The sequence below is a fragment of the Terrabacter terrigena genome (assembly GCF_042676085.1).
GTDB classification, from domain to species: Bacteria; Actinomycetota; Actinomycetes; order Actinomycetales; family Dermatophilaceae; genus Terrabacter; species Terrabacter terrigena.
On record NZ_JBHTKH010000002.1, the window covers coordinates 114,455 to 169,403 of the forward strand.

57 protein-coding genes and 2 pseudogenes (2 of these 59 cut by a window edge) are annotated in these 54,949 nt (G+C 72.1%); 26 read left to right on the forward strand and 33 right to left on the reverse strand.

Annotation, left to right across the window (positions count from 1 at the left end; translation table 11 throughout):
* A protein-coding gene (gene menD, locus ACFQ2V_RS04760; protein ID WP_386051227.1) for a 2-succinyl-5-enolpyruvyl-6-hydroxy-3-cyclohexene-1-carboxylic-acid synthase crosses the window boundary here: on the forward strand, window positions 1-343 show its 3' end. 1,451 nt of this gene lie to the left of the window's left edge; the window shows 343 of its 1,794 coding nt (coding positions 1,452-1,794); its start codon lies off the left edge, out of view; it ends in the stop codon at window positions 341-343.
* A 45-nt stretch (window positions 344-388) separates the two neighbouring features.
* Here the strand turns inward: menD and ACFQ2V_RS04765 are convergent, their stop codons facing one another.
* From ACFQ2V_RS04765 to ACFQ2V_RS04790, 6 genes and pseudogenes are all read right to left on the reverse strand, one after another.
* Window positions 389-1,069, reverse strand: a complete 681-nt coding sequence (locus tag ACFQ2V_RS04765) for a 3-keto-5-aminohexanoate cleavage protein (protein ID WP_386051228.1) — start codon at window positions 1,067-1,069, stop codon at window positions 389-391.
* 53 nt (window positions 1,070-1,122) lie between these two features.
* Window positions 1,123-2,127, reverse strand: coding sequence for an o-succinylbenzoate synthase (locus ACFQ2V_RS04770; RefSeq protein WP_386051230.1), 1,005 nt, complete (start codon window positions 2,125-2,127; stop codon window positions 1,123-1,125).
* A gap of 34 nt (window positions 2,128-2,161) precedes the next feature.
* Window positions 2,162-2,419, reverse strand: coding sequence for a hypothetical protein (locus tag ACFQ2V_RS04775; protein WP_386051232.1), 258 nt, complete (start codon window positions 2,417-2,419; stop codon window positions 2,162-2,164).
* A gap of 136 nt (window positions 2,420-2,555) precedes the next feature.
* Window positions 2,556-3,059, reverse strand: coding sequence for an NUDIX hydrolase (locus tag ACFQ2V_RS04780; protein WP_386051233.1), 504 nt, complete (start codon window positions 3,057-3,059; stop codon window positions 2,556-2,558).
* A gap of 139 nt (window positions 3,060-3,198) precedes the next feature.
* A pseudogene (locus ACFQ2V_RS04785) lies at window positions 3,199-3,267 on the reverse strand (hypothetical protein); the annotation flags it as partial.
* Between the two features lie 26 nt (window positions 3,268-3,293).
* Window positions 3,294-3,521: pseudogene (locus tag ACFQ2V_RS04790) on the reverse strand (TetR/AcrR family transcriptional regulator); the annotation flags it as partial.
* Here ACFQ2V_RS04790 and ACFQ2V_RS04795 point away from each other — a divergent pair.
* Together ACFQ2V_RS04795 and ACFQ2V_RS04800 are read left to right on the forward strand one after the other, a co-directional pair.
* Window positions 3,500-4,027 carry a methyltransferase family protein gene (locus ACFQ2V_RS04795; protein WP_386051235.1) on the forward strand — a complete coding sequence of 176 codons (528 nt, stop codon included), beginning with the start codon at window positions 3,500-3,502 and terminating at the stop codon, window positions 4,025-4,027. The pseudogene ACFQ2V_RS04790 and the gene ACFQ2V_RS04795 overlap by 22 nt on opposite strands.
* A 139-nt stretch (window positions 4,028-4,166) precedes the next feature.
* On the forward strand, window positions 4,167-5,132 hold the full coding sequence (locus tag ACFQ2V_RS04800; protein ID WP_386051237.1) for a 1,4-dihydroxy-2-naphthoyl-CoA synthase: 966 nt from the start codon (window positions 4,167-4,169) through the stop codon (window positions 5,130-5,132).
* Between the two features lie 22 nt (window positions 5,133-5,154).
* Here ACFQ2V_RS04800 and ACFQ2V_RS04805 read toward each other — a convergent pair whose 3' ends face one another.
* On the reverse strand, window positions 5,155-6,183 hold the full coding sequence (locus tag ACFQ2V_RS04805) for an alpha/beta hydrolase (protein WP_386051238.1): 1,029 nt from the start codon (window positions 6,181-6,183) through the stop codon (window positions 5,155-5,157).
* 288 nt (window positions 6,184-6,471) lie between these two features.
* Here ACFQ2V_RS04805 and ACFQ2V_RS04810 point away from each other — a divergent pair, with 288 nt between their 5' ends.
* The 9 genes from ACFQ2V_RS04810 (at window position 6,472) to ACFQ2V_RS04850 (ending at window position 14,437) form a co-directional block, all read left to right on the forward strand.
* Complete coding sequence (locus ACFQ2V_RS04810; RefSeq protein WP_386051241.1) at window positions 6,472-8,022, forward strand: MFS transporter; 1,551 nt, start codon at window positions 6,472-6,474, stop codon at window positions 8,020-8,022.
* A 59-nt stretch (window positions 8,023-8,081) separates the two neighbouring features.
* Window positions 8,082-8,414 (forward strand): hypothetical protein, encoded by a 333-nt coding sequence (locus ACFQ2V_RS04815; protein WP_386051243.1) that lies wholly within the window; start codon window positions 8,082-8,084, stop codon window positions 8,412-8,414.
* A complete protein-coding gene (locus tag ACFQ2V_RS04820) occupies window positions 8,411-9,808 on the forward strand; it encodes a hypothetical protein (RefSeq protein WP_386051245.1) in 1,398 nt (465 codons plus the stop codon). The genes ACFQ2V_RS04815 and ACFQ2V_RS04820 overlap by 4 nt, the downstream gene beginning before the upstream one ends.
* On the forward strand, window positions 9,805-10,188 hold the full coding sequence (locus tag ACFQ2V_RS04825) for a DUF6188 family protein (RefSeq protein ID WP_386051247.1): 384 nt from the start codon (window positions 9,805-9,807) through the stop codon (window positions 10,186-10,188). Before ACFQ2V_RS04820 ends, ACFQ2V_RS04825 begins: the two co-directional genes overlap by 4 nt.
* Window positions 10,185-10,571 carry a DUF6188 family protein gene (locus tag ACFQ2V_RS04830; protein WP_386051249.1) on the forward strand — a complete coding sequence of 129 codons (387 nt, stop codon included), beginning with the start codon at window positions 10,185-10,187 and terminating at the stop codon, window positions 10,569-10,571. Before ACFQ2V_RS04825 ends, ACFQ2V_RS04830 begins: the two co-directional genes overlap by 4 nt.
* Window positions 10,572-10,627: 56 nt before the next feature.
* Complete coding sequence (gene menE / locus ACFQ2V_RS04835) at window positions 10,628-11,806, forward strand: o-succinylbenzoate--CoA ligase (RefSeq protein ID WP_386051251.1); 1,179 nt, start codon at window positions 10,628-10,630, stop codon at window positions 11,804-11,806.
* A gap of 47 nt (window positions 11,807-11,853) precedes the next feature.
* Entirely contained in the window at window positions 11,854-12,129 is a 276-nt protein-coding gene (locus ACFQ2V_RS04840; protein ID WP_386051252.1) for a PLDc N-terminal domain-containing protein, read from the forward strand.
* A 19-nt stretch (window positions 12,130-12,148) separates the two neighbouring features.
* Window positions 12,149-13,024 carry a 1,4-dihydroxy-2-naphthoate polyprenyltransferase gene (locus tag ACFQ2V_RS04845; protein ID WP_386051254.1) on the forward strand — a complete coding sequence of 292 codons (876 nt, stop codon included), beginning with the start codon at window positions 12,149-12,151 and terminating at the stop codon, window positions 13,022-13,024.
* Window positions 13,025-13,207: 183 nt separating this feature from the next.
* Entirely contained in the window at window positions 13,208-14,437 is a 1,230-nt protein-coding gene (locus ACFQ2V_RS04850; RefSeq protein WP_386051256.1) for a flavin-containing monooxygenase, read from the forward strand.
* Between the two features lie 59 nt (window positions 14,438-14,496).
* Here ACFQ2V_RS04850 and ACFQ2V_RS04855 read toward each other — a convergent pair whose 3' ends face one another.
* The 7 genes from ACFQ2V_RS04855 to ACFQ2V_RS04885 form a co-directional block, all read right to left on the reverse strand.
* Window positions 14,497-14,790 carry a DUF4229 domain-containing protein gene (locus ACFQ2V_RS04855; RefSeq protein ID WP_386051258.1) on the reverse strand — a complete coding sequence of 98 codons (294 nt, stop codon included), beginning with the start codon at window positions 14,788-14,790 and terminating at the stop codon, window positions 14,497-14,499.
* Window positions 14,791-14,800: 10 nt separating this feature from the next.
* Window positions 14,801-15,814: a c-type cytochrome biogenesis protein CcsB gene (gene ccsB, locus ACFQ2V_RS04860; protein ID WP_386051259.1), complete on the reverse strand. Its 1,014-nt coding sequence runs from the start codon at window positions 15,812-15,814 to the stop codon at window positions 14,801-14,803.
* Window positions 15,814-17,445, reverse strand: coding sequence for a cytochrome c biogenesis protein ResB (gene resB / locus ACFQ2V_RS04865; protein WP_386051261.1), 1,632 nt, complete (start codon window positions 17,443-17,445; stop codon window positions 15,814-15,816). Before resB ends, ccsB begins: the two co-directional genes overlap by 1 nt.
* Before the next feature lie 19 nt (window positions 17,446-17,464).
* The gene (locus ACFQ2V_RS04870; RefSeq protein ID WP_386051263.1) at window positions 17,465-18,208 is read right to left on the reverse strand and encodes a cytochrome c biogenesis CcdA family protein; all 744 of its coding nucleotides are present in this window, start codon (window positions 18,206-18,208) and stop codon (window positions 17,465-17,467) included.
* Window positions 18,209-18,213: 5 nt separating this feature from the next.
* Window positions 18,214-18,828, reverse strand: a complete 615-nt coding sequence (locus tag ACFQ2V_RS04875; protein ID WP_386051264.1) for a TlpA family protein disulfide reductase — start codon at window positions 18,826-18,828, stop codon at window positions 18,214-18,216.
* Complete coding sequence (locus ACFQ2V_RS04880; protein ID WP_386051266.1) at window positions 18,828-19,496, reverse strand: histidine phosphatase family protein; 669 nt, start codon at window positions 19,494-19,496, stop codon at window positions 18,828-18,830. Before ACFQ2V_RS04880 ends, ACFQ2V_RS04875 begins: the two co-directional genes overlap by 1 nt.
* 213 nt (window positions 19,497-19,709) lie before the next feature.
* A complete protein-coding gene (locus ACFQ2V_RS04885; RefSeq protein ID WP_386051268.1) occupies window positions 19,710-21,356 on the reverse strand; it encodes an HNH endonuclease signature motif containing protein in 1,647 nt (548 codons plus the stop codon).
* Between the two features lie 93 nt (window positions 21,357-21,449).
* On the opposite strand from ACFQ2V_RS04885, the gene ACFQ2V_RS04890 reads away from it, so the two are divergent.
* Complete coding sequence (locus ACFQ2V_RS04890) at window positions 21,450-22,067, forward strand: LysE family transporter (RefSeq protein ID WP_386051270.1); 618 nt, start codon at window positions 21,450-21,452, stop codon at window positions 22,065-22,067.
* An 81-nt stretch (window positions 22,068-22,148) separates the two neighbouring features.
* Here the strand turns inward: ACFQ2V_RS04890 and ACFQ2V_RS04895 are convergent, their stop codons facing one another.
* The 9 genes from ACFQ2V_RS04895 to ACFQ2V_RS04935 form a co-directional block, all read right to left on the reverse strand.
* The gene (locus tag ACFQ2V_RS04895; protein ID WP_386051271.1) at window positions 22,149-22,769 is read right to left on the reverse strand and encodes an antibiotic biosynthesis monooxygenase; all 621 of its coding nucleotides are present in this window, start codon (window positions 22,767-22,769) and stop codon (window positions 22,149-22,151) included.
* Between the two features lie 294 nt (window positions 22,770-23,063).
* Complete coding sequence (gene hemL, locus ACFQ2V_RS04900; RefSeq protein ID WP_386051272.1) at window positions 23,064-24,401, reverse strand: glutamate-1-semialdehyde 2,1-aminomutase; 1,338 nt, start codon at window positions 24,399-24,401, stop codon at window positions 23,064-23,066.
* Window positions 24,402-24,459: 58 nt separating this feature from the next.
* Window positions 24,460-24,945, reverse strand: a complete 486-nt coding sequence (locus ACFQ2V_RS04905; protein WP_386051273.1) for a MarR family winged helix-turn-helix transcriptional regulator — start codon at window positions 24,943-24,945, stop codon at window positions 24,460-24,462.
* Window positions 24,946-24,980: 35 nt separating this feature from the next.
* On the reverse strand, window positions 24,981-25,946 hold the full coding sequence (gene hemB / locus ACFQ2V_RS04910) for a porphobilinogen synthase (RefSeq protein WP_386051275.1): 966 nt from the start codon (window positions 25,944-25,946) through the stop codon (window positions 24,981-24,983).
* A gap of 11 nt (window positions 25,947-25,957) precedes the next feature.
* Window positions 25,958-27,607, reverse strand: coding sequence for a bifunctional uroporphyrinogen-III C-methyltransferase/uroporphyrinogen-III synthase (locus ACFQ2V_RS04915; protein WP_386051277.1), 1,650 nt, complete (start codon window positions 27,605-27,607; stop codon window positions 25,958-25,960).
* A complete protein-coding gene (gene hemC / locus ACFQ2V_RS04920; protein WP_386051278.1) occupies window positions 27,604-28,572 on the reverse strand; it encodes a hydroxymethylbilane synthase in 969 nt (322 codons plus the stop codon). Before hemC ends, ACFQ2V_RS04915 begins: the two co-directional genes overlap by 4 nt.
* On the reverse strand, window positions 28,569-29,951 hold the full coding sequence (gene hemA, locus ACFQ2V_RS04925; protein ID WP_386051280.1) for a glutamyl-tRNA reductase: 1,383 nt from the start codon (window positions 29,949-29,951) through the stop codon (window positions 28,569-28,571). Before hemA ends, hemC begins: the two co-directional genes overlap by 4 nt.
* Entirely contained in the window at window positions 29,948-30,631 is a 684-nt protein-coding gene (locus ACFQ2V_RS04930) for a redox-sensing transcriptional repressor Rex (RefSeq protein WP_386051282.1), read from the reverse strand. The genes hemA and ACFQ2V_RS04930 overlap by 4 nt, the downstream gene beginning before the upstream one ends.
* A 189-nt stretch (window positions 30,632-30,820) precedes the next feature.
* On the reverse strand, window positions 30,821-31,084 hold the full coding sequence (locus ACFQ2V_RS04935; protein ID WP_386051284.1) for a glutaredoxin family protein: 264 nt from the start codon (window positions 31,082-31,084) through the stop codon (window positions 30,821-30,823).
* A 151-nt stretch (window positions 31,085-31,235) separates the two neighbouring features.
* On the opposite strand from ACFQ2V_RS04935, the gene ACFQ2V_RS04940 reads away from it, so the two are divergent.
* Together ACFQ2V_RS04940 and ACFQ2V_RS04945 are read left to right on the forward strand one after the other, a co-directional pair.
* The gene (locus tag ACFQ2V_RS04940; RefSeq protein WP_386051286.1) at window positions 31,236-32,018 is read left to right on the forward strand and encodes an RNA polymerase sigma factor; all 783 of its coding nucleotides are present in this window, start codon (window positions 31,236-31,238) and stop codon (window positions 32,016-32,018) included.
* Window positions 32,019-32,416: 398 nt separating this feature from the next.
* A complete protein-coding gene (locus ACFQ2V_RS04945) occupies window positions 32,417-33,778 on the forward strand; it encodes a DUF5667 domain-containing protein (protein ID WP_386051288.1) in 1,362 nt (453 codons plus the stop codon).
* A gap of 150 nt (window positions 33,779-33,928) precedes the next feature.
* On the opposite strand, the gene ACFQ2V_RS04950 is transcribed toward ACFQ2V_RS04945, so the two are convergent.
* Window positions 33,929-35,071, reverse strand: a complete 1,143-nt coding sequence (locus tag ACFQ2V_RS04950; protein WP_386051289.1) for a lysophospholipid acyltransferase family protein — start codon at window positions 35,069-35,071, stop codon at window positions 33,929-33,931.
* Between ACFQ2V_RS04950 and ACFQ2V_RS04955 the strand changes: the two genes are divergently transcribed.
* Window positions 35,061-35,972, forward strand: a complete 912-nt coding sequence (locus ACFQ2V_RS04955; RefSeq protein ID WP_386051291.1) for a hypothetical protein — start codon at window positions 35,061-35,063, stop codon at window positions 35,970-35,972. The two genes, ACFQ2V_RS04950 and ACFQ2V_RS04955, sit on opposite strands and share 11 nt — an antisense overlap.
* Here the strand turns inward: ACFQ2V_RS04955 and ACFQ2V_RS04960 are convergent.
* The 5 genes from ACFQ2V_RS04960 to ACFQ2V_RS04980 form a co-directional block, all read right to left on the reverse strand.
* Window positions 35,908-36,954 (reverse strand): NAD-dependent epimerase/dehydratase family protein, encoded by a 1,047-nt coding sequence (locus tag ACFQ2V_RS04960; protein ID WP_386051292.1) that lies wholly within the window; start codon window positions 36,952-36,954, stop codon window positions 35,908-35,910. The two genes, ACFQ2V_RS04955 and ACFQ2V_RS04960, sit on opposite strands and share 65 nt — an antisense overlap.
* A 213-nt stretch (window positions 36,955-37,167) precedes the next feature.
* Window positions 37,168-37,266 carry a 30S ribosomal protein bS22 gene (locus ACFQ2V_RS04965; protein ID WP_003792170.1) on the reverse strand — a complete coding sequence of 33 codons (99 nt, stop codon included), beginning with the start codon at window positions 37,264-37,266 and terminating at the stop codon, window positions 37,168-37,170.
* A 247-nt stretch (window positions 37,267-37,513) separates the two neighbouring features.
* A complete protein-coding gene (locus ACFQ2V_RS04970; protein ID WP_020145054.1) occupies window positions 37,514-37,714 on the reverse strand; it encodes a helix-turn-helix domain-containing protein in 201 nt (66 codons plus the stop codon).
* Between the two features lie 207 nt (window positions 37,715-37,921).
* A complete protein-coding gene (gene aspS, locus ACFQ2V_RS04975; RefSeq protein ID WP_386051294.1) occupies window positions 37,922-39,238 on the reverse strand; it encodes an aspartate--tRNA(Asn) ligase in 1,317 nt (438 codons plus the stop codon).
* Between the two features lie 261 nt (window positions 39,239-39,499).
* Window positions 39,500-40,696, reverse strand: a complete 1,197-nt coding sequence (locus tag ACFQ2V_RS04980; RefSeq protein ID WP_386051295.1) for an acetoin utilization protein AcuC — start codon at window positions 40,694-40,696, stop codon at window positions 39,500-39,502.
* A 50-nt stretch (window positions 40,697-40,746) separates the two neighbouring features.
* Between ACFQ2V_RS04980 and ACFQ2V_RS04985 the strand changes: the two genes are divergently transcribed.
* Window positions 40,747-41,415: a potassium channel family protein gene (locus tag ACFQ2V_RS04985; RefSeq protein ID WP_386051296.1), complete on the forward strand. Its 669-nt coding sequence runs from the start codon at window positions 40,747-40,749 to the stop codon at window positions 41,413-41,415.
* Between the two features lie 105 nt (window positions 41,416-41,520).
* Here ACFQ2V_RS04985 and ACFQ2V_RS04990 read toward each other — a convergent pair whose 3' ends face one another.
* The 4 genes from ACFQ2V_RS04990 to ACFQ2V_RS05005 form a co-directional block, all read right to left on the reverse strand.
* On the reverse strand, window positions 41,521-42,048 hold the full coding sequence (locus ACFQ2V_RS04990; protein ID WP_386051298.1) for a GNAT family N-acetyltransferase: 528 nt from the start codon (window positions 42,046-42,048) through the stop codon (window positions 41,521-41,523).
* Between the two features lie 105 nt (window positions 42,049-42,153).
* Window positions 42,154-42,636: a GNAT family N-acetyltransferase gene (locus ACFQ2V_RS04995; RefSeq protein WP_386051300.1), complete on the reverse strand. Its 483-nt coding sequence runs from the start codon at window positions 42,634-42,636 to the stop codon at window positions 42,154-42,156.
* 328 nt (window positions 42,637-42,964) lie between these two features.
* Window positions 42,965-43,771, reverse strand: a complete 807-nt coding sequence (gene proC / locus ACFQ2V_RS05000) for a pyrroline-5-carboxylate reductase (RefSeq protein WP_386051302.1) — start codon at window positions 43,769-43,771, stop codon at window positions 42,965-42,967.
* Between the two features lie 12 nt (window positions 43,772-43,783).
* Window positions 43,784-44,734 (reverse strand): proline dehydrogenase family protein, encoded by a 951-nt coding sequence (locus ACFQ2V_RS05005; RefSeq protein WP_386051304.1) that lies wholly within the window; start codon window positions 44,732-44,734, stop codon window positions 43,784-43,786.
* 179 nt (window positions 44,735-44,913) lie between these two features.
* Between ACFQ2V_RS05005 and ACFQ2V_RS05010 the strand changes: the two genes are divergently transcribed.
* From ACFQ2V_RS05010 to ACFQ2V_RS05050, 9 genes are all read left to right on the forward strand, one after another.
* Window positions 44,914-45,621, forward strand: coding sequence for a hypothetical protein (locus ACFQ2V_RS05010; protein ID WP_386051305.1), 708 nt, complete (start codon window positions 44,914-44,916; stop codon window positions 45,619-45,621).
* A gap of 2 nt (window positions 45,622-45,623) precedes the next feature.
* Window positions 45,624-46,439, forward strand: a complete 816-nt coding sequence (locus tag ACFQ2V_RS05015; protein WP_386051306.1) for a maleylpyruvate isomerase N-terminal domain-containing protein — start codon at window positions 45,624-45,626, stop codon at window positions 46,437-46,439.
* 83 nt (window positions 46,440-46,522) lie between these two features.
* Window positions 46,523-47,809, forward strand: coding sequence for an alpha-hydroxy-acid oxidizing protein (locus ACFQ2V_RS05020; protein WP_386051308.1), 1,287 nt, complete (start codon window positions 46,523-46,525; stop codon window positions 47,807-47,809).
* A 75-nt stretch (window positions 47,810-47,884) separates the two neighbouring features.
* Entirely contained in the window at window positions 47,885-48,637 is a 753-nt protein-coding gene (locus ACFQ2V_RS05025; protein ID WP_386051310.1) for an SAM-dependent methyltransferase, read from the forward strand.
* Entirely contained in the window at window positions 48,634-49,119 is a 486-nt protein-coding gene (locus tag ACFQ2V_RS05030) for a nucleoside deaminase (RefSeq protein ID WP_386051312.1), read from the forward strand. The genes ACFQ2V_RS05025 and ACFQ2V_RS05030 overlap by 4 nt, the downstream gene beginning before the upstream one ends.
* Window positions 49,120-49,542: 423 nt before the next feature.
* Window positions 49,543-52,161 carry an ATP-dependent Clp protease ATP-binding subunit gene (locus ACFQ2V_RS05035; RefSeq protein ID WP_386051314.1) on the forward strand — a complete coding sequence of 873 codons (2,619 nt, stop codon included), beginning with the start codon at window positions 49,543-49,545 and terminating at the stop codon, window positions 52,159-52,161.
* A gap of 201 nt (window positions 52,162-52,362) precedes the next feature.
* Window positions 52,363-53,145, forward strand: a complete 783-nt coding sequence (locus ACFQ2V_RS05040) for an ABC transporter ATP-binding protein (protein WP_386051316.1) — start codon at window positions 52,363-52,365, stop codon at window positions 53,143-53,145.
* Window positions 53,142-54,473 carry an FtsX-like permease family protein gene (locus tag ACFQ2V_RS05045; RefSeq protein ID WP_386051318.1) on the forward strand — a complete coding sequence of 444 codons (1,332 nt, stop codon included), beginning with the start codon at window positions 53,142-53,144 and terminating at the stop codon, window positions 54,471-54,473. The genes ACFQ2V_RS05040 and ACFQ2V_RS05045 overlap by 4 nt, the downstream gene beginning before the upstream one ends.
* A 23-nt stretch (window positions 54,474-54,496) precedes the next feature.
* Window positions 54,497-54,949 carry the start of an LCP family protein gene (locus ACFQ2V_RS05050; protein WP_386051320.1) on the forward strand. The gene runs 795 nt beyond the window's last position, so the window shows 453 of its 1,248 coding nt (coding positions 1-453); it begins with the start codon at window positions 54,497-54,499; its stop codon lies beyond the right edge, outside the window.

Sequence of the window (54,949 nt, forward strand, 5' to 3'; positions counted from 1 at the left end):
CGGCAGCGGCCAGCCACGACCCGACCTCACCTTCGTCGTGCTCAGCGACGACGGCGGCGCGATCTTCAGCACGCTCGAACAAGGTGACCCCCGTTACTCGGATGCGTTCGAGCATGTCTTCGCCACCCCGCACGGCACCGACCTGGCAGCCCTCTGCGCAGCGCACCACACGGCATACGAACGGGTCGACGACCTCGCACGCCTGGCCCAGGCGCTCGACGAGTCGCCCACGGGCATCAGGGTCCTGGAGGTTCCGGTGTCGCGGGCCGGTCGTCGTGCCGAGGCAGCCTGGCTCAGGACGCTCGCGCAACAGGCGCTACCGCCCCACGACGAACATCGCTGAGGCGGCCTCCGGGGCCTTTCAACCCGGCGGGTCGGGAACGGGCCACTACGACGGCGTGCGGGGCTCGGACGTCGCGGCCTCGTGAACGAGCTCGGCGTTGTCATGCGCCTCGCTGCCGCTCGCCAGGTGGAGCGTGTCCTCGAGCCCCACCCGCACGTCGTAGCCGGCTGCCTGCGCCCAACGGAGGATGGGCCAGGCCCAGCGTTCCTCGCCGTGGACGACGACCGGTGCCGGTGACATGCCCAGCGCGGCGAGGATGCGCTCTGCGGCCCACGGGCCGTCCGACCCCGGGGTCACGCCGGGGATGAGCTCGACCAGCACTCGCTCGACCTGCCACGGCCAGCTCGTCGCAACGAAGAGACTGGCCGCCTCAGGCGTCCAGATGCCCGCTTCGATTCCGGAGCCGTTGTCGCGCAAGGCTTCCGCGACTTCGACGGCGCCCTGCTCGTGCCAGTTGACGCTCGCACAGTCCGGTCCACCGAGGTCGGGCGAGGGCCACTCCGCGACGTGGGCGAGCTTGCGCCGCGCGCTGTCGACGATGCCGTCGCGCGTCGACACGCTCACGCGCAGCCCGGGCGTCGCAGCGCGGATGGCGAGCACCGCCTCGACGACGTGCCGGGTCTCCAACGTCTCGCGGCCCGACTCGTCGCGCGGGTGGACGTGCACCATGAAGGCCCCGGCAGCAGCCGCCTCGGCGGCCGCCAGCGCCAGCTCGGCCGGCGTCACGGGGACCCGACCGTGCTGCCGACGGGTCCGGGACCCGTTGAGGCAGGCCTTGATCACCGGGCACCCCCCGCGGCGAGCAGGTCGCGGCAGCGGGCAAGCCTCTCGCGCCACCACTGCTGACGCTCCGCGGGCGCGGCCAGCTCCTCGAGAGCGCCGGAGTCCGGCACCGGCCGGCCCGTCGTGAGCCGACCCGAGACGGGGCGCAGCGGGTCCGCAGCGACGTCCCGCTCGAAGAGGCTGACCGTCCCCAGGCCGCACGCATGGTCGAGCTGTGGCAGGGCAGCCGCCAACGCCACGCCGGCCGCGATCCCGATGCTCGTGTCGAGCGCCGAGGACACGACTGCGGGCAGACCGCACGCCTCGACCACCTCGAGGGCGGCCGCGACGCCGCCCAGCGGCGCGACCTTCACGACCACGAGGTCCGCGGCGCCGAGACGCGCCACGCGGACCGGGTCCTCGGCCTTGCGGATGGACTCATCGGCTGCCACCAGCACGTCGATCCCGTTGCGCGCCAGCGCCTTCCGCAGGTCGGCGAGCTCCTCCACGCTGGCGCAGGGCTGTTCGGCGTACTCGAGGTCGTAGGCCGCCAGCCTCGCGAGGGCCTCGAGGGCACCACTCTCGTCCCAACCGCCGTTCGCGTCGACACGGATACGGGCGCCCGGTCCCATGGCGTCCCGCACGGCTGCGACGCGGTCGACGTCGTCGTCGACGGTCTGGCCCCTCTCGGCGACCTTGACCTTGGCGGTCGTGCAACCGTCGAAGCGCGCCAGCACATCGGCCACCCGCTCCGCCGGGACTGCTGGCACGGTCGCGTTGACCCGCACGGTGTCGCGAACCGGGGCCGGCCACCCGGCATACGCGGCCCCGATGCCCGCGGCCAACCAGCGGGCCGCCTCGTCATCCGCGTACTCCGGAAACGGCGCGAACTCGCCCCAGCCGCAAGGGCCCTCGAAGATGACAGCCTCACGCACGTCGACACCCCGGAAACGCACTCGCATCGGAAGGGCGACGACATGGGCCGTCACGAGCAGGTCGGCGGTGCTGGGCAGGGGCATCATGCCCCCATCATCACCGACGGGCCCCGCGCGCCGGTCAGCGTGCGGGGAAGGCCTCGTGGCGGTCGTGGGTCGGGTCGGGCTGAACGACAGGCTGCGGGGTCTGGGGCGCCGCGTCGCGCTGGTCGTGCCGGTGGTGGCGACCCCGGCCGACGTGGCAGGCCCGCCGCCCGTGGTGCGTCCAGCCGAGGGCCCAGACGAGCCCGACGAGCCACCAGAGGCCGTGACCCGAGGCACGGAGCGAGATCGCGATGAGGGCGATGCCGGCGATGATGAACGTGCGTGGGACGAACACGATGACCTCCGTTGCTCTGCCGGACCACCCGGCGTGCTTCCACGCTAGGTACGCGCGGGGTCAGGGCCCTGCGTCCCCTGTCACGACCTGCCCCTGACAGATGTCACCCCCGGTCACCCGGTGCGACCAGGTGCCGTCAGCGGCCGAGCCGCACGTCCGCCGGGTTGTCGGCCGCCACGGCGATGCGCTCCCGGTGCAGGGCGGCCATGGGCGGGAGCGCGTCGAGCGGGAACCACCGCGCGTCCGTGGACTCGTCGTCCCCGGGCCGGGGGTCACCCGCCACCCACCGGCAGCGGAACGTGTGGTCGAGGTACTGCCCGAGGTCGCCGTTGACGTGCGTGACGACGCCGGTGGCCGCAACCCAGACCAGCCGCTCGACCTCGGCGACGACGCACGCCTCCTCCTCGACCTCTCGCACGGCCGTGACGTGGGGGTCCTCGCCGGGGTCGACGATGCCGGTGACCGGAGTCCACTGGCCGTTGTCCGAGCGCCTGACGAGCAGTACCTCGACGCCGGACGGGCTGCCGGACCGGCTGCCGGACGGGCTCTCGCGCAGCACCACCGCCGTGTTGCCCGGCATCCACAGCAGCTCGGTGCCGATCATCGAGCGCAGGTGCAGGACGTAGGGAGGGATCGGCATGCCGCCACGCTAGCCGCGCGGGGACCCAGCCGCCGCCCCGTCGCCCTTCCCGACGGCTCCCGTCAGGTAGCGCTGGATCGTCGGCCCCACGAGCCGCGCGACCTCGGTGCACGAGGCGGAACCGAGGGGGGTCGAGCGCCAGCACGTCGCGCACGACCGCCACGCCGAGCATCTGGCTCGCGACGAGGCCGGTACGCAAACCTGCCGTCTCGGGCCCGGCGACCTGGGCGACGGCGGGGTGAGCTGCTCGGCGAAGGGCTGCCGCAGCACGTCGACGGCGTCGGGCTCGCTGGCGGCAGAGCGCAACAGCGTCACCAGGATGTCGTCGCGGCCCTCCCACCGGGCCAGGAGGTGCTCGACCAGCCCGCGCCCAGACCAGCAGGGTCGTAGCGTCTTTGCCAGCAGATGTTGGCAAAGACGGTTCGGCGGGAGGAACCTCGATGGACGCTCGATCCGCAGCACTCGGCACGACGGCCTTCGCCGCCGTCCCCGCGACCATGGGCGGGGTGATCCCGTGGCTCGTCGGCGCAGCCGCCCCGGGCTCCTGGGAGCGGTCGAGCCCCGGCACCGTGGCGGGCTGGCTTCTCGTCGCGCTCGGCGTCACGGGCCTCGCCGAGGCCTTCGTCCGCTTCGCCCGCGACGGCCTCGGCACGCCCTTCCCCGGCGCCCCGACCGAGCACCTCGTCGTCACGGGCCCGTACCGCTACGTGCGCAACCCCATGTACGTCGCGGTGGTCGCTGTCGTCGTCGGCCAGGCGCTGCTCTGGCGCAGCACGGCTGTCCTCGCGTATGCCGTCCTCTTCGTCACCGCGGTCACCGCCTTCGTCGCGCTCTACGAGGAGCCGACGCTCCGCGAGACGCACGGCGACGAGTACGCCCGTTACGCCGCCACCGTGCCGCGCTGGCTCCCGCGGCCCGGCCACGTCTGGCCCCGCCCCACGACGACCGCGCCCCACCCCGGGCGCTGAGCCGGACGGCATACGCCCTCGGGCCCGCCCGCGGCGGCCCGACGCAAAACGTCACGGTCGACCGCACACCGTCACCGGCGTGCCGAGCGCCTCGAGGTGTGCGCCTGGCCACACGGGCTGCCCGCGTAGGCTGCCCGCCGTGAGCACCGAACGCGCGACCGTCTCCGAGACCTTCGACCCCGCCGAGTGGGACGAGGTGCCGGGCTTCGACCTCACCGACATCACCTACCACCGGCGCCGACCCGTCGAGGGTCGCCCGCATGCCGAGTCCGGTGTCGTGCGCATCGCCTTCGACCGTCCCGAGGTGCTCAACGCGTTCCGCCCGCACACCGTCGACGAGCTCTACCGGGCGCTCGACCACGCGCGGACGAGCCCCGACGTCGGCGTCGTCCTGCTCACCGGCAACGGGCCGAGTCCCAAGGACGGCAAGAGGGCCTTCTGCTCGGGCGGCGACCAGCGCATCCGCGGCCGTTCCGGGTACCAGTACGCGACATCGCCCGACGCCGACGCCACGTCTTCCGGAGTCGACGAGGCGCGGGTCAAGGCCGAGGGCGGGCGCCTGCACATCCTCGAGGTGCAGCGCCTCATCCGCACCATGCCCAAGGTCGTCATCGCCGTCGTGAACGGCTGGGCGGCCGGGGGCGGCCACTCGCTCCACGTCGTCTGCGACCTCACCATCGCCAGCCGCGAGCACGCCCGGTTCAAGCAGACCGACGCCGACGTGGGCAGCTTCGACGCCGGCTACGGCAGCGCCTACCTCGCCAAGATGGTCGGCCAGAAGTTCGCCCGCGAGATCTTCTTCCTCGGCCGCACGTACTCCGCCGAGGACATGCAACGGATGGGCGCCGTCAACATCGTCGCCGACCACGCCGGCCTCGAGGCGGAGGCGCTGCAGGTCGCGAGCGAGATCATGGGCAAGAGCCCGCAGGCGCAGCGGATGCTGAAGTTCGCGTTCAACCTCACCGACGACGGGCTCATGGGCCAGCAGGTCTTCGCCGGCGAGGCCACCCGGCTCGCCTACATGACCGACGAGGCCGTCGAGGGACGCGACCAGTTCCTCGAGAAGCGCGAACCCGACTGGTCGCCCTTCCCCTGGTACTTCTGAGCAGCCCGAACGCCGCCGGGGCTCAGAGCGAGAGCATCAGCTCGACGGTCGCGTCGACGACCTGGCGCTGGGCCTCGGCCCGACTCACCGTCGGCGACCCGTCGCCGGGCTGCTCGCCGTAGTCGCCGAAGAACGAGTGCACGGCACCCTCGACCCGGGTGTATGCCGTCGTGGGCGGCAGCAGGGCCTGGCTCGCGGCGACGTCGGCTGGGGTCGTGAACGCGTCGCGGGTGCCGCTCACCGACGCGACTCGGAGGGCGGTGAGCCCCGCCAGCGACTGGTCGGGATAGGACGCCCACAGGACCAGGCCCCGGACGAGGAGCGGGTGGTCGAGCGCGAAGCGTGCCGCAGCCACACCGCCGAGGCTGTGGCCGCCCACGGCCCAGGCCCGTACCTCGGGATGCTCCGCGACGAACGACTGTGGCGCCGTCGTCGCGAGCAGGCCGATGTCGAAGGGCTGCTTGACGATGACGACCAGCACACCCTGCTTCGACACCTGGGACAGCAGCGGCACGTACGCACGGGGGTCGACGCGGGCGCCCGGCTGGAACACCAGACCTCGGGTGGGAGTGCTGCCCTTCGGCACGATGACGATGTGCGCCGCGGCGTCGGTGACGCGCACCTCGGCACCACCCGCCAAGGACGACAAGGCAGCCGGGGTCGCGGCGAACGGCCGGAGCCACACCAGCGCGCCCAGCACCACCACCGTGGCGACAACGCCCACCACCTGCCCCAGCACCCTCCTCCAGCGCGGCCGCCGGCGGACGCGCCGCCGGTCGTCGGGCTTGTCGTGGACGAGCAGGACGACCCCGATGAGCCCAGAGGCTGCGAGTGCGATCACCTGAGCCGGGTTGCCGGACAACAGGATCGACTGGTCCAGCAGGAAAAGTGCGAGCGGGACGAGAATCCAGACGACACCGAGCACGACGCCAAGGTGCGTGCGTGATCGTCGGTGGACGACAGCGGCCGAACCCTCGGTCCCCTCGTTGCCACCGACCCCCTCGTCGGCCCCTCCGACCCCCTCGAAACCCGCGTCCCCCACGGTTCTCACCCGTCGAGCGTAGCGAGCACCCGAGGGACGAACCGGTCATCGCCCGGGGGAATTACCAGCGCGCAGGAGCCTGGCCGTCAGCCCGCAGGAGTCCCTCCGTCAGCGCACAGGTGGCCGGCCCGTCAGCGCCCCGACGCTGGTCGCGGTGTCGGTCCCACGGCGGACACGCCGAGGGGGCAGGATGATCAGGTGGGACCCCGCGACGACCGCAGCGCCGGCAGCGGACGTCGCGCGCCCGCGAGCGCCGACAGGCAGGATAGCGAGCGCGGTCCGGGACCCGATCCCGACGTGCCTGAGGGAGGGCGGCCCGCGGGCTTCCGCCAACCACCCCGCACCACCGCGCTCAACGCCACGCGCGCCATCGGCCGAGGTCTGGGGCGCGCAGCGACCGGAACGGCACGGGCCACCGCGCGCACCGGCCGGTTCGCAGCGACCAAGGCCCACGCGTTCACCCACTCCGGCGGCGCCGGCGAGACGGGCCTGGCCCGTGTCACCGAGCTGCACGCGAGCCACACTGCGGGCGACACGATCATGACGCTGGCCCTCGCCGGCACGCTCTTCTTCAACCCCCAGACCGCCCAGGCCCGAGGCGACGTCGCGACCTTCCTGCTCCTGACGATGGTCCCGTTCGTCCTCGTCGCGCCGCTCATAGGTCCGCTGCTCGACCGCTTCGCGCACGGGCGGCGCTGGGCCATCGGCACGACCCTCGCGCTGCGGGCCTTCCTCTGCTGGGTGCTCGCCGAGGCGGTCGACACCGACAGCAGCTGGCTCTTCCCTGCCGCGCTCGGCTGCCTCGTCGCGTCGAGGGCCTACAACATCACCCGGGCCGCCGCCGTGCCGCGCCTCCTGCCCGCCGGGACCACGCTCGTCCGGGCCAACTCCCGCGTGTCGATGGCCGGCGTCGTGGGCGCGCTTGCGGGCGGCGTGCTCGGCGGGCTGGGCATGCTCGCCGGCCCGGCGTGGGCGCTGCGCATCGGGTTCCTCGTCTTCGTCGTGGGCACGGTGCAGGCGATCCGGTTGCCTTCACAGGTGGACTCGTCGGCCGGGGAGGTGCCCATCGAGGACACCGCCCCGATCGGGGTCAGGCCGGCGGACGTGCCCCGGCGTGGCAGGCGGCCCGACGCCGCGAGCTCGCTGCGTGGCACCCGCCGGCGCTGGACCGAGGAAGGAGCCGGACGGCATACGCCCTCGGAGCACGAGACCCTGACGGTCGACTCGCTCGGGCCGCTGGGCCGCTTCCGCCGGCGCAAGCAGGCGATCCCGTGGCCGGTCTTGCACGCCATGTGGTCGACCGGGGGCACCCGCGTGCTGACCGGCTTCCTCATCATGTTCATGGCGTTCCTCGCCAAGGAGCACCCGATCGACGGGTTCCGCGGCGAGCTCGTGCTCGCATTCATCGCGGCCGGCATCGGGGTCGGCAACTGCCTGGGCAGCGTCGTCGGCAACGTCGTGCGCGACCAGCGGCCCGAACGCATCGCGATGGTGTCGGTGCTCGCCGCGACTCTCAGCTGCGTGGCCACCGGCATCTGGTACGGCGTCTGGACGCTCGTGGTGCTCGGGCTGGTGCAGGGTCTGTCGGCCCAGCTGGCCAAGCTCTGCTTCGACGCGCTCGTGCAGCGCGAGGTCCCCGAGAACGTGCGCACGTCCGTCTTCGCGTGGTCCGAGACGATGTTGCAGGTGCTGTGGGTCGTCGGCGGCGCGCTCGGCATCGTGCTCCCGCTCAACCCGTACGTCGGCTTCCCGGTCTGCGCGGCTGCGCTCGTGTGGACCGTCATCATGGCTGCCCGCCAGCGGCACCGGGCCGTGGCGCGCCGCGCGAACACGCAGCCTGCCGGCTGAACCGGAGGCTGTGGAGAACTCTCAGGCCCGCGGCGCGCACGCCCGTAGGTTTCGGATGCATGAGCTACGCAATCGACACGGACGGCACACGGCGCGTCGGGTCAACGCTGCTCACCGCAGGAGCCGGGCTGGCTGACTGCGCAACGGGATTCGCGCGGGCCGGCCGGTCGGCCGCTCTTGGCTGTGGCGACGACCACCCTGCCCTGGCCGCGTCCCTCGCGAGGTTCGTGGCGGGCCACCTCGCGGCCCTCGAGGCGGCCGCAACCGGCTTCGCTGCGCTGGGTGACGCTCTCGACCAGACTGCCCTGTCGGCGCACGCGACAGAGGTCCACGCCGCGACGATGCTCGCGTCGGCCGCCGGCTCGACCGGCACGGCGCGTCCACGCCCATGACCCGTGTCGCCGAACGCACCACACCGCTCGCCGATCCCCAAGGGGACCCGACGACGATCCGCGCAGCGGCACGCGAGCTGCGTCGGGTGGCCGCACGGGGCCTCGCGAGCGGCGGGCTGGACACCTCTGCGTCGGGCGAGCTCGGGCTCGTCTGGCAGGGCGAGGCCGCCGCCCGGGCACGGGCGGACCTCGATGTGCTCTCGGAGCGGACGCGACAGGTCCTGCCTCAGCTCGGCCACGCCGCCGACGGGCTCGACCGCTACGCCGCCGCACTCGAGCGCGCCGCCGCGCAGACGGACAGCCTTCGGCGCCGCGTCGACGAGGCGCTGAGCGGGCACGCGCATCGCGTGGCAACCGCGCGGGCCACCGCGGTCGACCCGACGACGTATGCCGCTTCCGTGGCCCTGGCTGGCCGTGACCGCGACACGGCACTCACCTCGGTGCACCGCACCCGCGGCGCGGTCCTCGACGACCTGTCCGCCGCAGCCAACCAGTGCGCGCGGCGGCTTGAGGCTCTGACGTCCGAGGTGTCACACCGGAAGAACGGGCTGGATCTCGGCGGGTCGGCGTCTTCTGCATCGGGCCCGGCCGGCTGCGCTCCGGACGTGCGCGCGTCGTTCATCGGCGACCTCGGCTTCGTCCAGGAACGCATCGACGTGGCAGCCCGCCCGCGCATCGGTCACCTCGAGCCGCGCGAGCAGCGCCAGTGGTGGCAGGACGCGGTGGAGCACGTCGGTGGTGTCGCGACCTGGACCTACAACCACACCGCCGTGCCGGCCGTGAACGGCTTCGCCGACGTCGGGCAGGCGGTGGCCGAGCATCCCGAGGACCTGCTCGAGATCGCCTTCGGGGTCGGCGGCATCATCGTCGGCACCGGTGGCGAGATCGGCGGGACAGCCCTCGACGCGACCGGGGTCGGGTTGGTCGTCGGTGTCCCGCTCAACGTCGCCGCTGCCGCGGTGGCCGCAGGCGGAGTGGGCGCCGTCGCGCACGGCGCGACCAGCCTGGGTGAGCACGCACGCGCCAACGACAACCGGTGGCTCACCGAGGCCGACGCCCCGACCGTGGGTCGTGGGAAGGCGGGCGACCCGTTGCCCGACTCGGCGCGTCCCGACCTCGCCGGCTCCAACTGGAAGGGCCGGGTCGCCGACAGCGAGAAAGGCGAGGTCTGGCAGGACCCCGATTCCATGGACGTCCCGGCGGGTGCCCCGGAGAACGCCAATTCGGTCCGTTTCATGGATCCCAATCCGGACTACCCTCACGGCTACCTGGTCTTCTACAACAAGGATGGGCAACCGATGAACGCCGCGGGCAAGCCGGGCCCGAGATCACAAACCCATCTTGCCGTCCTCGGCGACGGCACCATCCCCATCCCGGAAGGGTGGTCGCCGTGATTCCCGACTTCGCCGGAGACATCGTCATCGCCGTCCGGCACGAGTACGCAGTAGAGCTCTGGACGGATCGCCACTGGGAGTTCCGGCTCGCCGGCCGCACCGTCCTCGACCTCGAAGGCAGAGGGCCGCAAGCCATCGACAACGACGCGCCGCCCGACCCGGTTGACACCGACCTCATCAATGGCCTGATGGGGCAGCAGATCACCTCTGTCGTCACCTCGCCGGACGGGCGCCTCGAGATCACCTTCGGCGCTGCGCGTATCAGCGTCGACGCCGACGACCGGTTTGAGTCGTGGGAGCTGAGCGGACCTCACGGCGCCAAGGTCGTGTGCACCGCGGGCGGCAAGTTGGTGACCTGGTCACCGAGGGAGCCGGCATGACGCCCGACTTCACCGGGATGACCATCTCGCGCGTTCAGCTGGACTGGATGGTCCGGCTCTGGACGAGCGGGGGCGGCCAGTTCAACCTCGAGGGTGACGTGTTCGTCACGCACCGAGGCCAGGCTCCCGTCGAGATCGACATCTCGCAGTCCGTGGAAACCCCGCCCAAGATCCTCGCCGACCTACTCGGTCAGGAGGTCACCGGCGTACTCGTCTCCCCCGCCAACGATCTCGCCATCAACCTCGTCGACGCGCAGGTCGCCTGCCGCGTGGACCCTGACTACGAGTCGTGGACGATCCACGGTCCCCACCGCGAGATGATCATCTGCATGCCCGGCGGTGAGCTGTCGGTCTGGAGTCGCCCGACCGACGAGTCCTCCTGACGTCCTTGACCAGGTCGCCCCAGGATGCGGGGGCATCCACCGGCACAATGGGGTCCATGACGGCGCTGCAGCTGCTCCCGGTGCCCGCCGGACCCGACGTCCTCGACGTGCTGCCCGCCCTGGAGAACGCCATGGACGGCCGCGCCCCCGTGTTGCCGTATGCCGCCACCGACGCCCCGCCGTCAGTGCCGTCCCATGACCTCGCGGACCTGCCCGACGGCCTCGCAGTCACGATCGGAACGTCGGGCTCCACCGGTCGTCCCAAGCGTGCCCTGCTCACGGCCGAGTCCCTGGAGCGGTCGGCGTGGGCGACCCACCAGGTGCTCGGCGGCAGCGGTGCCTGGCTGCTGGCGATGCCGGCCCACCACATCGCCGGGCTCCAGGTCCTGGTGCGCTCCGTCGCAGCCGGGGCAGAGCCTGCCGTACTCGACCTGCGGGGCGGGTTCTCGGCGGAGGCCTTCGCTGCGGCGGCCGCGTCGCTGCGTCCTCACGGGCCGGCGAAGCGCCGCTACACCGCGCTCGTGCCGACCCAGCTGAAGCGTCTCGTCGACGACCCCGCAGGCCTCGAGGCGCTGTGCGGCTTCGACGGGGTGCTGGTGGGCGGCGCCGCGACCCCCAGCGCCCTCGTCGAGCGGGCGCGGCACCTCGGCGTCAACCTGAACCTGACCTACGGCATGAGCGAGACCGCAGGCGGATGCGTCTACGACGGCACCCCGCTGCCCGTGAGCCGGATCCACGTCGACAACGACCGCCACGTCGTGCTCGGCGGTGACACGGTCGCCCACGGCTATCTCGGCGAGCCGGCTTTGAGCCGCGATGCCTTCACCGTCGACCTCGACGGCATCCGCTGGTTCCGCACCGACGACCTCGGCCACTTCGACGACGAGGGGTTGCTCGTCATCGACGGCCGTGCCGACGACGTCATCAACACGGGTGGTCTCAAGGTCAACCCCGGTGTCGTCGAGGACGCCATCACGCGTCACCTCGACGATGTGCTCGACGTCGTGGTCGTCGGACTGCCCGACCCGGAGTGGGGCGAGTCCGTCTGTGCCGCAGTGACGCTCGTCGACCCGACGGGCCACCTCACGACTGCACGGGTTCGCGAGCGCCTGCGAGGCATCTTGCCCGACGCCGCCCTGCCGCGCCGCGTCCTCGTGCTGCCGGTCATCCCACAGCGGGGGCCCGGCAAGCCGGACCGGTCGGCCATCCGGCGCGCTGTGCAGGGGTCTGCCTGAGCGGTGGCAAGATGGTGGTGTCCACCCGGTCGACGAAGGAGATCAACGTGCCACGCGTCGTACTCGTCGCCCTCGTGGTCTTCGCCTCGATCTACGCCTTCGTCGACTGCGTGCAGACCAACAGCCGACTCGTGCGCATCATGCCGAAGCCGGTCTGGCTCATCGCGACCCTCGTGCCGGTGCTCGGGCCGATCTTCTGGCTGGTCGCCGGCCGCAGCGACGCCCGCGGGGGCCCCACCCCACGCGGGCCCGGCCGACAGCCACCGGGCCCCAGGGGCCCCCGAGGCCCCGACGACGACCCCGACTTCCTCCGCAAGCTGTAGAAGGACTCACCCAGACCCCATGGCCACCCTGTCCCAGTGGATCGAGGGCGCTCGTCCACGCACGCTGCCCGCCGCCGTCTCCCCCATCCTCGTCGGCACCGGCGCCGCCTACCATACCGGTCACGTCGTCTGGGCGTATGCCGTCCTCGCCCTCGTCGTGGCCCTCGCCCTCCAGGTCGGGGTCAACTTCGCCAACGACTACTCCGACGGCATCCGCGGCACCGACGAGGTGCGGGTCGGGCCGGTGCGGCTCGTCGGCCAGCGCCTCGCCGCTCCCCGCTCGGTCAAGATCGCCGCGTTCTCGTGCTTCTTCTTCGCCGGGCTCATGGGCCTGGCACTGGTCGGCCTGTCCGGCCTGTGGGTGATGATCCCGATCGGCGCGGCGGCCATCGTCGCGGCCTGGTACTACACCGGCGGCTCCCGGCCGTACGGCTACCTCGGGCTCGGCGAGGTCTTCGTCTTCGTCTTCTTCGGGCTCGTCGCCACGCTCGGCACGATGGCGACCATGACCCCGCCCACCGCTGCTGGCTGGTACGGCGCCATCGGTGTCGGCGCGTTGGCATCGGCGATCCTCGTGGCCAACAACCTTCGCGACATCCCCACCGACCGCGAGCACGGCAAGCGCACCCTCGCCGTGCGCATGGGCGAGTCCGGCACCCGCTGGTTCTACGTCGCGCTCGTCGCGGTCGCCTTCGTCATGACCGGTCTCGCGTCGTTCACGTCGCCCTGGGCGCTGCTCGCCCTGCTCGCGGCGCCGCTCGTCGTCAAGCCGATGCAGGCGGTCGTCGGACGGGCCACCGGCCGCGGCCTCATCCCCGCGCTGGCGGGCACCGGCCAGTTCCAGCTGGTCTGGTCGCTTCTCCTCGCCGTCGGGCTCGCGGTCGGACGCGCCTGACCCCACCTCGGCCACGCGAGTCGAGGTGACCGCTCGCTCCCCGACGCGACGGCATACCTCGGCCCCACGACCGGCCACGCCATTCGAGGTGATCCCTCGGGACCCGGCACGACGGCACACCCCGACCCCTCGGGCATGCACATTCCCCTGACGGGCGCCAGCGGCGGGTGTCACGGTGGAGGCGTGCACGAGGAGATCGACGTCGTCGTCATCGGTGCCGGTCAGGCCGGCCTCGCGACGAGCCACGAGCTGGGCCTGAGGGGCGTCGAGCACGTCGTGCTGGAGGCCGAGTCGCCCGGGTCGTCGTGGGCGCACCGGTGGGACAGCTTCACCCTCGTCGGCCCGAACCACCTCGTCCTGCTGCCCGGGGCGCCCTACGAGGGCGATGACCCTGACGGCTTCCTGTCGCGCGAGCAGATCACCCACCACCTCGAGGCGTATGCGGCGCGCCTGTCGGCCGAGGTCCGGCACGACACTCCCGTACGCGCCCTGCGTCCGGGCCGCGCCGGCGGCTACGACCTCGAGACCGACCACGGGCGTGTGCACAGTCGCGTGGTCGTCGTCGCGACCGGCGCCTACCAGCGGCCGCATCACCCCGCGGCCGTGCAGTCACTTCCAGCAGGGCTGGCCTGCCTCGACGTCTCGCAGTACCGCAACCCGGCCGGCCTGCCCGACGGCGCGGTTCTCATCGTCGGTTCGGGGCAGAGCGCGTGCCAGATCGCCGAGGAGCTCGCCCTCGGCGGGCGTGACGTCGTCATGGCGTGCGGCCGCGCGCCGTGGTTCCCGCGGCGGACCGGGGGACGCGACATCTTCGAGTGGCTGCTCGACACCCCGTTCTTCGACCATCAGGTCAGCGACCTGGCGACGCCGGCGGCACGACTCGGAGCCAACCCGCAGGTCAGCGGCCGGGACGGCGGGCACGACCTGAGCTTCCGGACGCTCGACGCCCTCGGGGTGCGGCTCGGTGGTCACCTCGTCGGCTCCGACGACGCGACCGTGCAGCTGGCGGCCGACCTCCAGACCACTCTCGCTGCGTCGGATGCGGCGCACGACTGGCTGCGCGACCTGATCGTGGCCGGCTGCGAGCGCACGGGCCAGGCGCCGCCCGACGTTCCCGACCCCGCTCCCTTCGCACCGGCGACCGTCGAGACCGTGCGCGTACGCGACATCGGGGCCGTGGTCGTGGCCGCGGGGTTCCGCAGCCGCTACGCGGAGTGGATCGAGGTGCCGGGTCTCGTCGACGAGCAGGGGTTCCCGCGGCACGACGACGGCGAGAGCACTGTCGCGCCCGACCTGCACTTCGTCGGCGTGCACTTCCTCAGGAACCGGCGGTCCGCGCTGCTCTTCGGGGTCGGCGACGACGCGCGCGCCACGGCCTCCCGGGTCGCCGGCAGGCTCGGCCTGACGGCCTGACACGTCACGGCCTCACGGCCTCATGACCTGGCTGGTCTGCCTACACGACCGGCTGGGGCTCAGCGACCCGGGCTGCGCGGGCCCTCGTGGCCGGCGTCCTCGGCGTCCTCGGCCGCCTCGTCGCTGTGCGGGTCGGGCTCGAGTCGGCGACCCTCGACCTTCGCCTCGTGCCGCTCCACGAGCTTGGCGGTGATCTCGTCACGCATGCCCCGCAGCAGGATGTACGAGGCGGCCGCCGACGCGATGGCCGCGGCGCCGATGAGCAGCGCCGGGCTGTTGCGCAGGCCGATGAGCCAGAAGAGGAGAAGGAACCCGAAGAAGATCAGGATGCGCAGCAGGGTGTATCGGACCACGATCAGACCCTCAGCTCATGCCCGAGTAGTTGTGCATTCCGACGAACGTCGACACGAGGTTCACCAGCGTGAAGTTGATGATCACCGCGGCGTAGCCGGCCAGCGCGATGTACATCGACTTGCGGGGGTCCACACCGGCAGTTGCCCGGCCGTGCATGTAGGCGGCGTAGACCGTCCAGATGACGAAGGTCCACACCTCCTTGGGGTCCCACTGCCAGTAGGCGCCCCACGCCTGCTTCGCCCAGATCGCGCCCGCGATGAGCGTGAACGTCCAGAGGATGAAGCCGACCATGTTGAGGCTGTATGCCGTCCGCTCCAGTGCCGCTGCCGACGGCAGCGACTCCATGAAGCCGGGTCGGGCAGGCGGCTTCTCCTCGCGGCGCACGCGCACGAGGTAGAGAAGTCCGACCGCGAAAGCGAGGGTGAAGAACGCGACCGCGAGGAACGCGACGGAGACGTGGATACCGAGCCAGTACGACTTGAGGGCCGGCATGAGCTCGCCGGCCTCGGTGTAGAGCACGGCGAGCGACAGGCCGAGCACGAGCAGGATGGGGGTGACGATGAAGACGCCGAGCCACTCCCACCTGTTGCGCCGGGCAAGCGCGCTGTAGGCGACGCCGACTGCCGCAGAAGCAGCGGTCGCGAACTCGAACATGTTGCCCCAGGGCGGGCGGGACACCGCGATGCCGCGCATCAGCACGGAGGCGACGAGCAGCGCCGTCGCGAGGTAGGTGAGCATCAGCGCGATGCTGCCCCGCTGCCGGCTGCGCAGGCTCTCCTCGAACCCCGGGCCGGCGGCATACGTGGTGGGCGACCGACGCTCGGCCGACACGGGCGCGCCGGACCCGGCCCCTGCGCCGACGAGCGCGCGCTCCGCGACCGACGACTCGGCGGCGACCTTGGACTCGGCCACCTTGGGCGCTCGCGCGGCGACGTGCCACGTGAAGGCGAGCATGGCGAGCGTGTAGACGATCATCGACGCGTACAGCGCGACGTTGGCGTTGGCGGCGAGCGAGGTGGGCACTAGCTGTCGGTCCGTTCTGGAAGGCGGTCGGGCGCGGCGGTGGCGGTCGCGGTGTCGATCGCGGTGACGATGCCGGTCACGATCGCTGCCAGCCCGGGGTCGGAGTCCTTGGAGAGGCCACCGATGGTCACCACGGTAGCCGGTGCTGCTGAGGGATCCCCAGCGGTCGCAGGACGCACGCGCACGAAGACGCGGCGGCGCTTGATCGTGAGGCCGAGGATCAGCCCCAGCGTGGCGAGGATGGCGCTGACCAGGCTGATCGGCGCCCCGGGGTCGGTGCGCACCGACAGCCCGGCGAAACGCTTGACGCTGTCGAAGGTGATCGAACCTCGCTCACCGGGCAGCTTGTAGGTCTGCCCGGGCTTGAGGCGGACCAGCGCCGGCGAGCCGTCGGCCTTGGTCACCTGCTTCATCTCGTCGGTGTTCAGGGTGTAGACCGACTGGGGCGCGCCGCCGGGGAAGAGGTTGCCCTCCCAGACCGACAGGGCCAGCTCGGGGTTCTTCGTGTCGGGGAAGACCGAGGCCGGCCCGTTTGCGAACGTCGGCTCGGCGGTGGGCAGGAAGAAGCCCGTGAAGCCGAGCTGCTTGGGTGACGCGGACGGCACCTTGATGACGCCGACCGAGCGGTAGTTGCCGTCCTGCGGCAGGAAGGGCGTCGCCTCGCGGTAGAGCACCGTGCCCTTGGCGTCGCGCACGGTGACGACCGGCGTGTAGCCGTTGCCGAGCAGGAAGATGTCGGCGCCGTCGACGGCGATCGGGTGGTTGACGGAGACGGTCTCCTGGCTCGCCTCGGAGCCGGGATCGCGCTGCAGCCGGGTCTGCGCCTCGAAGAGGCGCGGCTGCCCGAAGCCGCGGCCGGGCGTCTCGTTGAACTCGACGTCGAGCTTGTCGAGCGAGAGCACGAAGGGAGGCAGGGACTCGGTGTCGACCCACGGGCCGGGCGAGATGGTGTTGTAGGTGCCCGCCGACGACGCGAACTTGTCGCCCTCGGCCAGGATGATGTCGCCGCGCCAGCCGAACACGTGGCCGACGGCCATGCCGACGATGATGCCCGTCAGCGCTAGGTGGAAGAGCAGGTTGCCGCTCTCGCGGAGGTAGCCGGACTCGCCGGAGAGGCTCACTCCGTCGTGGGAGTGGAGGCGGAAATGCTTGCGCCGCAGAGCAACACGGGCGGCCTCGAGCGCCTCGCCGGGAGACAGCGACGTGGTCAGCTCGGCGTGCTCGTCGAGTCGGTGCAGCCTCGCCGGGGCCTTCGGGGGACGCGCCCGCAAGGCCGCCACGTGCACCTTGGTGCGCGGCACGATGCAGCCGACGAGGGAGATGAAGAGCAGCAGGTAGATCGCGGAGAACCACACCGAGGCGTAGACGTCGAAGAAGCCGAGCCGGTCGAGCCACGGGCTCGTCGTGGGGTTCTGGGCGATGTAGTCGGCGACCCGGCCGGCGTCGATGTTGCGCTGCGGGAAGATCGAGCCGGGCACGGCGGCGATGGAGAGCAGCAGCAACAGGAACAGCGCGGTGCGCATGCTCGTCAGCTGGCGCCATCCCCACCGCAGCAGGCCGAGTGGGCCGAGCTCGGGCAGCGCGGGCTCCGGGCGCTGGGTGGCGCCCTTGCCCGCCCTTCGCTGCCTCACGGGTGCGTCGGTCGCCATCTCAGATCGCCACCTGGAAGCCGTTGACGAGACGCACCTGCAGCCAGACCACGACGGTCTCCCACACGCCGGTCAGCATGAGCAGGCCGACGACGACGAGCAGCAGGCCGCCGACGGTCTGGAGCACACGGCGGCGGCGTCGCAGCCAGTCGCTCGCACGCCCGGCCCGCTCCCAGAGTGCGGCCATGAGGACGAAGGGCAGCCCGAGCCCGATCGAGTAGACCGCCGCGAGCGCGAGCCCCCGGCCGATCGAGCCGGACTCGGCCGAGATCGGGGCCGCCATCGCCTGGATCGCCCCGAGGGTCGGGCCCATGCACGGCGACCAGCCGACGGCGAACGCGGCGCCGAGCAACGGCGCGCCCGCGAGCCCCGCCCGCGGTCGCCAGCGCACCGGCACGGCATACGAGCGGCCGACGCCGAGGAAGAGCACGCCCATGACGAGCACGACGCCGCCGCCCGCCCGGAGCAGGGTGCTCTGGTGCTCGCGGAACGCGAGGCCGACGGCCGAGACGGCCGCGGCCGCGATGAGGAAAACGACCGTGAAGCCCAGCACGAAGAGCAGCGCGCCGACGACCAGCCGCCCACGCGAGCGCTTCTCGAGCGACACGTCGGACAGGCCGGTGACGTAGCCGAGGAAGCCGGGCACGAGCGGCAGCACGCAGGGCGACGCGAACGAGACGAAGCCGGCCACGAGAGCGACGGCCGCCGCGACGAGCAGCGAGCCAGTGGCGATCTCGGAGCCCACGGGACTCAGGCCTTCCCGGTGAGGACGTCGTCGACCAGACCCAGCAGGGTCGTCGTCGAGACGGGCCCGGAGACCCGGGCGGCGATGCGGCCCTCGCCGTCGAGGACGAGGGTGGTCGGGGTCGCCGAGGCCTTGCCCTGGAGGGCGAGCAGCGGCACACCGCCGTCAAAGGCGAGCGAGGGGTAGGTGACCTTGTTGGCCGTCTGGAAGGCGAGTCCGGTCTCGGGGCTCTCGAGCTTGTCGAGACCGATGAACTCGACCTTCTTGCCCTTGGCCCGGACGGACTCCCACGCCTTCTGCAGGGCCGGGGTCTCCTCGATGCACGGCGGGCACCACGAGCCCCAGACGTTGACGACGAGCACCGTTCCGGCGCGGTCGGCGATGTCCCACGGCTTGCCCTCGAGAGTGGTGCCGCTGAGGCGCACCGGCTCGCCGCGGTCGGCGGCGGGCACCTGCTCGATAGAGCCGTCGCCCGCGACGTAGCCCTTGCGGTCACCCGAGCGGGCCTGGTCGGCGACCGAGTTCGGGTCGGACGAGCACGCCGCGGCGAAGGTCGCGAGGCCCCCGGCCATGGCGACGGCGCCCCACCGCAGTGCGGTGCGTCGGTCGACGTGCTCCATCAGGCGCCCACGCTTTTGCTGGCCCGCGCGAGCAGCGCTGCGGCCGGCTCGGAGTACGAGATCGAGGCGAGCTCGTCGCCCCGGTAGGTCAGTGACGTGAGCGAGGCCAGGGTGCACTCGCGCTTGCGAGGGTCGTGCCAGAGGCGTCGCCCCTCGAGCTTGTTGCGCACGGTCCAGACGGGCAGCTGGTGGCTCACCACGACGGCCTCGTGACCGCGTGCCGCGTCACGGGCGTCGGCGATGGCGGAGAGCATGCGGGTCGCGATGTCCTCGTAGGGCTCGCCCCACGAGGGCTTCGTGACGTCACGGAAGAGGTGCCAGTTGCGCGGGTGGAACAGCTCGCCGGCGCTCGTGCCGCGGCCTTCGAACCGGTTCTCGGACTCGATGACACGGGCGTCGGTGTGGACCTCGACGCCGTGACCGGCCGCGATCGGGGCTGCGGTCTCCTGCGCCCGCTCGAGCGGCGACGCGACGACGTAGGTGATGTCGTTGGTCTCGAGGTGGGCCGCGACGAGGCGGGCCATCTCGCTGCCGAGGCCGGAGAGGTGGAAGCCGTCCAGGCGCCCGTAGAGCACCCCGCTCGGGTTGTGGACCTCGCCATGTCGCATCAGGTGCACGACCGTGAGGTCGTCGGCGCGCGCCGCCGCCCCGTCCGTGCTCTGACCCATGGGCGACAGTCTCTCAAACCTCCTGCTCAGGACCGAATCCGCACCCGCTCCTGTGCACCCCCTGTGACCCGTTCCACGAAGCGAGCTGCGGCGCGCTCTACTGGCGCGTCAGCGACGCGGCGGGAGGCGGAGGCCCGTGGGCGGGCGTCGACAGCTACCGAGACCCGGACATTCCGCTGGCCCCGCCCGGCTCGGGCGGGGTGTGGGGCGGGGTCATCTGGTGTGCCAGGTGACGCCGAATGCGGTGACGGTCGCGGTGAGGTCGTGCTGGTGGACGTGGGTGTGGTGCCGGGGGCACAGCAGTGCCGCGTTGGTGAGGTCGGTCCGGCCGCCGCGGTGCCACGGGATGACGTGGTGGGCGTCGCACCAGGTCGGCGGCACGGTGCAGCCGTCGAAGCTGCACCCTCTGTCGCGGGCGATGAGGGCGAGGCGTTGGCTGGAGGTGAACAGCCGTTGGCTGCGGCCGACGTCGAGCGGGGCGCCGTCGCGGCCGAGGACCATCGGGATGATCTCGGCGTCGCACGCCATGCGGCGCACCACGCTCGGTGAGAGGACCTCACCGGTGAGTGTCGTTCCCGCGCCCTTCACGGCGGTGGAGTCGGTGAGGTCGTCGACGAGGGTGTCGTGGTCGATGAGGACGACGACCTTGGCCTTGTCGGTGACCGGGACACCGTGTGCGGCGGCGACGCCGCGCTGCACGATGGTCAGGAGGGCGTCCATCCGCCGGCGGGCCGGGGTGCGCTCGTCGGGGGCGATGGTGCGGCCCGCCTCGTCCTTGTCGGGTGTCGGGGCAGCCAGGGGGTCGATGGCGGCCTTGAGGACCGCGGCGCCTTCGGGGTCGAGCATCCCGCGCAGGCCGACCATGCCGGTCGCGGTCGGCGGGGTGAACCAGAGCCCGCGCGCCTGGCGGCGGCCGTGGTCGAGGCGGTCCTCGTCGCGGGGTGGGCGGACCTGTTCGGTGTGGTGCCGCGCGAGCCGGGCCAGCTCCTCGGGCCGCAACTGCGCTGCTTGGTCGGTGAGGTCGGCGATGGCCGTGGTGAGGTCGTCGGGGTCGGCGACCGGGGCGACGCGGGTGTCGAAGTCGATGATCTGGGCGGCGTTGTCGACGGTGACCTGCTGGGTCGCCACGAGCATCCGCAGCCGCGCCCAACGCGCCTGCGCGAGGGCCGTGCCGACGGTGACGAACGCCTTGGCCTGCGCGGCGGTCAGGCTCGGGTCATGGCAGCGGAGCCAGTCGATGCGGGAGAGACCGTCGGGCGCCTCGACACCACGGGAGACGAGCTCGGACACGATCGTGACGAGGGTGACCTCCAGCGCGCGGCGTTCACGCGCGACCCGCTCGGCCGCCGCGACCAAAGCGTCCTCGGCGTGCGAGCCCAGACCGATCCCGAGGCTGGCCTCGAGCTCGATGGCCTGCCGGTTGTCATCTTTGTCATCGCACCCGTCGGGTCCGTCGAACGCGCTGTCACTCCCCCGTGGCGTAATGGCTCGGGCGGTCACGCGGCCTTCGATGCGAGCCTCGACCGACGCGATCCAGGCGGGGTCGTTGACCATCCGCTCGTAGCCCGCAGCATCCAGCCAGCGGACGTCGAGCAGGTCGATCGACTCCAGCTCCTCCACCGGCACACCCGCCCACGGCCCCCGAGGACCGCCCGAAGGCCGCACCTCCGGCGCCAGCCGCCGCGCCCGGACCCCGCCACGAACCGACGACGCGAAGGGTTCGGACGACGCAGACGGCATACGCCCGGAGAACCGCAGCTGGAACCCGCGCTCGGACGCACCGCCCGTGGCGCGCTGTCGCGCCTCGAGGTCGGTGAGCCGGCTCCTCAGGAGCTCGAGCGTCGACGGTTCCGGGTCCATGAGTCGAACATATCTTCGACCACCGACAGTGGCTGCCGACTCCCTCCCGGACGCCGCAGCGATCAACGGCGCGGCCGACCTACACTCCGGACCGTGTCGTGGTCACTCTGGTTCACCCTCGTCGCCGCCGGTGCGCTGATCTCGTTCACGCCGGGCGCCGGCGCGATCAACACCATGGCCAACTCCCTCGGCTCGGGGTGGACCCGGTCGATCTGGGGCATCCTCGGGCAGCAGGTCGCCCTGCTGGCGCACATCGCCGTCGTGGCGGCCGGCGTCGGCGTGCTCGTAGCCGGGTCTCCCCTGCTCTTCAACGTCATCCGTTACGCCGGCGCCGCCTACCTCGTGTTCCTCGGCGTGCGGCAGTACCGCTCCAGGGCCGCTGCGGCACGGGTCGGGGAGCTGCGACGTGAGCCGGCCTGGTCGATGTTCCGCCGCGGGCTGCTCGTCAACCTCACCAACCCGAAGGCAGTCGTCTTCTTCCTCGCCTTCACGCCGCAGTTCATCCGCCCCGAGCAGCCCCTGCTGACGCAGTACGCCGTGCTGGCCGCGACCGTCGTGGTGATCGACGTCGTCGTCATGTGGTTCTTCTTCGCAGCGGCGGCCCGCGGACTCGGTCGCCTGACGCAGCGCGAGTCGGGGCAGCGCACCCTCAACCGCGTCTTCGGCGGCCTCTTCGTCGGCGTCGGCGTCCTGCTCGCGGCCGTCCACTAGGCGCACGCCCAACCCGTGGCACGGCGATGGCGCCACCCGTCGGGGTGACGCCATCTGGGTCACTTCTTGGGTCGGACGCGGTCAGACCATCTCGGGGACGTCGAGGTGCGCGATGGCGAGCGCGAACTCGCCGACCTCCATGATGCGCGTGCCCGTGTCGGCCGCGAGGTCGGCGCGCAGGCCCATGGCCGCGTTGCGGGTCGTCATCATCGCCTCGGTCGAGTCGTAGGTCACCGTGACGCAGGCTCGCCCCGAGGCGCGGTCGACGAACATGCTTGCGCTGCAGAAGCCCTCGAACTCCTCGACGTGGGGCATGATCCCCATCCGGAACGCGTCCATGACGCGGTCGATCGAGTCGGGGTCGGACTCCGTCCACGTGATGCGGGCGCAGCACCCGTCGGCGGCTCGGTGGTCGCGGTGCAGGTAGGCGATCTCCCACTCGTCCACGGTCGCCTCGCCGCCCAGCAGCTCGGCGGCCTGGGTGCGCAGCGGCTCGACCAGGGAGGCCGTCGCGCGCATCGCCTCCTCGTCGCGCCACGCGGTCGTCACGATGCAGCGGCCGCTCGTGCGGTCGGCGACCATGGACAGCCCGACGCACCCGTCCATCGCCCTGACCTTGGGCATCACCACGTCCTGGACGTGCGCGATTCCGGTCTCGATCATGCCGGGACGGCCCATGACCGTCGTGGAACGTGCGTGCACGGCCCACCTCCCTCGCTCGAGGCGGCACCCGGACGGCGCCGCCGTCACCGTCCAGACTCCTCCCCCGGGCCCGCGCCGACAATGCCCCCGCGGGCGTATGCCGTGTGGCCGGGCCGCATGGGCAGGCCGCGCGGCCGGGCCCGTGTGGCCGCCGTGTGACCGTGCCCGTGCGGTCGGGCCCCTGGGCTGGGCTCCTGTCGCATCCACTGACCCGACGCTCCAACCGTCGAGGGCCACAGCTGGCCCCCTCTTGACCATCGAGTGGCCACGAGTGGCCAGCTGACGTCCGTCCGCTCAGTCGGGCGTCGCCGCGGCGCGGGCCGCGGTCGGCAGCGCCCCGATGACGTGCTCGACCGCCTCGTCGTCGTGCGACGCCGACACGAACCATGCCTCGAACGCGCTCGGCGGCAGGTGGACGCCCTGGCCGAGCATCGAGTGGAAGAACCGGCGGAAGGCGGCGGTGTCCTGGTCCTTCGCCTCGTCGTAGCTCGTCACGGCGCCGTCGCGGAAGAAGACGGAGAACATCGAGCCGGCCCACTGGATGGTGTGCGGCACCGAGGCGGCCGTGAGCTCGTTCGCGACCGCGTCGGCGATGGCGTGCGCCACCGTGTCGAGCCGCTCGTAGACGGCCGGGGTGCAGCCCTGCAGGGTCGCGAGGCCGGCGGCGGACGCGACCGGGTTACCGGACAGCGTGCCGGCCTGGTAGACGGGCCCCTGAGGCGCGAGCAGCGCCATGACGTCGGCCCGGCCACCGAAGGCCGCGGTGGGGAACCCGCCACCCATCACCTTGCCGAAGGTGAACAGGTCGGGCGCCCCTGCGGCATACGGCCCCTCGAGTCCGTAGAAGCCGGAGGCGCTGCAGCGGAAGCCGGTCATGACCTCGTCGGAGACGAGCAGCGCGCCGTGCTGCTTCGTCAGGCGCAGCAGTCCCTCGGTGAAGCCGGGGTCGGGCGGCACGACGCCCATGTTGCCCGGGGCGGCCTCGGTGATGACGGCGGCGATCTCGTGGCCGCGCTCGGCGAACGCCGCCTCGACCGCGGAGAGGTCGTTGTAGGGCAGCACGATGGTCTCGCCGGCGCTGGAGCGCGGCACGCCCGCGGAGTCGGGCAGCGCGAACGTGGCTATGCCCGACCCCGCCGACGCGAGCAGGGCGTCGACGTGGCCGTGGTAGCAGCCCGCGAACTTCACGATCACGTCGCGTCCGGTGAAGCCACGCGCGAGGCGGATGGCCGACATGGTGGCCTCGGTGCCGGAGTTGACGAGGCGCACCTGCTCGACCGGCTCGACCCTCGCGACGATCTCCTCGGCCAGGCGAACCTCGTTCTCAGAGGGCGTGCCGAACGAGAAGCCTTGCGCAGCAGCATGGTTCACGGCCGCGAGCACGTCGGGGTGCGCGTGCCCGAGGATCATGGGGCCCCACGAGCAGATGAGGTCGACGTAGCGCTTGCCGTCGGCGTCGGTGAGCCACGGGCCCGATCCGCTCGCCATGAAGCGCGGCGTGCCGCCGACGGCGCGGAAGGCACGGACCGGCGAGTTGACGCCGCCCGGGATCACCTGGCTGGCGCGCGCGAGAAGGGCTGCCGACGCGGGTGCGTCCTCGGCGGTCTGGACGGGGAGGGGCTGCGAGCTCATGGCCCCATCCTGCCAACTCGGGCGTAGGCGTACGCCGTGGGCCCGTCGCACCACGAGGTCAAGAACCGCTGACGCCCTCGGGATCGAGGTGGTCGCGCACGATCGCCATGGCATCGCCGATGGCGGAGAACTGCGTCGGCGTCATGATGTCGACGAGGTTGTCGCGCACGCTCTGCACGTGCACGCGGGCGATCTCGCCGACTGCGGTCAGGCCACCGGTCGTCAGCACGAGCTCGACGCCGCGCCTGTCGTCGGCGCACTGCTCGCGCGTGACCCAGCCGCGGTCCTCGAGGCGCTTCGCGGTGTGCGTGAGCCGGCTGCGGGACTGGACGACCATCGCCGCGAGCTCGGACATGCGGAGCCGGTGGTTCGGGCTCTCGGACAGCATCGAGATGATCTCGTACTCGCTCAGCTGCAGGCCGGCGTCACCGAGCGCGTCGTCGAGCGCGCGCTCGAGCAGACGGGTGCCCCGCAGGATGGCACGCCAGGACGCCTGCTCCGCGTCACTGAGCCACTGCACGCCGTCATCCCCTGTACCTGCCATGTCAACCTCCTGCGACGTACCAGATGGTAGTGGTCTCAGGCGATCCAGTCCGGCACGTCAAGGGCGAAGTACGTGAGGATGACCTGCGCCCCCGCACGGCGGATCGAGGTCAGCGACTCGAGGGCGGCGGCGCGCAGGTCGATCCAGCCGTTCGCTGCCGCGGCCTGGATCATGGAGTACTCACCCGACACCTGGTAGGCGGCCACCGGCACGGACGAACGCTCGGCGGCGGCCGCGACGACGTCGAGGTAGGACATGGCCGGCTTGACCATCACCATGTCGGCGCCCTCGGCGATGTCGAGGTCGATCTCGCGCAGCGACTCGACGAGGTTGGCGGGATCCTGCTGGTAGGTGCGCCGGTCGCCCTGCAGGCTCGACTGCACGGCCTCGCGGAACGGCCCGAAGAACGCGGAGGCGTACTTCGCGGCATACGCGAGGACGACCGTGTCGGTCAGGCCCTCGGCGTCGAGCGCCTCGCGGATGACGGCGACCTGACCGTCCATCATCCCGCTCGGTGCGACCACGTGCGCTCCGGCACGCGCCTGCGCGACGGCCATCTGGGCGTACAGCTCGTTGGTGGCGTCGTTGTCGACCCGGCCGTGCTCGTCGAGGACGCCGCAGTGCCCGTGGTCGGTGAACTCGTCGAGGCACGTGTCGGCCATGACGACGAGGTCGTCGCCGATGGCCTCACGCACCGCGCGCAGGGCGACGTTGAGGATGCCGTCGGGGTCGATCGCGCCCGAGCCGGTGGCGTCCTTCTCGAGCGGCACGCCGAAGAGCATGATGCCGCCCAGGCCCCGGGCCACGCACCGGCGCGCCACGTCGACGACGCCCTCGAGCGTGTGCTGCTCGACCCCGGGCATGCTCGTGATCGGCCGCGGCTCGGTCAGGCCCTCGCCCACGAAGACCGGGAGCACGAGGTCGCGCGGGTGCAGCCGGGTCTCCGCGACGAGGGAACGCAGGACCGCGTTCTGCCGGAGCCGACGGGGACGCTCGATCATCACGCAGCCCGTCAGCGGGCGCGGCGGCGGGAGGCCGGACGCTTGTCGCTGGGTCGCTGGACGGGCTGGCCCGCCTCCGCCGCGGCGACGGCGAGGCCGACGCCGTGGCCGGCGAGGGCGTCGACGAGGCTGAGGGCAGAGGCCTCGGGTGCCAGCACGTCGACACGCAGGCCGTGCTCCTGCGCCGTCTTGGCCGTGGCCGGACCGATGCAGGCGACCACCGTTGCGGCGTGGGGCTTTCCGGCGATGCCGACGAGGTTGCGCACCGTCGAGCTCGACGTGAACAGCACGGCGTCGTAGTCGCCGCCCTTGATCGCGTCGCGGATCGAGGCGGCCGGCGGGGCGGCGCGCACGGTGCGGTAGGCGGTGACGTCGTCGACCTCCCAGCCCATCTCCCGCAGCCCGGCGACGAGCGTCTCGGTGGCGATGTCGGCGCGGGGCAGCAGGACGCGGTTGATCGGGTCGAGCACCTCGTCGAACTCGGGCCACACCTCGAGCAGGCCCGCGGCCGAGTGCTCGCCGGTGGGCACGAGATCGGGGTTGATGCCCCACTCGCGCAGCGCGTCGGCGGTGACGCCACCGACGGCGGCGACCTTGAGCCCGGCGAAGGCGCGGGCGTCGAGACCGAACTCCTCGAAGCGCTCACGCACGGCACGCACCGCGTTGACCGAGGTGAAGCCGATCCACTCGTAGCGGCCGGTGACGAGGCCCTTGACGGCCTTCTCCATCTGCTGGGGCGTGCGCGGCGGCTCGACCGAGATGGTCGGGACGACGTCGGCGGTGGCCCCGTAGGAGGCGAGACGGTCGACCATCGGGCCCGCCTGGGCCTGGGTGCGCGGAACGAGCACCTTCCAGCCGAAGAGCGGCTTGTTCTCGAACCACGAGAACTCCTCGCGCAGCCCGACGTTCGGCGACACCACGGCGAGGGAGACCTCGAGGGGCTCCTTGCCTGCGAACACCGAGTCCACCGCGCCCAGGGTCGTCGCGACGGACGACTGGCGCACGGTGGTGCCGTTGGCCGAGAGGGCGACGAGGGACTCTGCGGGACGACCGGCGGCGAGCAGGGCGGCCAGCGCGGTCCGGACGCCGTCGGTGCCGCCGAGCAGGACGAGCGTGTCGCCGTCTGCGGTGTAGGCCGACCAGTCGACGCTCGAGCGGTCGACGCCGACGACGTGCACCGCACCGGTCGACTTCGAGGTCAGCGGGACACCGGCGTACGTGGGCCCGGCGGTCAGCGCGGACACACCCGGCACGACGTCGAAGGTGATGCCGGCCTTGCGGCAGGCGCGCACCTCCTCGACGAGACCGTTGAACGTCGCGGGGTCACCGTCCATGAGGCGCACGACGAGACCGTTCGGGCCGACCGACTTCGCGGCCTTGACCACGAGCTTGGCACGCACGGCATGGGTCAGCTCCTGGCCCTGCTCGCCGTGGCCGGCGTCGATGATCTCGACGTCGGGCCGGGCGTGCTCGAGCACGACGTCGTCGCGTGCGATCCGGTCGGTCACGACGACGTCGGCGGCGGCGAGCAGGTCGCGACCGCGGAGCGTCATCAGGCCGGGGTCACCGGGACCGGACCCGACGAAGGCGACACGAGCAGGAGTCGTCGCGTGGGTGGGAGTCGAGACCGTCTGCTCTGACGGCTGGCGGGAAGGAGTCACGAAACTTGCTCCGGTTGGTGTGGGGCGTGGTCTGGTGCGGGTCCAGCTGACGGTGTGACCTGGAGGTCGGCGGCGCCGTCCTCGAGGAGGATGTGGGCCAGGCGCGAGCCGAGGGCCTCGGGCTCGTCGTAGGGGCCGACGAGCGACCGGCGCAGCTCGACGGAGCCGTCCTCGCTGCCGACGAAGGCGCGGAGGGAGAGCTCCAGGCCGTCGTCGCCCTCGACGACCTCGGCGAGCGCCCCGATGGGGGCGGTGCACCCGGCCTCGAGGGAGGCGAGGAGCGACCGCTCGGCGAGGACGCACGCGCGGGTGTCTGCGTCGTCGAGCGCCGAGACCGCCGCGACGACGTCGGCCCGGTCGGACCGGCACTCGACGGCGAGCGCACCCTGCCCTGGCGCGGGCAGCACCTGGATCGGGTCGATGACCTCGGTCGCCTCGTCGAGACGGTCGAGCCGCGAGAGGCCGGCTCGGGCGAGGACGACGGCGTCGAGCTTGCCGGAGGTGACGAAACCGATTCTCGTGTCGACGTTGCCGCGGATCGGGCGGATGTCGAGGCCGAGCCCCAGTGCCGCCAGCTGTGCCGTGCGTCGCGGCGAGCCGGTGCCGACCACCGAGCCGGGAGGCAGCTCACCGAGGGTGAGCTTGTCGCGGGCGACGAGGACGTCACGGCTGTCCTCGCGCACCGGCACGGCGGCGACGACGAGCCCCGGCTCGGGCGTGGTGGGGAGGTCCTTGAGCGAGTGAACGGCGACGTCGATGCGCCCGTCGAGCAGAGCGTGGCGGATCGCGGCGGCGAACACGCCGGTGCCGCCGATCGCGGTGAGCAGCTCGCCCGAGACGTCGCCCTCGGTCGTGATCTCCACGAGCTCGACCTCGTGGCCGGCCTCGCGCAGGCGGTCGGCCACCCAGCCGGACTGGGTGGTGGCCAGGGCCGAGCGGCGGGTGCCGAGACGCAGGGCGGTCATGACTTCCCTCGCTTCGGCGGCGTCGACACGTTGGCGACGTCCTTGGGCTCGAGGTCGAACAGCTCGCGCAGGGCGGCGGCGTAGTCGTCGCCGCTACCCTCCATCGCGAACTCCTTGACGCGCTTGGTGGGCGTGTGGAGCAGCTTCTCGACGATGCGGTGCACGGCGAGAGCGACCTCCGCCCTGCTCGCCTCGTCGAGGCTGGGCAGGCGCTGGTCGAGGCGGTCCATCTCGGACGCGACGAGGTCGGCCGCCCGGGCGCGGAGCGCGGCCACCGTTGGCGCCACGGACTTCTCCATGCGCCGGGTGAGGTAGTCGGCCACCTCGCCCGTGACCAGGTCGCGCACGCGCACCACCTGCGTGGTGTCGGCGCGGCCCTCGAGGAGCAGGCCGAGGGTCTGCAGGTCGATGAGCGTGACGCCGGGCACGGGCTGCCGCCAGGTCTCGACCGGCTCGACGTCGCGCGGCAGGGCGAGGTCGACGACGACCTGCGGGCGACCGTCGCGCCGGGCGGCGCCGGCCGCGAGCAGGTCGGCCGTGATCACGTGGCCGACGGCGCCGGTGCAGGTGATGACGAGGTCGCTCTCGGCGACGACGTCACTGAGGTCGCTCCACAGACGTGGAGTACCCGACGTGGCCTCGGCGAGACGTTCGGCGCGCTCGAGGGTGCGGTTGACGATGGTGAGCGACCGGACGCCCGCCCGAGCCGCCGTCGCCGCCGCGAGACCGCTCATGCCACCCGCACCGATGACGGCCGCGTCGACTGCCTCGAGCGAACCCAGCACCGCGGCCGCCTCCTCGAGTGCGATCTGCACGAGCGACACGCTGTGCTGGTCGATGTCGGTGTCGGTGTGGGCGCGCTTGCCGACCCGCAGCGCATGCTGGAACAGCGCGTTGAGGGTCTCGCCCACCTGGCCGCGCTCCTGGGCACCGGCGAGGGCGTCACGCATCTGGCCGAGCACCTGCGCCTCGCCGACCGCCATCGAGTCGAGGCCGCAGGCGACGGTGAAGGCGTGGGCGACGGCCGCGTCGTCGTAGCGGACGTAGAGGTGGTCAGCGAGCGCCTCGGCGCGCGCGGCCAGGGCGTCGGCAGGGTCGCCGGGCGGCAGGTCGGTGGGCTCACGCAGGCCCTCGGGCTCCTCGATGCCGGCGGCGAGGGCGAGCGCCTCGCCGATGGCGGCAACGGCCGGGTGGAAGGCCGGAACCGAGGCGTAGACCTCGAGCCGGTTGCACGTGGAGAGCACGACGGCCTCGGTGACCGTGGCCGACCCGAGCACCGAAGAGCCGATGGCGGCTGCCCGGTCGGGGCGCTCGGACAGCGCCTCGAGCACCGACAGGGGCGCGGTGTGGTGGGACAGTCCGATGACGAGCAGGCTCACGGGGCGACCACCGCCGATCGGAGGTCTCCCGCGGCGAGCGACTTGCGCTGGGCGTGGAAGGCGAGGATCTGCAGTTCCGTGGAGAGGTCGACGCGGCGTACGTCGACGCCGTCGGGCACCGAGAGGACTGCCGGTGCGAAGTTGAGGATCGAGCTGATGCCCGCGCCGACCAGGGCGTCGCAGACTGCCTGCGCGGCGGGCGCAGGCGTCGCGATGACACCGATCGCGATGGGGTCGACCTGGTGGTGGTCGACGAGCTCGCGCAGGGGGCGGATGCGCACCCCGACGACCCGCTCGTCGGCCAGGGCCGGGTCGTCGTCGTAGAGGCCGACGATGCGGAAACCCTTGGTGACGAATCCGGAGTAGGAGGCGAGCGCGTGCCCGAGGTTGCCCATACCGACGATCGCGACGGGCCAGTCCTCGGTGAGCCCCAGCGCCCGGGAGATCTCGAGCGCGAGCGTCTCGACGTCGTAGCCGACACCACGCACGCCGTAGGAGCCGAGGTGGCTGAGGTCCTTGCGCAGCTGCGCGGAGCGCACTCCGACCTCGGCAGCGAGCTCTTCGGACGAGACCGACAGGACGCCGTCCTCAGCGAGGCGCGAGAGCGTGCGAAGGTACTCGGGGAGCCGCGCGACGGTCGCGTCGGGGATCTCTCGACGCAGTGCAGGGTCGGCGGACACGCTTGCTCACCGGCTCCTCTCAGCGAGGCGTCCGGGCCGGAGGCGGGCCGAACGCGGAGCACGTGGGGACCTGTTCAGGCTAGACGTTTGTGAAGCCATGCACAAAGTTGACTTTCGGCGGCTTACCACGGCATGGGACGCGCTCTCGAGGCAGGTCGTGGTCGACGGGGCCCCGGCCGCCCGACCTGGTCAGCGCAGGGCCGCGCGCAGCCGGGCCTCGTCGACCCGCCAGAAGTCGTGGCGGCGGCCGTCGACGAAGGTCACGGGGATCTGCTCGGCGTAGCGGTGCAACAGCTCGGGGTCGTCGTCGATCGACTGCTCGGACCACTCGACGCCGAGCTCCGAGGTCACGCGGGCCACGATCTCGCGGGCCTCGTCGCACAGGTGGCAGCCGGGGCGACCGAGCAGGACCACTCGCGGCACGTCCTCGGCTGCGGGCTGCTCGCTCGTCATGCTCCCCACTCTAGGCGCGGCGGTCTCCCCCGGGGCCGCGCCACCTGCATGGTTGGGACGCATGGGGCGAGAGCGTACCGGTGAGTAGGTCGTGCACCACAAAAGCAGATCGAACTCCCAGACGGCCCTCCGTTCCGACAGACTGTCCCCAATGCGCTCGAACAGGACGTCGGCCCGCCGACTCGGCCCTGTCTCCGCGCCGCGGACGGTCCCGGCGATGGTGTCGGTCCCGCCTGCCCTCGCACGGTCGCTGCCGACGTGGCGGTCGGCCCTCGACGCCCTCTGGGCCTCGCTCGCCAACGAGAGCGCGGCGCACGTCGACGTCGGTCCGACCCCGCCGGGGTCGATCGGCCCCCGCCACCTGCACCCCGAGCGCGACGCCGCCGACCAGGCCCGGATCGCGGCGCTCGTCGAGCTGGCCCAGGGCGGCGACAAGGAGGCCTTCGCCCAGCTCTACGACAGCTACGTCGACACGGTCTTCCGCTACGTCCTCGTGCGGGTGGCCAACCGGTCCCTCGCCGAGGACCTCACGTCCGAGACCTTCCTGCGGGCCATGCGACGCATCGACTCGTTCACCTGGCAGGGCAAGGACATCGCGGCGTGGTTCGTCACGATCGCCCGCAACCTCATCGCCGACCACGTGAAGTCCGCGAAGTTCCGCTTCGAGGTGGCGACCGCCGACATGCGCGACGCCGACGAGCGCGTCGACGCCCCCGATGCCGAGGTCCTCACCCGGCTGCGCGACGAACGGCTGGTCGAGGCGATCAAGGGCCTCGGGCCCGACCAGGCCGAGTGCATCACCCTGCGCTTCCTCCAGGGCCTCAGTCTCGCCGACACCGCCAAGGTGATCGGCAAGTCCGAGGGGGCGGTCAAGCAGCTCCAGCTCCGCGCCACCCGCGCCCTGCGCAAGTCGCTCGAAGGAGTCGAGCTGTGAACCCCGTAACCCCACTGCCACCCGCGTCGTTCTCTCGACGTAGGGACGGTGCGTGTGGGCCCGGACCAACGCTCGGCGCGCCGACCGGCGCGACCGTGGATCGCGTGAACGCAGGCGGCTCGATGGCAGCGACGATGGTGCCGGAGCCCCTGACGAACAACCTGCACCACCCACCCCTTGCCGTTACACCTGAGGTATGCCGTGCCGCGGCAGGCCTGCTCGGGCCCCCGGGTCCCGCGCCCGGCCACCGCTCGCCGTGACGGGCACGCGCGCAGACCCCAGCCCCCGACCAGAGCCCGACCAGCCCCACCCGCAGACCGGCACCACGACCCTCGCTCCACACCGCACCACACCCGATCCACCCCAGACACCAGCACCCGAGACCGAAGGAGGGGAACATGGACCTCGGCGCCAACGCCGACGGCGAGCTGCTGCAGCGCGCCCTCGACGGCGAGCGGGTCACCGACCCCGGCATCCTCGAGCTCGTCGCCGTGCTCCACGCCGTCCAGGCGGTCGACCAGGCCAGGCTCGCCCCGCGCGCCGAGTTCGTGTCCGACCTGCGCGCCAGGCTCCTGGCCGATGACCCCCGGGCGATCGTCCCGGTCGTCCCCCTCGACCCTGCTGACGGCGACACCCTCAGCCCCACCAGCACCGAGCTGGAGGGCCCCCTCGAGAGCACCTCGGCGCAGGCCACCCAGCGAGCCACTGGCCCCGAGCACAACGGTTCGGGCGGCACCGTCTCGGTGCTCCGTGTCGCCGCGCGACCGCTGAAGTTCCTTGCGGCAGCAGCCGCAGCCGTCCTGGTCATCGGTGGCGCGCTCGGCTTCGCCTCGAGGTCGGCGGTGCCCGGCGACGCGCTCTACGGCGTCAAGCAGCTCCTCGACCGCGCGGCTGTCCAGCTGTCCGGCTCGCGCTACGAGCAGGGCCTGACCTACCTGGCGCAGGCGCAGGAGCACATCGGCGAGGCGCGCAACCTGATCGACCGCGGCCAGCCGTCGACCCACGACCTCGACACGGCCTACGACTCGGCCTCCGACGCCACGAGGCGCGCGCAGACGATCCTGCTCGACATCTACCGCAGCGAGGGTCGGGCCGACGCCCTCTCCGAGCTGTCCGACTTCTACACGCGGGCGATCCCGCAGGTCGACGCCATGCGGCCGCGCGTGCCGGCGGACTCGCTGCCGTCGTGGCAGCGGCTGCGCGACCTGCTGGGCGCGGGGCAGGTGGCCACGCTGCGCGAGATCGCGTCGTGCAGTGCCTGCGGCGACCGCGCCGAGCAGGCCAAGCAGCTGCTCAGCAGCATCATCACCGTCCGCCCCACGAGCGGGACCACACTGCCACGCCCGTCTTCCCCGGCTCCGCGGCCGTCCGCGTCGCTCCCCCGAACCCAACCGCCGTCCGCGACGCTCCCCAGCGGAGGCCTGCCGAGCGCGACACTGCCCTCACTGCCGCGCGGCGGCGTCGACGTGACGGGTGAGGTCACCCTGCCCGGCGGCACGATCAACCTGCCCGGCGCGGGCGTCAACAGCACGTCGGTCGGCGTCGGCGGGGGCGGCGTCACCCTCCCGGGGGCGACCGTCAGCCTGCCCCACGTGGGCGTCTCGAGCACGACCGTCAGGGTCGGCGGCGGCGGCGGCGTCACGCTGCCCCTGCCCGGTGCGACGATCCCGCTGCCACCGGTGGTCATCACGCCACCTGCCCTCCCCCGTCTCCCCACGACGACGCTCCCGAAGCTGCCCCTCCCGCCGCGCCTCCCCTGACGGCTACCGCGGCATCCGGAGCTGCACGGAGCTGCTGACCGGATCGCCGCGCCGCGGGCAGCGCCGCACGGCCCGATGACAGGTCGTCGATCCGGCCGCCCGAGGTGGTCTTCGGGCCGTCGTCGCGGCCCGTCGACCAGTCCAGGGACGTCAGAGGAAGACGGACTTGCGCTGCATGAGCAGGCTGTAGAGCGTCTGCTGGATCGTCTCGCGCACCTGGTCGGTGAGGTCGAAGACGAGCATGGGGTCGTCGGCGGCCTCCGGCCCGAAGGTGGTCGTCTGGATCGGCGGACCGAACTCGATGAGCCACTTGCTCGGCAGCGGAACCATCCCGAGCGGGCCGAGCAGCGGGAACGTCGGCGTGATCGGGGCGTACGGCAGGCCGAGCAGCCTGGCGACGGCCGGCATGTTGCCGAGGATGGGGTAGATCTCCTCGGCTCCGACGATGGAGACCGGCACGATCGGCACGCCGGCGCGCAGGGCCGCCGAGACGAAGCCACCGCGACCGAAGCGCTGCAGCTTGTAGCGCTCGCTGAACGGCTTGCCGACCCCCTTGAAGCCCTCGGGCCAGACCCCGACGAGCGAGCCGCCCGCGAGCAGCCGCTCGGCGTCGGTGTTGGCCGCGAGGGTCGTGCCGGAGCGGCGGGCCATGGTGCCGATGAAGGGCATCTGGAAGACGAGGTCGGCTCCGAGCATGCGCAGGTGACGCTTCTTCGGGTGCTCGTCGTACACGGCGACCTGCGTCATGAGGGAGTCCATGGCGACGGTGCCGGAGTGGTTGCCGACGACGAGGGCGCCGCCGTCGTCGGGGATGTTCTCGATGCCGCGCACCTCGACCCTGAACCACTTCTTGTACAGCGGCCGCAGCAGGGGCAGGTGGACGTTGATCGTGTAGTCCTCGTCGAAGCCGAACTCGTCGACGACGTAGTCACCCGACAGGCGCCGGCGCAGGTAGGCGAGCGTCTCGGCGACCTGGCGCTCGACGTCCTCGGCCGGCATACCGGCCGACGTCGCCGCGGCACGGAGCACGTTGACGGCGAGCTCGACGAGCTCGGCGGGACCGGGCCGTGACTCGGAGGTGAACTCGGCCCCCTCGAGCACCGCACCGACGAGCTTCTCGGCGCGCGACTGCAGGCCGGACGTCAGTGCGCGCTCCCAGCCGTCGTCACCCGCTCGCGTATGCCGTCCCGCCCCCGGGGCGTCCGCCTGGTCGACGCTTGGGGGTTCGTGCACCGGGGGCACGGCGTGCAGGCGGGTCGGCTCGCCGCTCGCGGTGCGACGCGTGGAGCGCATCGAGGCCCTGCTCGGCCGGGTGCGCGGCGTGGACGGCGTCGTCGCTGTGGGTGAGGTCGGCGAGGTGGGTGGGGTCGGCGTGGGTGAGGTCCCAGGGGGCGAGGTCGGCGTTGGGGTCGCCGCGTCACCGGCCGATGGACCGCCGTCGGCGGATGCCTCGACGACGGTGGCCTCGGGGGCCGGTGCGATCTCGGGTGTAGTGTCGTCGCGCTGCTCGGTCGCCACGTCGACGGTCACCGGGGTGTCGGTCACCCCGACGGCCTCGTCGGGAAGCGTCGGGCTGGCCGCGCCGACCGACCTGCGGCGCGCGTCGCTCACCTCGACCGGCTGCGTCGGCAGCAGGGGCGTGCCGGTGCGGCGACGCCGCTCGCCCGAGGCCCGTGCGGCACCAGCGGCGAACGCCCCGCCCGAACGCGACCCTGCCGGGGTCGCCCGTGTCGGGCGCGAGGCCGCCGGGCTGTCGCCCGTCGCCCCGGTGGTTTTCACAGCGGCCTTCCTGGTCGCAGCGGGCTTCTGCGCTGCCGTCTTCGACGGCGCCGCCTTCGTCGCGGCCGGCTTCGCCGTCTCCGCCGTCTCCGCCGTCTTCGGCGCGGCCTTCTTCGACGCGGCCTTCTTCGGCGCCCTCTTCTTCGGCGGTCTCTTCTCAGCCGAAGCGGTCCGGTCCGAGGCGTCCGACGCAGCCTTCGACGCAGCCTTCGACGTGGCCTTCGACGCAGCCTTCGACGTGGCCTTCGACGTTGCCTTCGACGCAGCACGGCGTGCGGGCGCCGGCGGCTCGGTCTGCACGGCCGGCTCGCTCGACTGGCTCGACTGGCTGGGCTCGGTCGGCTGGGTCGTCACGGCTGGATCCTGTCGAAGACTCGGGCGATGGCCGCCGCGGTGCCGCCGGCAGCATCGCTGACGACGTCGCCGACACCCTCCACGCCGGGCACGGCCGGGCGCAGGTGGCTGGCGTAGTCCTCGAAGGCGGCGCGGGTCGAGTAGTGCGGTTCGAAGCCGAACACCGAGCGCATGCGGTGCGTGTCGAGGCCGCGCCCGAACGCGAGGAAGGTGAGCTGGTCGGACGAGAAGTCGGCCAGGCCGCTGCGCTTGACGACGTTGCCGATGACGCCGGCCGCCGCGAGGGGCAGTGGCAGGATCGGGCGGCGGGCGATGGCCGTGCACTGCGTGACGGTGAGGAAGCCGTCGCCGGCCACGTTGACGATGCCCACGGCGGGCCCGGTGGTGGCCAGGATCATCGCGGCGGTGGCGTCGTTCTCGTGGACGAACTGGAACCGGGCGTCGAACCCGAGCGGGACGGGCACCACAGGTAGCGAGAAGTAGTCGGTGATGGCGGTGTGGATGCTCGGGCCCACGACGTTGGCGAAGCGGAGCATCGTGATCTCGACGTCTGGCCGGCGGCGGGAGAAGCCCCGCACGTAGCCCTCGACCTCGACGGAGTCCTTCCCGAAACCGGTGCGCGGCAGCGTCTTGGGGTTCATGTCCTCGCTGAACATCGCGGGGTCGCGCGGCGAGGAGCCGTAGACGGCGGCCGACGACTTCACGACGAGGCGCGTGACCGACTCGGACTTCTGGCAGGCAGCGAGCAGCTGCATCGTGCCGATGACGTTGATCTCCTTCTGCGTCACCCGCCCGCCGGTGTCCTTGGGGGTCGCGATGACGTTCATGTGCACGACCGTGTCGACCGCGGCCTGCGCCATGATGCGCCCGATCATCGGGTTGCGGATGTCGGCGCGCACGAACTCGGCCCGCCCGATCGAGTGCTTCGGGGGCACGACGTCGACCCCGAGGATCCGCTCGATCGAGGGGTCGGCCGACAGGCGGCGCGCGTAGAGGCCGCCGAGGTAGCGGGACACCCCCGTGACGAGGACGACCTTTGCCATCACGTCCTCCTGTCGTCGGCCCCTACCGTCACGTGAAGCCTACCGATGGGTCGTGGCCCAGATGGTCGGCGCACCCGCTCCGGGCCCGGATGTGGCGAGCGTCTCGCGGATGCGACACGGCCGCGACGGCAGCGTCCCGAGACGCGAACGACCCCCACCGTGGGTGAGGGTCGAGAGCGTGCGGGGCGATCCGCCGAAACCTGAAAGCTCAGGTCACTTCTTGTTGCGACGCTGGTGACGCGTCTTGCGCAGCAGCTTGCGGTGCTTCTTCTTCGCCATCCGCTTGCGGCGCTTCTTGATGACAGAACCCATGTTTGTCCTTGTCGTGCGACTTGTCTCTGACTGAGCTGATGCCGACCTGCGTCGACACACCTCGGAGAGGGTAGGTCGAACTTCACGAGCCGAACAGGCTCCACAGCGTAGCGCGTACGGGGCCTCTGGCCCAAAAGGAGCGTCACGTTGTCAACCTGCCCACCTGCCCGAACGCCGAAGGGGCGGCTCGACCTGGTGGTCGTGGCCGCCCCTTCGGGTGCGTCGTGACGCGGGTGTCACGCTGTGTTCACGCGGTGTCGATGTAGGACGTCTGGAGGTACTTGTGCACCGCGTCCTCCGGAACCCGGAAGGAGCGGCCGACGCGTACGGCAGGAAGGTCTCCGCCGTGGACGAGTCGGTAGACCGTCATCTTCGACACGCGCATGATCGAGGCGACCTCGGCGACGGTTAGAAACCGCACCTCGGCGAGCTGGCGCTCATTCGACATGTGTTACCCCGATCTTCAGGTGGGTTCGCACCCGCGCGTCGACGGCTTCCCCTCCGACGAAACTTCACGCAGGTGCAAGAAGCAACACTAGGGGCAGATGTGACTGGAGGGGAAGCGAACGGTGTAACGAATCGTCGTGACGCAACTCGACACGCCGGTGGGACCCCTGTGGATCTCCCGGCTGGTCGGCTCCTCGCCCCACGAACGTCACGGCTCCAGACGGTGCAGGTCGCGCGGGAAGAGCGTCACCTCGCGCACGTTCTCGGCACCTGTCAGGCGTGCCACCCACCTTTCCAGACCGATCGCGAACCCGCCATGTGGAGGCATGCCGTGCTCGAACGCGTCGAGGTAGCCCGCCAGCACCGAAGGGTCGGTGCCGGTCCGCGCCATCGCGGCGGTGTAGTCGGACGGCCGGTGCAGGCGCTGGCCGCCCGTCGTCAGCTCGAGACCGCGGAAGAGCAGGTCGAAGCTGTTGCTCCACCGCTCGTCCCCCGGCTGCGGGTGCGTGTAGAACGGCCGCTTGGTCATCGGGTAGCCCTCGACCGCGAGGAAGTCGGAGCCGTATGCGGTCCGCGCCCACTCCCCCAGCGCGCGCTCGTGCGCGGGGCTGAGGTCGGGCTCGTCGGGGTCGGCGCCGACCTTCGCCAGCGCGTCCCGGAAGTGGATCACGGGGAACTCCTCCGGCACCTGCGGCAGCTCGACGCCCAGGAGCGCAGCGGCGTCGCCGGCATACGTGGTGATGCCCTCGACCATGCCTGCGACGGCGGCGCGCAGGACGGCCAGCACGTCGCGGTGGTCGCGGATGAAGCCGAGCTCGGCGTCGAGCGAGGTGTACTGCGCGAGGTGGCGCACGGTGTCGTGTGGCTCGGCGCGGAAGACCGGGCCGACCTCGAAGACCCGCTCGAACACGCCGACGAGCATCTGCTTGTAGAGCTGCGGGCTCTGCGCCAGGTAGGCGGTGCGGCCGAAGTAGTCGACCGTGAAGACGTTGGCGCCCGACTCGGTCGCGGTGCCGACGAGCTTCGGCGTCGCGATCTCGGTGAACTCGAGCGAGCCCAACGCAGAACGGAACCCGCGCAGCGAGGCGCCGGCGATCTGCCAGGCCGCGCGGTGTCTCGGGTGCCGAAGCGTGACCGCGGCGTGGTCGAGGTGCGTCGGGAGCCCGGCGCCGAACGTCGGGCGCCACAGCTCGACCGGCGGCGCTGCCGCAGGCTCGGTCAGGGGCCTGACGGTCGGCTCGACGAGCTCGGCACCACCCGGCGCTGCCGGGTTGGCCGAAACGGTGCCCGTCACCTCGACGACGGTCTCCTCGGGCAGACCGGCGATCTGCGCGACGGTCGCGTCGTCCTTGACGACGACCTGCGCCAGGCCCGAGCGGTCGCGCAGCACGAGGAACGTGACGCTCGCGAGGACGCGGCGCCGGTGGACCCAGCCGGCGAGCGTGGCAGGGCTGCCGGCCTCGACGGTGCCGAGGTCGCGCGCGAGCACGCGCGGAGCCAGGGTCGTGGGTTGGGTTGGTTGCATTCCGTTCACCTCCAGAGGGTTGGTGCCCCGGAGGTGTGGGCGATGGGGAATGTCGCTGTGCCACCACACCTTCGCCGCCGCGGATCGCGGACGGCCTCTGGTCGTGCTCGGCTCAGGATCGTCAGGCCCGTCGTCGCCGTGCCGGCCACCCTACCCCCGATCGAAAGAACACTCAGTCCCCTTTTTCGGTCCGGATCCGAGTGGGGTTTGCCCGCCAAGGGCGCCGCGGCACGCGCCGCAGCGAAGCGAGGCGCCAAGGACTCAGTCGAAGTGGATGTCGAGTCCGTGGAGGGGGAAGACGGCGGTGCGCGTGGCCATGACCGCGCGGTCGACCTCGCTGGCCGGGTCGTAGCCCATCTCCCACGACCGCCACCAGAGCGGTCCGTCCTCGGCGGTGAGGTCTCCCATGCGCCGAGGGCCCGGCCGCCCGAACAGCTGCTCGACGTGGGAGCGCCATTCCTCGGGCACCTCCACCGACGTCTTGATCGGGGCGTGGGCGGCGATCGCCGTGAGGTGGGTCCACGTGCGGGGCACGACCCCGACCACCTCGTAGCCGCCTCCGCCGAGGGCCACCCAGCGCCCGTTGCAGACCTCGTGGGCGAGCCGGTGCATCGCGTCGGCGGCGGCGCGCTGGGCGTCGACCGTGACTGCGAAGTGCGCAAGGGGGTCCTCGGTGTGGGTGTCACACCCGTGCTGCGTGACGAGGACGTCGGGCTTGAAGGCGCGGACCACGGGGTCGGCCACGGCGTGCAGCGCGCGGAGCCAACCGGCGTCGGACAGGCCCGGCGGGAGCGCGACGTTGACCGCTGTGCCCTCTGCGTCCTTGCCGCCGACGTCGCCTGGCCAGCCGGTGCCCGGGAAGAGCGCACGGCCGCTCTCGTGGACCGAGATGGTGAGCACCCGGGGGTCGTCCCAGAAGATGCGCTCGACGCCGTCGCCGTGGTGGACGTCGACGTCGACGTACGCGACGCGCTCGGCCCCGTGGTCGAGCAGCCACTGGATGCCCACCGCGATGTCGTTGTAGACGCAGAAGCCGCTAGCAGTCCCGCGCATCGCGTGGTGCAGCCCGCCGGTGAAGTTCACGGCGTGCGCGGCCTCGCCCTCCCAGACGGCGCGGCAGCTGTCGACGGTGCCCTGCACGACCCGCGAGCTGGCCTCGTGCATGCCCTCGAAGGCGGGGTCGTCCTCGGTGCCCAGGCCATAGGCCTCGTCGGCGGAGCGCGGGTCGGCCGAGGCGGCCTTGACCGCGGCGAGGTAGTCGGCGTCGTGGATCGTCGCGAGGAGCTCGTCGGAGGCCACTTCGGCCCCGACGACCTCGACGCCGTCGGTGTCGAAGATCCCGAGTGACTCGCAGAGGCGTGCCGTGAGGTCGAGGCGCACCGGTGCCATCGGGTGCGTGGGGCCGAAGTTGTACCTCGTGAAGGAGGAGTCCCAGACGACCCTGGCCTGAGTTGGCATGATTGAGACGCTATCGCGGAAACGCTCCCCCGACGACGGAGGTACAACCCATGGGCCGCAACCGGCTCTTCGACGACGACGTGATCGTCATCGGGCTGGGACGCTTCGGCTCGGCCGTGGCGCTCGAGCTCACCCGGCTCGGGCACCGGGTCATCGCCGTCGAGCGCGACAACGCGATCGCCGAGAGCTACGTCAACAAGGTCGCGAAGGTGGTGCACGCCGACCTGTCGCACGCGACGGGACTCGACATGATCCGTGACGCCGAGCCCAAGATCGCCATCGTCGGCATCGGGTCGTCGGTGGAGTCCTCGGTCCTCGCGGCCGCCAACCTCGTCGACGCCGGGGTCCCCTCGATCTGGGCCAAGGCGATGTCGCCCGAGCACAAGCGCATCCTCGACCGCATCGGCGTGCACCACGTCATCTCCCCCGAGGCCGACTCGGGGCGACGGGTCGCCCACCTCGTCAACGGCAAGATGCTCGACTACATCGAGTTCGACGACGGCTTCGCCATCGTCAAGCTCAAGCCGCCGAACGAGACCATCGGCTTCACGCTCGAGCAGAGCCAGGTGCGCCGCAAGTACGGCGTCACCATCGTCGGCGTCAAGGCCCCCGGCGAGGACTTCACGTACGCCGTCCCGCAGACGAAGATCTCGGCGCACCACATGCTCATCGTCAGCGGCCCCACCGAGCTGATCGAGCGCTTCGCGGCCCGCCCCTGAGCGAAACCGCCTCTCGCGCAAGCGAACCCCGCCCTCCCGGCATACGGGATGGTGGGGTTCGTCTCGTGGGCTCCTGAGCCTGGTTCCCGGCCGGGCGCCGGGGCGTCAGAGGTGGGGCTGGGGGCCGGGGTCGTCGCCGAGGGGCAGCACCATCGCGACCTCCTCGTCGCCGTCCTCCTCGCTGACGACCCCCATGGGGCGGCGGTAGTCGGTGGGCCGGAAGCCCATGCCGCTCGCGAAGGCGACGGCACGGCCGTTGTCGGTGCCGACCCAGTAGACGAGGTGCGAGTTGCCGCGCCTGGCGGCGAGCTCGGCCCCGTGCTTGACGAGCCGGGTCGCGACGCCCAGGCCGCGCGCCTCGGGGCGCACCCAGAGGCCGAAGAGCTCGCCCGCCGACCCCTCGGTCGCCTTGGCCGTGCCGACGCTGACGACGCCGACCGCGTTGCCCTCGCGCTCCGCGACGATGCGGGCGGACCGCTGCATGCGTTCGCGCCAGAAGGACTCGTCGAAGGCCTCCTCCTCCTCGGCCGTGGCGACGAAAGCCTCGGGGGACTCACGCAGGGCCGAGAGACGGACGGAGCGGTAGTCCTCCCAGTCGTCCTCGCCGAGGGGACGCACGATGATGTCGGTCATGTGGTCCACCTTCGCACGACCCATTGCGCGAGCGCACCCGCGGGTGGGTGAACGTTCGGCATCCTCGGGGAAGTGACGACGAACCGCGCTGGCCGACAGTGGTGCTCAGAACCGGTGCACCATCTCGATCTCGGTCAGGTCGGGACGGCGCGGGTGCTCGTGGACAGCTCCGGTGCGCTCGAACCCGCAGCGGGCGTAGAGGGCCTCGGCGGGCGCGTTGGAGCTGGTGACCTCGAGGAGGACCTCGGACTTGCCGAGCCGCCGCGCCTCGTCGAGCACTGCACGGACCAGCGCCTCCCCCACGCCGCGCCCACGTGCCCTCGGCGCGACGTACATGCCGAAGAGCGTCGCGGTGGTCGCCCTCTCAGGCTCCCAGTGCGACCCGAGCCCGGCGCTGCCGATGATCCCTTCGGCGTCACGGGCCTGCACCAGCCACGCTCCCTCGATGCGCTCGCGCCAGTCGGCCTCGTCGTAGACGGCCTCGTCGGCGTAGGTGAACCAGAAGGCGTCCGGCGCGTCCTGGAGCATCGCCAGCCGCACGTCGCGGTGCGACTGCCAGTCGTCGGGCGCGACCGCGTGGAGGTGCATACGTTGACCGTGGGCGGGTGCCGCCCCGGCCGGTGAGGTGGCAGACGAGCCGTCCGACGGGTCCGCGGGGTCCGCGGAGCCTCCGGGTCCGGCGCTCTCGGGAAGGTCTGAGTCGCGTGCGGGCACGCCTCCACTGTGCCCGCCCTCGGGCCCCCACGTCACGTGCGTCGCGTGCGCGCCACCGCACGCGCGTACAGCTACTGGACGTCGAGGAACGCCCTCGGACCGTGGACGCGGGTGCGCGGCACCATCGAGTACGACTCGGCGGGCCGGCAACCCGACGAGCGGACAACCCGACGAGCGGACAACCCGACGAGCGGACGAGCGATCAGGGCTGACCCGACGCGAGCTGCTTGGACCGCGCCGCCGCAGCCTCCATGGCCGTCACGAACGCCGCACGCACCTTGTGGTCGTCGAGCTGGCGCAGGGCGGCGACCGTCGTGCCACCCGGCGAGCTGACCTGCTCGCGGAGCACCGTCGGGTGCTCGTGCGTCTCGCGGAGCATCGTCGCAGCGCCGTAGAGGGTCTGGACGACGAGCTCGGTCGACGTCGCCCGCGGCAGCCCGAGCACGACCCCTGCCTCGATCATCGCCTCGACGACGTAGAAGATGTAGGCGGGCCCGGAGCCGGAGATCGCCGTCACCGCGTCGAGGTGCTTCTCGGCGAGCCGCACGACCTTGCCGCACGAGCTGAGCAGGGCCTCGGCCTCGGCCAGGTGCTCGTCGGTGCAGTGGCTGCCGGGCGAGATACCGGCCATCCCCTGGTCGACGAGCGCGGGGGTGTTGGGCATGACGCGGATGACGGACGTGCCCTCGGGCAGGCGGGACTCGAGGAACTCGGTCGTGATGCCGGCGGCGAGCGACACGACGGCGTTGCCGGGCGCGACGTGGTCACGGATCTCGTCGAGCAGGCCGGCCATGTCCTGCGGCTTGACGCACAGCACGAGGGTGTCGGCGGCCTCGGCGGCCTCGGCGTTCGGCAGGACGCGTACGCCATGGCGCTCGGCGAGCGCGTTGACCTTGTCGGGGGTGCGGCCGGTGACGACGAGGTCGCCGGGCGTGCGTCCGGACCGGATGAGGCCCGAGACGAGCGTCTCGCCCATGACCCCTGCACCGAAGATCGCCGTCGTCGTCATGGTGCGCCCCCCTCAGCCCTTGGTCGCGACGCCGCGCAGGAAGAACATGACGTTGGCCGGCTTCTCGGCCATGCGGCGCATGAGGTAGCCGTACCACTCCTGGCCGTACGGGATGTAGACGCGCATCTGGTCGCCGCGGTCGGCGATGCGCTTCTGCTCGTCGGGGCGGATGCCGTAGAGCATCTGGTACTCGAACGACTTCGGGTCGCGCCCGGCCTGGCCCGCGAGCGCCCCTGCGATCTCGATGAGCCGAGGGTCGTGCGAGGCCACCATCGGGTAGCCCTCGCCCTGCATGAGGATCTTGAGGCAGCGGACGTAGGACTTGTCGACCTCGGCGCCGGCCTGGAAGGCGACCGACTCGGGCTCCTTGTAGGCGCCCTTGCAGAGGCGCACACGCGAACCGGCGTGTGCGAGGTCCCGGCAGTCGGCCTCGGTGCGGTAGAGGTACGCCTGCAGCACGGCACCGACCGTCGGGAAGTCCGCGCGGAGCTCGCGCAGCGCGTCGAGCGTGAGGTCGGTCGTCGTGTGGTCCTCCATGTCGAGGGTCACGGTCGTGCCCGCCTCGGCGGCGAGCCGGCAGATCTCACGGGCATGGTCGAGGGCGATCGCGTTGCCGTCGCCCGGCAGGGCCTGGCCCAGGGCGCTCAGCTTGAGGGACACCTCGACCGTGCCACCCTCGGTGAGGCCCTGGTCGCGCAGCGCCGTGAGGAGCGAGACGTAGGCGTCGCGGGTGTGCCGGGCCTGGGCGATGTCGGTGGTGTCCTCGCCGAGGTAGTCGATCGTCGACAGCCGGCCGGAGGCGGAGATCTCGGCGGCGGCACCCACGACGTCGGCGCGCTCGGCGCCGGGGACGAAGCGCTTGACGACCGAGCGCGACACAGGCGCCTTCTCGATGACGTCTCGGATCTTCTCCTGCTTGGACAGCTGCAGGAGCGAGTTGCGCAGCAGGTCGCTGGCGTCCACGGGGGCCTCCGGGTGGTGCTCGGGTGGTGTCGGGATGTCGGGACCGGGGTGCCGGCCCCGCGCTGTCGGGGACTGCGGCGGGCGACGGTGGCCGACCCGCCCGGCAAATCTACCGCCGTCGCCACAGGCTGCCTGCCCGCTCCCCGGTGAGCGCGGCGCCATGGGGCAGACTCGCTGCCATGCGTCGACCGCCGACCCGAGCCCTCCTGGCTGCCGTGGCCCCGCTCGCCCTCGTCCCGTGGCTGGCTGCGTGCTCCGACCCGGCCGCCACGACGTCCGAGGCGATCCCCTCCACGAAGGGCGCCGTCACGACGGCAGCGACGACGCCGGACGAGCCGCTCGCTCCCCCGTCGAGCCTGACGCCGCCGCGCGTGCACGAACCCGCAGCCGTGACGGCATACCTCGAGGGCTACGACGTGTCGGGGCTGACCCGCTCCGCCTCGGGCGGGCGCGTCGACGTGGCAGCCTGCCCCGGCACCCCGGGGCTGGCGAGGGCCGCCGGGCCCGACGCGTACGCCCGGTCGTGGGACGGCTCGGCCGGCGTTCGCGCCGACGTCGCCGCCATCACCTACCCCGACATCGCCACGGCGGCCAGGGCCGCCGAGCCGGTCCTCGACGCCGCTGCGTCATGCCGGGCACCCGGGCCCGGCAAGGGCGCGACGACGACGGTGGCCAACCAGCGACGCGACGTCGCAGAAGGTATGCCGCTGGGCCGGGTCGACCTGACCCGTGAGTCCGCCACCGGCACCGTGCACGCCTACGTCGGCGTCGTGCAGGTCGGCAACGTGCTGCTGCGACTGACCTACGCCTCCCCCGACGGCAAGGTCGCCAACGAGAAGGGGTCGACCGCCCTGGCCCTGCTGGCCCGACACGTGCAGGAGCTGTGACGGTGACCTTCGACGACGACGCGCTACGGACACCCGGACCACTCGGCGTCTCCGTCGACGGCCTCGGTGACGCGCTCGGAGCGGCGTCGACGGTGTTGCGCGCCAACAGCATGGCCGCCGGCCTCGACGCGCCCGTGCCCACCTGCCCCGGCTGGACCGTGCTCGACCTGGTGGCCCACCAGGGCATGGTCCACCGCTGGGCGGCGAGCCACCTCCGAGGGAGGCCGGTCGACCAGCCCGAGCAGCTCGAGGTCGAGGGTCGCGCCTCGCCGGACGTACTGGGGTGGTTCGACGAGGGAGCGACCGGCCTGCTGCAGGCGATCGTCGACGCTCCCGACGACCTCGAGGCTCTCGTCTTCCTCAAGGACGCCCCGCCTCCCCGGCTCTTCTGGACCCGGCGCCAGTGCCACGAGACGACGATCCACGCGGTCGACGCCCTGGGCGCACGGCTGGGTCGACCGGCCCGCGCCGAGGAGACGTGGATCGCCCCCGAGGTCGCCGTCGACGGCATCGACGAGCTGCTCGTCGGTTTCGTCACCCGCAGCCGCAAGGGAGCCTCCCCCGACGGGTCCACGGACTCGACACTCCTGCTCGTGGCCCCCGACGGCTGCGACGTTGCCTGGCTCGTCGACCTCGCGACCGGCCGGCCGGTCGCGACCCGGAGGGTGCGGCCGGGCTCCCCCGACACGAAAGACGTCGACCAGGTCTGGACGGGCCGTCCCGTCGAGCTCTACCTGCGGCTCTGGAGCCGCGGCGCCGCCGAGCCGGTGGACGACCTCGAGCGCTGGTGGCGCGAGTCGATCTCGGTCACGTGGTGACGCGCCGGCGGAGCGACCGCACGTAGCAGGATGGGCGAGGTCCGGGCGCGACGATGCGCCCGGCCGCGACGCGAGGAGCAGGTATGCCGTCGGAGGGCTTCGGCCGGACCGTGCAGTCCGCCATCTACCGCGCAGGTGCCTTCGGCCACCGACCGGAGGTCCCGACCGACGGCGCCCGGCTCGAGACGGCTGCACGGAAGGCCATGTCCCGCAGGGGTTTTGCCTACGTCGCGGGGTCCGCGGGGTCGGAGGCGAGCGCCGCAGCGAACGCGCAGGCCTTCGACCGGTGGCGGGTCGTGCCGCGCATGCTCGTCGACACGACGGAGCGCGACCTCGGTGTCGAGCTCTTCGGCCGACGGCACGAGAGCCCGTTCCTCGTCGCCCCCATCGGCGTGCTGTCGATGGCCCACGAGGAGGCCGACCTCGCCGTCGCCCGGGGAGCCCGCGAGCAGGGCGTCACCCAGGTCATCAGCACGCAGGCGTCGGTGCCGATGGAGGACATCGCCCGCGCGCTCGCCGGCTCCGGGCACTGGTACCAGCTCTACTGGAGCAACGACGACGACCTCGTCGAGAGCCTCGTGTCGCGTGCCGAGGCGTGCGGCAGCGAGGCCCTCGTCGTCACGCTCGACACCGCATACCTCGGCTGGCGGCCGCGCGACCTCGACCTCGGGCACCTGCCGTTCGCGCGCGGCGAGGGCATCGCGCAGTACACGTCGGACCCGGTCTTCCGGCGGCTCGTCGCCGAGCGGGTGGCGGCGGCAGCGCCCCAGCCGCGCCCACGACCGACGCCGGCCGCGGTCGCGACGCTGCTCGCCATGTCGCGCAACCACCCCGGTGCCACCCGGCACAACCTCACCGCGCCCGAGCCGCGTGCTGCCGTCGAGACGTTCCTCGACGTGTTCAGCCGGCCCTCGCTGACGTGGGACGACCTGCCGCGCCTTCGGTCGCTGACGTCGCTGCCGATCGTGCTCAAGGGGATCCTGCACCCCGAGGACGCGCGGCGGGCCGTGGACGCCGGTGTCGACGGCATCTACGTCTCCAACCACGGTGGGCGTCAGGTCGACCGGTCTGTCGCGGCCCTCGACGCCCTGCCCGACGTCGTCGAGGTGGTGCGGGGTGCGGGTTCGAGGATGCCGGTGATCTTCGACAGCGGGATCCGTTGCGGCGCAGACGCTTTCGTGGCCCTCGCCCTCGGCGCCACCGCCGTGGGCGTCGGCCGTCCGCACGTCTACGGCCTCGCGCTCGCCGGCGCCGACGGCGTGTCGCAGGTGCTGCGCAACCTCCGGGCCGAGCTCGACCTGCAGCTCGCCCTGACGGGTCACACCTCGCTTGCGTCGCTCACCCCGGACGTGCTCGCGCGCGTCGACTGACGCACCGGGCCGGCAGGTGCGCCGCTCCGTGAAACGGGCTCGACGGCATACGGACTCGTCACGGAGGATCGGCACATGCCCGCCCTCGACCACCTGACCCGAGACGCCTACCCACGGTCGTCGAAGTACGACGCCAAGTGGCTCGTCGACCTCGACATGGGGCCGCACCCGCTCTGGCTGCTCGAGGACCTCGCGGCCGACCTCGACCTGCGACCCGACATGCGCGTGCTCGACCTCGGGTCGGGCCTCGGCGCGACCTCGGTCTTCCTCGTGAAGGAGTACGGCGTGCAGGTGGTGGCAGCCGACCTGTGGGTCGACCCGAGCGAGGCCGGGGCGGTCTTCCGCAAGGAAGGTGTCGACGACCGGGTGCTGCCGGTCCGGGTCGACGCGCACGCACTGCCCTTCGGGCGAGGCTCGTTCGACGCCATCGTCAGCATCGACGCATGGGAGTACTTCGGCACCGGCGACCACTACCCGCCCTACCTCGCGAAGTTCCTCAAGCCCGGCGGGCAGCTCGGCGTCGCGACGCCCGCCCTCACCACCGAGGTGCGCGAGCTCGGCGAGATCCCCGAGCACATCGACCGTGTGGTCGGCGCCGAGACCTCCGCCTGGCACACCGCCGACTGGCTGCGCAGCCAGTGGGAGTTCAGCCGGGCATTCAGCGGCGTCACGGCGCGCACGCAGCAGGACGCGTGCGCCAACTGGCTGCTGTGGGAGCGTGCGGTCATGGAGCTCAAGGGCCAGCCGACCTCGCCGGTCCAGGGCATGCTCGAGGCCGACGGTGGGGCGTTCGTGACGTTCGCCCTGGTGACGGGGAGGGTGGCATGACGGTCAGCGACGTGGATCTCGAGCACCTGCGGCGGGCGGTCTCCCTCGCGCGCCTCGCTCTCGAACGGGGGGACGAGCCGTTCGGCTCGGTGCTCGTGTCGGGCGACGGCGAGGTGCTGTTCGAGGACCACAACCACGTGGTCGCGATCGAGGCGACACAGCACCCGGAGTTCGCGATCGCCCGCTGGGCCGGCGCGCACCTCACGGCCGAGGAGCGCGCGGCCTCGACGGTGTACACGTCGGGCGAGCACTGCCCGATGTGCTCGGCCGCGCACGCCTGGGTGGGCCTCGCGCGCATCGTGTACGCCGCCAGCTCGGAGCAGCTGGGGGCGTGGCGTTCGGCGTGGGGCGCGCCGGCATCGCCGGTCGCGGCGCTGTCGATCCGCGACGTCGTGCCGGGCGCGGTGGTCGACGGCCCGGCCCCCGAGCTCGAGGCCGAGATCAGGGCTCTCCACGAACAGTTCGCCACCACGCACCCCTGACCGCACTCCTGAACGCGCCCGTCGCGCGCCGCGGCACCCGATCCGCCGCCTGTGGAAGACGGCGGCGCGCAAGACCTGACCTGCTGGATCGTCTGGACATGACACCGGACGACACACCGGACGACGGCAGACCCCATGTGCGCATCACGTCCCGGCGCGTCCGCCTCGAGGGCGGGCAGCGGCTCTCCGACGTCGGGTGGGGACGCTGACCGTCGAACGCGGGCGGGGCGCATGCCGTCTTCCCGAGTAGGAGCCACGTAGGACGCGCCCGTTCTGTCCGCCCACGGCGAACAGAGGCGGAACCTGAGCCGATCACGCTCAGGATGGGAACAGGACGCACCCGGCTCGCGTTGGTCGGGTTGTGCTCGTCCACAGCGGGCACGGATAGCATCGAGATGTCTCTCGATCAGTCAGGAGAAGAACATGTTCGAACGGTTCACCGACAGGGCCCGGAGGGTGGTTGTCCTCGCGCAGGAGGAAGCACGCCTGCTCAACCACAACTACATCGGGACCGAGCACATCCTCCTGGGTCTGATCCACGAAGGCGAAGGCGTCGCCGCGAAGGCCCTCGAGTCCCTCGACATCTCGCTCGAGGCGGTTCGCGCCCAGGTCCAGGAGATCATCGGGCAGGGCCAGCAGGCCCCGACCGGCCACATCCCCTTCACGCCGCGGGCCAAGAAGGTCCTCGAGTACTCCCTTCGTGAGGCCCTCCAGCTCGGCCACAGCTACATCGGCACCGAGCACATCCTGCTCGGCCTCATCCGCGAGGGCGAGGGCGTCGCCGCCCAGGTGCTCGTCAAGCTCGGCGCCGAGCTCAACAAGGTGCGTCAGCAGGTCATCCAGCTGCTCTCCGGCTACCAGGGTGGCCAGAGCGGCGAGAAGGCCGGCGCCGGCGTCGGCCAGGGCCAGACCGAGGGCACGCCCGCGGGCTCCCTCGTGCTCGACCAGTTCGGTCGCAACCTCACGCAGGCGGCCCGCGAGGGCAAGCTCGACCCGGTCATCGGGCGTGAAAAGGAGATCGAGCGGGTCATGCAGGTGCTGTCCCGCCGCACCAAGAACAACCCAGTCCTGATCGGCGAGCCCGGCGTCGGCAAGACCGCCGTCGTCGAGGGCCTCGCCCAGGACATCGTCAAGGGCGAGGTGCCCGAGACGCTCAAGGACAAGCAGCTCTACACCCTCGACCTCGGCTCGCTCGTGGCCGGTAGCCGCTACCGCGGTGACTTCGAGGAGCGGCTGAAGAAGGTCCTCAAGGAGATCCGCACCCGCGGCGACATCATCATCTTCATCGACGAGATCCACACGCTCGTCGGTGCGGGTGCCGCCGAGGGCGCCATCGACGCCGCGTCGATCCTCAAGCCGATGCTGGCCCGCGGTGAGCTGCAGACGATCGGTGCCACGACGCTCGACGAGTACCGCAAGCACATCGAGAAGGACTCGGCCCTCGAGCGGCGCTTCCAGCCGATCCAGGTGCAGGAGCCGACGCTGCCGCACGCCATCGAGATCCTCAAGGGTCTGCGTGACCGCTACGAGGCCCACCACCGCGTGACGATCACCGACGGCGCGCTCGTCGCGGCCGCCAACATGGCCGACCGCTACGTCAACGACCGCTTCCTGCCCGACAAGGCGATCGACCTCATCGACGAGGCGGGCGCGCGACTGCGCATCCGCCGCATGACGGCTCCGCCGGACCTGCGCGAGTTCGACGAGAAGATCGCCCAGCTGGTCCGCGAGAAGGAGTCGGCCATCGACGGCCAGGACTTCGAGCGTGCGGCCCGCGTCCGCGACGACGAGAAGCGCCTGCGCCAAGAGAAGGCCGCCCGTGAGGCCCAGTGGAAGTCGGGCGACATGGACGTCGTGGCGGAGGTCGACGAGGAGCTCATCGCCGAGGTCCTGGCGGCGAGCACCGGCATCCCGGTGTTCAAGCTGACCGAGGAGGAGAGCAGCCGGCTGCTCCACATGGAGGACGAGCTGCACAAGCGCATCGTCGGCATGGACGACGCCGTCAAGGCGCTCAGCCAGGCGATCCGCCGCACGCGTGCCGGCCTCAAGGACCCGCGACGCCCGGGTGGCTCGTTCATCTTCGCCGGCCCCACCGGTGTCGGTAAGACCGAGCTGGCCAAGACGCTCGCCGAGTTCCTCTTCGGCAGCGAGGACGCGCTGATCCAGCTCGACATGTCCGAGTACTCCGAGAAGCACACGGTCAGCCGCCTGTTCGGCTCGCCTCCCGGCTACGTGGGCTACGAGGAGGGCGGCCAGCTCACCGAGAAGGTGCGCCGCAAGCCGTTCTCCGTCGTGCTCTTCGACGAGGTCGAGAAGGCCCACCCGGAGATCTTCAACTCGCTGCTGCAGGTGCTCGAGGACGGCCGCCTCACCGACTCGCAGGGTCGGATGGTCGACTTCAAGAACACCGTCATCATCATGACGACCAACCTCGGCACGAGGGACATCTCCAAGGCCAACATGGGCTTCTCGGCCGGGCCCGACAGCCGCACGGACTACGAGCGGATGAAGGCGAAGGTCACCGACGAGCTCAAGCAGCACTTCCGGCCCGAGTTCCTCAACCGCGTCGACGACACCATCGTGTTCCCGCACCTCACCCGGGCCGAGATCACGCAGATCGTCGACCTCGAGATCGCCAAGCTCGACAAGCGGCTCAAGGACAAGGACATGGGCATCGAGCTCACGCCCGCGGCCAAGGACCTGCTCGCCAAGAAGGGCTACGACCCCGTGCTCGGTGCGCGCCCGCTGCGCCGCACCATCCAGCGCGAGATCGAGGACGCCCTGTCCGAGAAGATCCTCTTCGCCGAGTTCACGTCCGGCCAGTACGTCAAGGTCGACACGGAGGGCGAGGGCAAGGAGGAGAAGTTCACCTTCTCCAACATGGCCCACCCCGACGCCCACCGGCCGGCCGACGACCTGCCGGAGCTTCCCGAGGGTGCTGCCCTCGACGAGGCGCTCGGTGTCAACGTGACGGCCGGCCCCTCGACGGTGCCCGACGACCAGGTCTACCCGGACGCCGGGGTGACGGGCACCGACCGCTGACGGCACCGGGCACGGCCCGCCAGCACTGACCGACCGAAGGGGTCGGGGACCACGGTCCCCGGCCCCTTCGTCGTGCCCGCTGCAGCACCCGAGGTCGTATGCCGTGGGACCGGGCGGTCATACCGGGGTCGTACGCGTGTGGCCGGGAGGGCCGACCTCGGTCCGATGTCGCGGGGTGGGCCGCCGGGCGAGGGTTTCCCCATGAACCACAACGACCTCGACGACGGACCGAGCAGCTCGCCCGACCGGGACCTCGTCGCCCGCGACCTCGTGATGACCTACGGCAAGGGCCGCTCCGGCACCCTGCCCACCCCTCCGGCGCTCGGCGGTGTCGACCTCACCATCCGCGCGGGCCAGAGCCTTGCCGTGATGGGTCCGTCCGGCTCGGGCAAGACGACGCTGCTGCACGTCCTCGCCGGCATCCTGCGCCCGACCGGTGGCCAGGTGCTGTGGCGCGGCCGGGACATCGCGCGCATGTCGGACCGCGAGCGAACTGTCCTGCGGCGCAAGGACTTCGGTTTCGTGTTCCAGCAGGGCATGCTCCTGCCCGAGCTGCCCGCAGTCGAGAACGTCGCCCTCCCCCTCATGCTCGACGGAAGCTCCCGGTCGCAGGCCACGGCCCGGGCCGCGGCCCTGTTCGCGCCGCTCGGGCTGTCCGGCCTCGAGAAGAGGCGTCCGGGTGAGCTGTCCGGTGGGCAGGCCCAGCGCGTCGCCATCGCGAGGGCCCTCGTCGCCCGGCCCGGGGTGGTCTTCGCCGACGAGCCGACCGGTGCGCTCGACCAGACGACGAGCGCCGAGGTCATGCGCCACCTGACCGAGCTGGCGGCCCACACCGGGGCCTCGCTGGTCGTGGTGACGCACGACCAGGACGTCGCCGCCTGGTGCGGCGGCGTCGTGCGGGTGCGCGACGGCCGGGTCGTCGAGCAGACCGGCGGGCGCACCGCCCGCCACGCCGTCTCGGTTGCGACGGAGGTGTCGCGATGAAGCCGGCAACGGCCCTGTGGTGGCGGCTGCGTCGAGCCGACGCCGCTGACAACCGGTTGCCGGGCGTGCTCGCCGTCGCCTCGTTCGCGGTGGCGACGGCAGCCCTGCTCGTCTGCGTGGCCGGGCTGTCCGCCTTCCAGGCCCGCAACGCCGGGGCGCCGGGCGGGAGCAGCGGCCTGACCATCGACGAGGCCGTGATCAGCGATCTCTACGTGACGCTCGCGTGGATCGCCACGACCTGCATGGTCATCCCGATCCTCACCCTCGGCGGGGTCGCGGCACGCCTCGCCATCGCCCGCCGCGACCAGCGCCTGGCAGCACTTCGGCTGGCAGGCGCCACCTCCGCGCAGGTCACGCTGATGACGTTGGCCGAGGCCGCGGCCCAGGCGCTCGTCGGCGCGCTCATCGGGATCGTGCTCTACCTCGCCGTGCTGCCGTTGTTGGCGCGCCTGACCTTCCAGGGCCGCACGTTCGAGCTGAGCGAGCTCGTGCTGCCGCTCTGGCAGACGGCGGCCGCCGTGGGCGCCGTCGTCGTCGTCGCGATCGTCTCGGGCGCGTCGAGCCTCGCCCGGGTCGCGATCAGCCCACTCGGCGTCGCGGCGCGCACCAGCCCGAAACGGCTCAGCATCGTGCGCGTGCTCGTGGCGGCCGCCGCTGCCGCGACCTGGGTGCTCGTCATCACCCCCATGAAGAACCCGGAGCGGCTGACGATCGTGCTCGTGCTCGGCGCCATGATCCTGGCCGTCAACGCGGTCGGCCCGTGGGGCGTCATGGTGGCCGGCCGGCTCGCGGCCCGCGTCGCCCCCACCGCGCCGACTCTGCTGGCCGCCCGTCGCATCGCGGACGACCCCAGGAGCACGTGGCGGGCGGTCGGCGCCCTCGGCCTCGCGGTCGTCGTCGTGGGCTTCACGAGCCTCGCGCAGGTCGACGAGCCGGGGACGCCGCTCGAGCGCTACCTGGCGGCCGACCTCGGCACGGGAGCGCTCGTCACGCTCGTCATCATCACCATCGTCGGCGCCACGTCGACCGGGGTCGTGCAGGCGGCGCGCGTGCTCGACCAGCGCGAGCAGTACCGCGCCCTGACCCTGGCCGGCACCGGCGAGCGCTCGCTGCACCGCGCCCGCGCGCTGGAGGTGGCGCTGCCGCTGGCCACGACGATCGCACTGTCCGCCGGCTTCGTCCTCGTCCTCATGCTGCCGTTCCAGAGCAGGCTCGACGGTGGCCTCGTGGTGCGGTTCGTCGTGACGTCGGCGGTCGCGGGGGCCGTCGTGCTCGCCTCGGTGCTGGCCTCGCGGTCCCTCGTCCGGACGGCCTCCCGCGTCGCCTGAAACGGGTCGTCTACGGTGGGGCGGTGACCTCTGACCACCGCCCCACCGGCATGCGCCGACCCGACGACGTATGCCGTCCGGCGCGCTCGCGAAGCGTGTCCACGCTGCGTACGGGTTGCGTGTCGGCCGTGGCTGCGCTCACGCTCGCTGCCTGCTCGTCCGACCCCGCGCCAGCCGGCAGGTCTACGGCCCAAGGGAGTTCGAGCGCAAGCAGCGGAACGACGGTCGGCACGACCGCACCGAACGGCATCCGGGTCGCCGGCGCGCCTGCACCGCTCGCGGCGCTGGTCCGCACGGTGTACTCGGGAGGCGACCTCACGCGTACGGCCTCGCCGTCTGCGTCCGCCGCGCTCAAGGGACGCAAGGCGACCACCGGCTCCACGCAGGCGACGGCCAAGGTCGGCTCGTGGATGGGCACCCCCGTCGCCGTGGTCACGTCGGGCGACGACGTCACGCTCGCCGTCGGGCCGACGTGG

What these genes read in the sequence shown, in the direction of transcription:
- ACFQ2V_RS04770 (WP_386051230.1), bottom strand. Translation starts at nt 2,127, where the DNA reads ATGATGCCCCTGCCCAGCACCGCCGACCTGCTCGTGACGGCCCATGTC.
- ACFQ2V_RS04780 (WP_386051233.1), bottom strand. Translation starts at nt 3,059, where the DNA reads ATGCCGATCCCTCCCTACGTCCTGCACCTGCGCTCGATGATCGGCACC.
- ACFQ2V_RS04795 (WP_386051235.1), top strand. Translation starts at nt 3,500, where the DNA reads ATGGACGCTCGATCCGCAGCACTCGGCACGACGGCCTTCGCCGCCGTC.
- ACFQ2V_RS04815 (WP_386051243.1), top strand. Translation starts at nt 8,082, where the DNA reads ATGAGCTACGCAATCGACACGGACGGCACACGGCGCGTCGGGTCAACG.
- ACFQ2V_RS04820 (WP_386051245.1), top strand. Translation starts at nt 8,411, where the DNA reads ATGACCCGTGTCGCCGAACGCACCACACCGCTCGCCGATCCCCAAGGG.
- ACFQ2V_RS04830 (WP_386051249.1), top strand. Translation starts at nt 10,185, where the DNA reads ATGACGCCCGACTTCACCGGGATGACCATCTCGCGCGTTCAGCTGGAC.
- menE (WP_386051251.1), top strand. Translation starts at nt 10,628, where the DNA reads ATGACGGCGCTGCAGCTGCTCCCGGTGCCCGCCGGACCCGACGTCCTC.
- ACFQ2V_RS04845 (WP_386051254.1), top strand. Translation starts at nt 12,149, where the DNA reads ATGGCCACCCTGTCCCAGTGGATCGAGGGCGCTCGTCCACGCACGCTG.
- ACFQ2V_RS04875 (WP_386051264.1), bottom strand. Translation starts at nt 18,828, where the DNA reads ATGGAGCACGTCGACCGACGCACCGCACTGCGGTGGGGCGCCGTCGCC.
- ACFQ2V_RS04880 (WP_386051266.1), bottom strand. Translation starts at nt 19,496, where the DNA reads ATGGGTCAGAGCACGGACGGGGCGGCGGCGCGCGCCGACGACCTCACG.
- ACFQ2V_RS04885 (WP_386051268.1), bottom strand. Translation starts at nt 21,356, where the DNA reads ATGGACCCGGAACCGTCGACGCTCGAGCTCCTGAGGAGCCGGCTCACC.
- hemL (WP_386051272.1), bottom strand. Translation starts at nt 24,401, where the DNA reads ATGAGCTCGCAGCCCCTCCCCGTCCAGACCGCCGAGGACGCACCCGCG.
- ACFQ2V_RS04905 (WP_386051273.1), bottom strand. Translation starts at nt 24,945, where the DNA reads ATGGCAGGTACAGGGGATGACGGCGTGCAGTGGCTCAGTGACGCGGAG.
- hemB (WP_386051275.1), bottom strand. Translation starts at nt 25,946, where the DNA reads ATGATCGAGCGTCCCCGTCGGCTCCGGCAGAACGCGGTCCTGCGTTCC.
- hemC (WP_386051278.1), bottom strand. Translation starts at nt 28,572, where the DNA reads ATGACCGCCCTGCGTCTCGGCACCCGCCGCTCGGCCCTGGCCACCACC.
- ACFQ2V_RS04935 (WP_386051284.1), bottom strand. Translation starts at nt 31,084, where the DNA reads ATGACGAGCGAGCAGCCCGCAGCCGAGGACGTGCCGCGAGTGGTCCTG.
- ACFQ2V_RS04940 (WP_386051286.1), top strand. Translation starts at nt 31,236, where the DNA reads ATGCGCTCGAACAGGACGTCGGCCCGCCGACTCGGCCCTGTCTCCGCG.
- ACFQ2V_RS04945 (WP_386051288.1), top strand. Translation starts at nt 32,417, where the DNA reads ATGGACCTCGGCGCCAACGCCGACGGCGAGCTGCTGCAGCGCGCCCTC.
- ACFQ2V_RS04950 (WP_386051289.1), bottom strand. Translation starts at nt 35,071, where the DNA reads ATGCGCTCCACGCGTCGCACCGCGAGCGGCGAGCCGACCCGCCTGCAC.
- ACFQ2V_RS04960 (WP_386051292.1), bottom strand. Translation starts at nt 36,954, where the DNA reads ATGGCAAAGGTCGTCCTCGTCACGGGGGTGTCCCGCTACCTCGGCGGC.
- ACFQ2V_RS04965 (WP_003792170.1), bottom strand. Translation starts at nt 37,266, where the DNA reads ATGGGTTCTGTCATCAAGAAGCGCCGCAAGCGGATGGCGAAGAAGAAG.
- ACFQ2V_RS04970 (WP_020145054.1), bottom strand. Translation starts at nt 37,714, where the DNA reads ATGTCGAATGAGCGCCAGCTCGCCGAGGTGCGGTTTCTAACCGTCGCC.
- aspS (WP_386051294.1), bottom strand. Translation starts at nt 39,238, where the DNA reads ATGCAACCAACCCAACCCACGACCCTGGCTCCGCGCGTGCTCGCGCGC.
- ACFQ2V_RS04980 (WP_386051295.1), bottom strand. Translation starts at nt 40,696, where the DNA reads ATGCCAACTCAGGCCAGGGTCGTCTGGGACTCCTCCTTCACGAGGTAC.
- ACFQ2V_RS04985 (WP_386051296.1), top strand. Translation starts at nt 40,747, where the DNA reads ATGGGCCGCAACCGGCTCTTCGACGACGACGTGATCGTCATCGGGCTG.
- ACFQ2V_RS04990 (WP_386051298.1), bottom strand. Translation starts at nt 42,048, where the DNA reads ATGACCGACATCATCGTGCGTCCCCTCGGCGAGGACGACTGGGAGGAC.
- ACFQ2V_RS04995 (WP_386051300.1), bottom strand. Translation starts at nt 42,636, where the DNA reads ATGCACCTCCACGCGGTCGCGCCCGACGACTGGCAGTCGCACCGCGAC.
- proC (WP_386051302.1), bottom strand. Translation starts at nt 43,771, where the DNA reads ATGACGACGACGGCGATCTTCGGTGCAGGGGTCATGGGCGAGACGCTC.
- ACFQ2V_RS05010 (WP_386051305.1), top strand. Translation starts at nt 44,914, where the DNA reads ATGCGTCGACCGCCGACCCGAGCCCTCCTGGCTGCCGTGGCCCCGCTC.
- ACFQ2V_RS05020 (WP_386051308.1), top strand. Translation starts at nt 46,523, where the DNA reads ATGCCGTCGGAGGGCTTCGGCCGGACCGTGCAGTCCGCCATCTACCGC.
- ACFQ2V_RS05025 (WP_386051310.1), top strand. Translation starts at nt 47,885, where the DNA reads ATGCCCGCCCTCGACCACCTGACCCGAGACGCCTACCCACGGTCGTCG.
- ACFQ2V_RS05030 (WP_386051312.1), top strand. Translation starts at nt 48,634, where the DNA reads ATGACGGTCAGCGACGTGGATCTCGAGCACCTGCGGCGGGCGGTCTCC.
- ACFQ2V_RS05035 (WP_386051314.1), top strand. Translation starts at nt 49,543, where the DNA reads ATGTTCGAACGGTTCACCGACAGGGCCCGGAGGGTGGTTGTCCTCGCG.
- ACFQ2V_RS05040 (WP_386051316.1), top strand. Translation starts at nt 52,363, where the DNA reads ATGAACCACAACGACCTCGACGACGGACCGAGCAGCTCGCCCGACCGG.
- ACFQ2V_RS05045 (WP_386051318.1), top strand. Translation starts at nt 53,142, where the DNA reads ATGAAGCCGGCAACGGCCCTGTGGTGGCGGCTGCGTCGAGCCGACGCC.